The sequence below is a fragment of the Gillisia mitskevichiae genome, from assembly GCF_003634585.1.
In the GTDB taxonomy this organism is placed as follows: Bacteria; Bacteroidota; Bacteroidia; order Flavobacteriales; family Flavobacteriaceae; genus Gillisia; species Gillisia mitskevichiae.
Window position 1 is genome coordinate 230,686 of sequence record NZ_RBLG01000003.1, and the last position, 57,671, is coordinate 288,356.

Consider the following 57,671-nt stretch of genomic DNA (forward strand, 5'->3'; position numbering starts at 1 on the left):
TTACTATAGAGCAATTTTTTGCTGGATTATATGCAGATACAAATATAGATAATGAACCGATGTCTGGCGGTAGACAAATGGGAGGACATTTTGCTACTCAAAGTTTGGAAGCAGATGGATCTTGGAAAAATTTGATGCAGCAAAAGAACTCCAGTGCAGATATTTCTCCAACTGCAGGCCAAATGCCAAGACTTCTTGGATTGGCTCAGGCTTCTAAAATATATAGAAATGTAGAAGGTATAGATGCTGAAAAATTTTCTGACAATGGAAATGAAATAGCTTGGGGAACTATTGGTAACGCTAGTACCAGTGAAGGCCATTTTTGGGAAACCATTAATGCTGCCGGAGTGCTACAAGTACCAATGGTAATGAGTGTTTGGGATGATGAATATGGAATTTCTGTTCACGCTAAGCATCAAACCACAAAAGAAAACATCTCTGAAATACTTAAAGGTTTTCAAAGAGATGAAGAGAAAAAAGGATACGAAATTATTGTAGTGAATGGTTGGAATTATGTTGCTCTTGTAGAGGCTTACGAGAAAGCCTCAAGAATTGCAAGATCCACCCACTCCCCTGTTCTTATTCATGTAAATGAACTAACACAACCGCAAGGTCACTCTACATCTGGTTCTCATGAACGTTATAAAGATGAAGATAGATTATCTTGGGAAAGAGAATTTGATTGTAATGTAAAGTTCAAGGAATGGGTTTTAGAAAATAATTTTGCTTCAGAAGAAGAATTAGAAGCTATAGATAAGGACATCAAAAAACAGGTAAGAGACGGGAAAAAAGCGGCATGGACGGCATACAGCCAACCCATGAAAGATAAACTTTCAGACTTACTGCCTATACTAGAAAATGCAGCGGCAAATAGTGAAGATAAGGATGCTATTGAATTTATGATAAAGGAACTTGCAGAAATAAAAGATCCTCTAAAAAAAGATCTTCTGGTAGTTGCAAGAAAGAGTTTACGATATATGATAGGATTAGATAGCAGTGCTAAATCTGATCTCATAAATTGGATTGAAAAGTATACCTCTACCTCTCAACCAGAATATAGCAGCAATCTCTACAGTGAATCTACTAACAATGCCTTGTCTATTGAAGAAGTAGCAGCGACTTATGACGACGATGCAAAGGATGTTGATGCTAGAATTATATTAAGAGATAACTTCGATAAGATTTTCGCTAATAAACCTGAGACATTGATCTTTGGGGAAGATAGTGGAGCCATTGGAGATGTAAATCAAGGTTTGGAAGGACTTCAGGAAAAATATGGAGAACTACGTGTTGCAGATGTTGGAATTCGTGAAGCTACTATATTAGGTCAAGGTTTAGGAATGGCAATGAGAGGCCTACGTCCTATTGCTGAAATACAATATTTAGATTATATCTTGTACGCTCTTCAGATCATGAGTGATGATCTTGCAACAGTACAATACAGAACCAAAGGGAAGCAAAAAGCACCGCTAATTGTTAGAACCAGAGGACATAGATTAGAAGGTATCTGGCATAGTGGGTCGCCAATGGGAGCCTTGGTACATTTACTTAGAGGAATCCATATTTTGGTACCTAGAAACATGACTAAGGCCGCTGGATTTTATAACACGCTATTAGAAGCAGATGAACCTGCATTGGTGATAGAATGTTTAAATGGTTACCGACTTAAAGAAAAGTTACCAAATAACTTTGGAGAATTTAGAACAGCTTTAGGAGTTGTAGAAACTATCAAAGAAGGATCAGATATTACTTTGGTTTCTTATGGTTCTACACTAAGGTTGGTTGAAGAAGCTGCAAATGAATTAGAATTAGTTGGAATAAATGCTGAAGTAATAGATGTTCAATCTCTATTACCTTTCGATATTAATAAGGACATTGTAAAAAGTGTTGCTAAAACTAATAGACTATTAGTGATAGATGAAGATGTTCCCGGTGGAGCTTCTGCATATATTATGCAGGAAATTCTAGAGAATCAGAATGCCTATATTCATTTAGACAGTAAGCCACAAACCTTAACTGCTAAAGAACATAGACCAGCTTATGGAACAGATGGAGATTATTTCTCCAAACCTTCTACGGAAGATATCTATGAAAAAATATATGCTATTATGAATGAAGCTAATCCTTCTAAGTTTCCGAAACTGAGATAGACACTAAAATCATTTTTATAAAAAGCCCCGTTCTAAAATTAGAACGGGGCTTTTTTTATATCATTTAACTTTCTATAGTCAAGCTGTCCCGATGGCTATCGGGAATGTTTCAATTTCTCTTAACATTTTAATTAATAATATATCCTGAAATAATTCCCCTAGCTATATCGGGATAGGATGACGATATTTAATGGCCTATAATTTTGATTTAGTCTATCTATCCTTGATGTGTTTAGGAATTTTATTTCAGAACTTAAACCAAATCTACATCCAACTACTTGAATTAGTTTCAACTTTATAAAACATATAGTTAATATAAGGGAGTATATTATTGTTTACTGCCCGAAATGGAATATCTCCTCCTGCAGTATGAAAAACAATATTTGCTAAGTTCCGTTTTTTATACCATAAGGGTTGAGAGATACTAATAGACTGGATCTTGTAAATCTCAAATCGCTCTTCTATTTTACTCCAAACTCCATATTTCTTGTAAACGAATTCTTCTGTAATAATCAGTTTTAGCGACCTGAACATTAAAATTTGCCATATTACCCCAATAATAGAATATAGGCCTATAAATAAAAGCCAGATCTTAATAGAAATTGCATCTATAAAAACAACTGTAAGATAACTTACCAAGGCAGGTATCAATAATAATAGTAAGTATCTAATTAAGAGGACTCTATTTGGTGAAAATGATCTTTCAATATTGCTGGATCTATTTGAATAAAGAAAGGAATTTACTTTAGAAACAGTGTCTTCATCCAAGCCTGGAATTTTGATCTTACTTTTCTGCAAGTCATTTTCTGAATTGGCCAGCGAAATACGCACCTGATATAAATTCAACCATTTCTGAACCGGATTGGTAATTACTTGTAACATTTGCACGCGTTTGGGCTTTAAAGAAACTTTTGTATTTGTATTTAAGCCCATCTCCAACTCTAAACTATCTTTGGTTTGAGTTAATTTTAAATTGAAATATTTAATAAATACTTCAGCTATAGTTATTAAAATACTAAGCAGCAGAACAAAAAATGCAATCAACATAAATATCGACACAGATTCCAAAGGTCCAGACAATTCACTTAAATATTCCTGTAGCGTATCAGAATATTCTTCGGACACTGTTCTTAATTCATTATAAATAGTTGCGAAAAACGCAGACATTAATACTAAACCTCGCAAATAATTAGTGCTAATTCCTATTTTCAATAAGCTTAAAAAACTCAATTTATGAGACCAATCTTGATTTTGATTTGAGTTTTTAGACATTTCTGCCTCAGTGATATTAACGGAATATTTATCTCTTACTTCAATTAGAATTCCCAAGAGTTGGTTTGCTCTCTCATTAGAAATAGCATTTATATTTATTTCCTCTTCTTTACTCCCGGCTGTTTCAATTACAAAACTACTAACATCTAAAATGCGTTGTAGAATAGAGCGTTTAATATATACCTGCTGAATTCTATCAAAAGGAATTGCAATATTCTCTTTATTAAAAACTCCTTTTTCCAGAATAAATTCTTGCTTCGCGTAATCTATATGAAATAGAAATCTTCTATAATAAACAAAACTGTAAATAAGAATAAGAATGGTTGCACCCCCCAAACCCAACGAAATGTAAATTATTGTGGATATACTTGGGCCAGTGAATAAGAAATATATAATAATGGCCCAAAATCCTTTTAATAAATTGAAAATCTTAGTTAGAAAAATTAATAAGACCCCAATTTGAGATTGTCTCTGAGGTGCTCCAAATAAATTAGAATTCATCTGAAGTAAGCTTTGTGGCCAAAGCCTCTTTTAACCGGACCGCAAGTTCTGGAGCAAGTCCTGTAATTATTATATCACTACCGCTACCCCCAGCGGTAAAAATCTTAAGAGTAGCTATCTTAAGCATCTTATCCAGTAAATCTCTGGAAATGGATACATGCTGAATTCTATTAAATGGAACTACCGTAGTTTTAGTAACCAAATTACCTCTTCTATATAAAATATCCTTTTCTCGAAGAGCAAATCCATAATTCTTTTGAAGCTTAGAAATGTTCCAAAATTGAAAACCAAAGTATAAAATGACGGCAGTAATGAGTAATATTAATTGGGCTTGTCCAATTCTAAAATAAAATAAGATCCCACAACCAAGTATTGCCGCACACAAAAATAGAGTGTTTAGTAGATTAGCCTTTATAAGATTATTTTTAGAAATCGCCTGAAAATCTACTGTCTCGAATTGAGGCAATGAATTAATATCTATTTCCTGATTGGTAAAATTTTCCATTATGGAAGCCATTTCTTCTCAAAATTAGGTTTGCGTTTTTCTAAAAATGCATCTCTACCTTCTTTAGCTTCCTCTGTCATATAGGCAAGTCTAGTAGCTTCTCCTGCAAAAACTTGCTGTCCAACCATACCGTCATCTGTAAGATTCATTGCGAATTTCAACATTTTAATAGAAGTAGGTGATTTTGCCAATATTTCCTGAGCCCACTCGTAGGCCGTGTTTTCTAAATTTGCATGTGGAATAACCGCATTTACCATTCCCATTTCAAAAGCCTCTTTTGCAGAATAATTTCTTCCTAAGAAAAAGATCTCTCTTGCTCGTTTCTGCCCTACCATTTTCGCAAGGTATGCAGAACCATAGCCACCATCGAAACTAGTAACGTCTGCATCGGTTTGTTTAAATATTGCATGTTCTTCACTAGCTAAAGTCATATCACACACTACATGCAAGCTATGCCCTCCTCCAACTGCCCATCCTGGCACCACAGCGATCACCACTTTAGGCATAAACCGTATTAAGCGTTGCACCTCTAATATATTAAGTCTATGCATTCCATCTTCACCTACGTAACCTTGATGTCCTCTGGCTTTCTGGTCGCCACCACTACAAAATGAATAAACTCCATCTTTAGAAGAAGGTCCTTCTGCAGAAAGTAAAACCACTCCTATAGAAGTATCTTCTTGCGCATCGTAAAAGGCATCATATAATTCGCTTGTAGTTTTAGGCCTAAATGCATTGCGTATATCTGGTCTATTAAAAGCTATTCTTGCTACTCCATTAGCTTTTTTGTAAGTAATGTCCTCGTATGTTTTAGCAGTCTTCCAATCTATCTTGCTCATCTTTTTAATTTTTTATAAAAATAGAGTTTTTGTAAAACTGTACATAATATTAAACAAAGAAGAATTATTTAATAACTGGACAAAAAAAAGCCTGAGAAATCAATCTCAGGCTCTAGAAGATATTATTTTATTCTTATTTAGAATATTTAGCCATTAAAGGTTGTAATTGCATACCCCATTGTTGACCAATTTGCATAGATTTTTCAGTAATTACTGGTAATTCCGCTGTCATTTTTTGTCCAACCGGAGTGGCGTAAAATGCAAGGATTTCATCTAATTCAGTTTCAGTAAAACTTTCCATGTACACAACTGCTAATTGATCGAATAAATCTTTCATGCTTTCTTTTACCTCTGCTTTAAAAGCATCACGGTTTTCTTCAGCAACCATACCTACAATAGGTTTAAGCATTACGTCGAAAGTTGCACCAGAATTAATTTCAATTAATTGTACAGCTTTAGCTTTGTATGTAGATTCTTGTGCAAAGCCAGTGAATCCAACTAATAAAAATGCGATAACGTAAAAAGTGTTTTTCATAATTAAGTTTTTTTTTGAAGTTCAAAAATAGAATTATTTAGCACTTATAAAACTATAATGTGATTTTTTTCAGCAGTTGTAAATAAATATCCAAAGAAATCTTATCTAAATTTATCAATTGCACAATTCTTGATATCTTTAGTTCCAATAATCTGCTGGCATGCTTTCGAGATGGGATTTTTCAAAAAACCTAAATAGATCAAAGTTAGCCCCAGTAACCACACCCAGAATGAGGGTTTAAATGAAAAAAATGAAATATTTAGGTATACTTATAATATTATTAATTACTTCCACGTACGGAATTGCACAGGAAATCCCTGTATTAAACTCTCCCGATGATTTTGTAATACAGCGTACAGAGATAATTCCTTCCCTTTCTATTCTAGCACCAGAAAATCCATATGTTGGGAAATTTAAAATAAGAACAGTGAATTTTGATGTGAAAGATCAACCTATACAAATAAACCTTTCAGAGATAATGCGGGAAGAAGAACAGATGAGATCTAATAGATATGTAGAATTGGAACCACCAGTACAGATCTCTCAAAAAAAGACTTCCGTTAGTTTTTCTGCAAATCCAAGAAATACCGATGCCAGATACTTTAACCAGAATTTTAATCCATATTTACCTTCAAGAGGCGTAAGAAATACAGTATATAAAGATGCTTCAGAAACTACAAGACCTATATATTACAGCAGTTATTCTCCTTTTTATAGAAGATACTAAAGATTAGTCATTCTTAAGGTATATTCCGTCATCCTTAATTTCTATCATTCTTTGCTTATAAAGTGTTCCAATAGCTTTCTTGAAACTCTTTTTACTCATCTGTAAAACTCGTTGAATTTCGGTAGGATCAGATTTATCTGTAAGCTTTAAATGCCCTCCTTTTAAAGAGATCTCATTCAAAATACTTTGCGCATTTGGCTCTATACTTCTATAACCAGGACGTTGCAGTGTAACATCCAATTTTCCATCTGGTCTGGTTTTCTTGATCCAAGCTTTTAGGCGATCTCCAGGATTTAGATCCTGAAAAATATCATCTTTATAAATAAGTCCTTGATGTAATTCATTAACAATTACATTTACACCCAGATCTGTAGGATTTACCACAATTATATCTACTTCTTCATAAGGTTCTACCGTGATCTCGGAGTTATCCATAAAAGCATTAGTCTTACTAGAAGCAACCAATCTGCCGGTATCTTCATCCAGATAACAGAAAACAAGATACCAACTATCTTTACGCATTTTAGAAGCCATTTCTCTATAAGGCACAAAGAGATGCTTTTCTAAACCCCAGTCTAAAAATGCTCCAATATCTGAAACCTCCACACATTTTAAATAAGCAAATTCATCCAATTTAACATATGGATGTAGGGTTGTTGCCACCGGACGTTCAGAATGGTCTAAATAAACAAAAACGTCTATTTCATCCCCAATATTAAAAGATTCCGGTTTATATTTATTTGGTAGTAATACTTCATCATCTCCAGATCCGGTTAAGAATAATCCCGGTTCGGTATCACGATCTATTATTAATGTATGGTATTGTCCTATATTAAGCATAACTAAAATTTAAATGGCAAAGATACTTTATATTTTATGGGAAAACTCAAATATTATGGCTTTATAAAAGCGTACGCAACGTATTAACTTCAACCATAAGATCATTAAATTAAGAATTTCAGTTCTTGAATAATTAAGATTTGATAAAGTTAAAATATTCTAACAAAACCTCATCATTAAGGGATCTTGGAGTCATTATTTCTAAAAGTTTTGGTTTTTCTGATGAATTGAAAAATTTCTTCAACTCAGTACTTACTTGATCTGAATCTTCAGCACGAGAATATTCGAAGCTATACATCTCACAAAGTGATTTCGCATTAAGATCATGAATTGTTTCAAAATAAGTATCAAAATTTTCTGTATCCTTATTCCCGGGAAGTATTCTAAAGATCCCTCCACCAGAATTATTAATTACAATAATTCTAAAATTTGAAGGAATATAATTATTCCACAAGGCATTGCTATCATAGATAAAACTAAGGTCTCCGCATATAAGCAAAGTAGGATCTTTTTTAACTAAGGCTGCTCCAACAGCGGTAGAAACACTACCATCTATCCCACTTGTTCCTCGATTACAAAAGATAGATTGTGAGACATCCCAATTAAAAAGTTGCGCATAACGTACCGTAGAACTATTACCAAGCTGTACATTATATTGCTTCGGAATTGAGGGAACTATAGATTGCATGGCCTTAAAATCTGAATAAGGGATCTTATTTACATAGATATCATGACGCTGTTTTCGATGTTCATTAATCCTTTTCCAATGCTCCGCATAATCACTTTTTACTGAAATAGTTTCTGGAAAAAATTTCTGAAAGAAAGAATTCACCGAAGTTTCGAAATGTTTATTTAAACAAAAGAAGGTATTATATGCCTTTTTAGGATCTATATGCCAATGTTGTTCTGGCTGAAAATCTCTTAAGAAAGATTTTATCTTTTTTGAAACTATCATCCCTCCAAAGGTCAAAAGGATATCTGGTTGTAATTCTGCGAATTGCTTTTCTACATCTTCAGATTTTTCAATTGGCCCGATCAAGGTATCTATACGAGTAAAAAATTCTTCATGATCTACATTAGAAGTGGTTTCTGTTAAAACGATCACGGTAGGATCTTCAGCTAGAAGATCCAGATATTTTTGTTCTACACTATTAGGCGCCATGACCCCTACAATGATCATTTTTCGCTTAGCTTTATTCCAGAGATCTAAATAGGGCTGTAGCTCCAACTTAGAATATACTCGCCGACTAAGATCTGGTAGAATTTGAACCGGATCTGTGATCTTATTTTTTTCTAAAGAATATAGTGGCTCATAGAAAGGCACGTTTATATGCACCGGTCCATTATTCTCTATGGCACTATTTAAGGCCAAATTGATCTCCCGCTCATTATGCCTGCGACTTTCAAATTGTTTCTGAAGCAACTTTTTATCTTGGGCTTCATTCTCCAAAACCAATTCTGAATAAAGATTCGCCGAATATAAAATATGATTCTCGAAAACGTTCTTTTGCCTAATTGTTTGCCCATCTCCAATATCTATACGCTCTATTGGTCTATCTGCAGAGATCACCACCAATGGGATATCACTATAATAAGCTTCAGCAATGGCGGGATAATAATTTAACAAGGCAGAACCGGAAGTACAAACCACCGCAACTGGTTGTTTGATCTGCTGCGCTATTCCTAACGCAAAAAATGCAGCACAGCGTTCATCTACAATGCTGTAAGCATTAATTTCCGGATGATTTGTGAAACCAATAGTTAATGGAGCATTTCGCGATCCTGGAGAGATCACCACATGTTTAATGTTCTTTGCAACACATAAAGCTACTATAGATTGGGCAACTGGTATTTTGGAGTATTTCACGATTACATTTTAAATGAAAATGAACAGAACGATAGCAAAATTAAGTGTTTTCTTTAAAATTGTATCAAGCTCAAAATTACAATTTTCCTAAGTCTTAATACAAGAGATTTACCTTATAAAGCGGCTTTCATGGTTCTAGTTTTATTCACAGTTTCTTCCCATTCAGCAGAAGCTTCAGAATCCTTTGTTATACCACCACCAACATAAATTGCCACTTCTCCTTTTTTATATTTTAGGCATCGCAAATTTACAAATATGTAAGAATCTTTTCTGATACTGGAATATGCCTGATTTTCTTGATTTCGAGTTCTACTGCTTCGCTTGATCTCTGTGGTCATATTTAATGGTCCCAAATATCCCGAGTAAAATTCTCGATCATATTTTTCGTGTTCAATTATAAAACTATAAGCTTTATCTGTTGGTAAACCACAAATAGCTGGAGTTGGATGTAATGCCTTTATGATAGCTCCTATTTCTGCAGATCCATTATTGATAGTTCCAGAAATATCTGTTCTTAAATGTAATAAACTCCCTGCTTCACTCGTATAGGTTTCTGAAACCTTTAATGATTCAGAAGAATATCCAAGCTCTTTTAATTTTGAAATAATAGAATCGGTTACAATTTTCTGCTCAACTATTTCTTTATTGGTCCAATCGTTTTCAGAAAAATCCTGAAGTTTTCTTGTTCCTGCAAGAGCCATAGTGCTGAACTTTGTTCGCTCAGTTTTTAGTAAAGTTTCCGGAGTTGCACCAATCCAAACTCCGGTTTCCGGGTGAAACCATATATAAACAAAGGCATTTGGATATAAAGAGAGTAAATTCCGAAAAATTTCAGAAGCAGATATAGTTGGTTTTTGAAGCTCTTTTCGGGAAAGTACTACTTTTTGTAAAGTGGTTTTATTAATAGTTTCAATCCCAAGTTTTACTAGACTAATATGAGCTAATTTTGCCTTAGAATCTAAATTCTCTGATAGTCCTTCTGAAGAATTTAATTGAAACTTTGAACTATCAAAAAAGGGCAGAACGGTTTTAATGCTTTCATTTTCAGGAATAAAAAGTGGATTATTTTCAGTGTTAAAAGGAGAAAAAACAAAGCCATTTTCAGAAAAATCCTTAATTCTAAAAGAATCCTTAGAAGTTTGTAATAATAACTGCACAGCCTCTTTTCCAGGAAGTCTAAAACTAACCATCGCTTTTCCAGCATCTAGGGATTCCTGTGCTAAATTGAAAAAATCTTTAGAGTTCATTAATTTATTATTGGTTGACTTTTAAATATTCTTCAAAAAGATTGACACCTACTATTCCTAAGGTTTCCTTCCTGTTTTAGAAGTAAAAATTGATTATTCCGCAAAAGTACAAAACAGAAAAATAGTATATTAAATGCTAACTAACCGCTAACTTAATACGCAACAAAAAAGAGCCACTAAATAGTGGCTCTTTTTAATTTTATAAATTGATTCTTAATATCCAGTAGTCGAAGAAGCATTATGCAATTTTGCATTAGACTGTCTAAATTTCGTTCTTGTCACCTGTTTTAACTCACTTATTGGAGCGGTATCTATTTTTGCTACTCCACCCAAAACGAAAGTGTTGGTAGAATCATAAAACAATGGAAAATCACCTTCTCCAGGTTCAATTACTGAAGCACAAGCAATTGTTAACCCATTTACACCTTCCATAATAGGATGAACTCTGTTAGAGCTAGCAGGTAATTCAGGATAATTACCATTTTGAATACAATCCAATGCGCCGCCTGAATTAAATAGAATAGCCCCCATATTTATTAGAAATTGATTTTCAATAGGTATTCCAGAGCCATAAAACCCATCATGTTCTCCCATAAAAATTATTCTTCCGCCTTCAGAAGAAAATTGTTTGAGTGTATTAATCTCCGCTACAGTATATTGAACATTAGGCATTACAAGCATTATTATTTTTACATCTGAAGGAATACTAGTTAATGAACCACTTGTGGAACTTATATCCGAGATGGTAAAACCTTGGTTTTCAACTAGACTTCGCATAGTGGACCATTCGCCAGTACAAAACACACAACTTGAGGCTCTTCCGAAATCGAACATAAATGTTGTTCCGCTGTTTCTTATTCCTGTTGTTGTAAAATTGATTAAATTTTTAACGAACTGCACATTGTCTGGATCTTCCATAGCCCTAGCATCAAATATATTTGCGTCATTCAGTACAACCATATCTCTTCCTGGAACTTGTATACTTTCACAACCAACTTCATCTACTTCTACCCCAGGATCTGTATCTGGACATTCATCAATATCGTTAGGAACGCCATCGCCATCGTCATCTACTCCCGTTTCGCAAACATCTCCCACTCCATTTTCATCTTCATCTTCTTGGTCTGGGTTAGCAATATTAGGACAGTTATCTTCATTATCAGGAATTCCATCCTGATCTGAATCTACTGGTACGCTTCCATCATCGTCACAATTAATTCTAATATGCTCGTATCTTGGTGTTGCACCTAACTGAGCATCAATCATGGCCTGGGTAATTTCAAATTCATAAATATCTAAAGCACTTGCTGTATAAGCTCCAGCGCTAAGTACAGTTACACGCACATAGTACATTTCACCATCCTCTAATGGAGGCAATGGAACACATAATACAGTAGCGGCAAAACTATTACCTTCACCAGATACAGAATTCATCTCTCCTCCTAATATAACTTCTGATCCATCAAAAGCATCACCCCAAATATCTACTTGGAAGTTGGCTGGATACTCTCTACCTGTTTGGTCATCACAGTAATTTACAAATATGCAATAGTTGTTTTCAATAGCTATAGCATTTATGTCGAAGAAAATATATCCATATGCTTCTTCCTCACGTTCTATGAAACAAAGTACGTCCACCTCTATATATGGCTTAGTTCCTGCTTCTAATATAATTTCTTGAGGTAAAGGATCTCCAACACTACTTGCATAAGTCCCACCTTCCCGTGGTGCAACCCAAAGTACTTGATCATCGTCACTATAAACAATGAAGTATTGTAGTTGATAGGTCCCTGCAGGCAGTCCTAACATTTCTGAATATTTAGTCTCCCAACTTCCACCGTTGTTAACAATATCTACTTTAATGAAATCGGCCGTAGTTGCTCCTTCCCCGGTTGGATCCATATCTGCAACCCAGTTTCCTTCTGCATCTGTTAGCGCAACAAGAACATAAGAAGGCTCTGCATCACGGCATTCTAGAGGATCTTCCGATATTTGTTGTCTAGTTTGCGATTCAAAATCATTTAACAAAGTTCCAAACTGTAACTGAAAAGTATCTTGAACTTCTGGTCCAGATACATCCGCTTCATCCTTGCTACAGGATGTAAATAGCAAAAAGAGAATTACTACAAAACTCCAACAGTAATTTACATTTTTCATAATTATCAAATTATTGGTTAATAACAAATCACTAAACAATCATTCAATACATATATCTGTATCGATAGATTTTAAGATGGGAAGGGGAGGTGTTTTGTTGGGATATCTATTACCAAATAACTATAAGAAAACTAGAATATAGTTTTATAAATTAATCTGGAAACACTCTGAATCAAAATTAAAGCAAATTGATAATTCCTGTTATAAGGGTTTTCCCTAATTTTAATATTATAGTTGTTTAAATGGATTGTTCGTAATTAGGGAGAGATTTATCTTTAATAGAAACAGTTTTAATATTTATTGTCAAAGAAAAATTAAAAGTATACAGAATGAATGTTAAACTATGTAGTATTAAATAGAAGAACATCAATAAAAAAAGTTTCCAGCACTTAAAAAGCCTATGGATGTAGAAAATTTAGTACATACGGAGCATAATGTAAAAAGAGTCTACATAAAAAATGAAGTGGAGTTGAAAATAGAGTGTTTTTTGAAGCTCTTCTATTTTATTTGATTTGAAGAAACCGCGTTAATTTTTAGGAAGTGAAATAGTGGTTAATTTAACCAATGAGATCAAATTATCTTCTTCATCCGTAATCTTAATTTCCCATAGTTGGGTTGTTCTTCCTTTATGAATAGCTGAAGCTTTTGCAAAAACAAATCCCTCTCGAATACTTTTCACATGGTTTGCGGAGATCTCAATCCCTCGAATAGTAAATTCTGAAGAGTTAAATAAGAGAAGAGAAGCCATACTTCCAATTGTTTCAGCTAAAGCTACGGTTGCGCCACCATGTAAGACTCCATCTGGCTGATGAACTTTTGGAGAGACGGGCATTTTTCCAAGCACATAATCATCTGTGATCTCCACAATTTCGATATCCAAAGTTTCCATCAAGGTGTTTTTGAACATTTGTCTACATCTTTCCAGTAATTGCTCGTTCTGCATATTAAATAGATTGTTTACTTTGTAAAAATACAAAACCAAAAAGAATGAATCCAACCGAAAAGCAGGTTTCTTATAAAATCACCAATTCCTATTGCACCTTAAATGAAAAGACTTCCAACACAAAGAATGTATGGGTGGTTTTTCATGGAATTGGGTATTTATCTAAATACTTTCTTAAATATTTTAAAGGATTAGATCCACAAGAAAATTATATAATTGCCCCACAAGCTGCATCCAAATATTACTTAAATGGAAAGTACACCCATGTAGGTGCTTCCTGGTTTACTAAAGATAATACGCAACAGGAAGTGGAAAATGCAATGAATTATTTAGATGAAGTTTATAAAGCTGAAGATTTAGGATCTGCAACGAATCTTATTGTGCTTGGTTATTCTCAAGGGGTTTCTGTTGCCACAAGATGGGTGGCCAAAAAAAGAATCAAACTTTCACAATTAATTTTATGCTCTGGCGGCCTACCCAAAGAATTAAAGGCTAAAGACTTTTTACATCTAGGAGATTCAAAGGTCTCTATGATCTATGGTAACAAAGACCCTTATTTAGACAAAGAACGTTTGGATAATGAAAAGCTTAAATTAAAGCAGCTCTTCCCTGAAAATTTAACTGTTATTCCTTTTGAAGGAATTCATGAAATGAAACCATCCATACTAGAAACTTTAGTTTAGATTTACCCCTTATATTGTTATTGAATGAAAACAAAAAAGACAAGCGAAAAAGGATCTAAAAGATCTTTATTAAAAAGCCTTGGTCCAGGATTTTTACTTGCAGGAGCCGCCATTGGAGTTTCTCATTTGGTGCAATCTACACGTGCGGGTGCAGATTATGGATTTATACTTGTTTGGGCTTTAGTATTAGCATGTGTCACCAAATATCCCTTTATGGAATTCGGACCGCGCTATGCAGCTGCAACAGGTAACCATCTAATTACAGGATATAAAAAATTAGGGGTGTTCCCATATTGGGCATTTATCGTATTCACGGTGGGTACGATGTTTATAATTCAGGCTGCGGTTACTATTGTTACAGCTGGCTTAGCAGAAAGATTATTCAATTTTGGATGGTCTCCCTTTACTTGGAGTTTAGTAATTACAATATTTTGCATATCGCTACTTCTCATTGGTAAATATCCAGGATTGGATAAAAGCATGAAGATCATTGTTAGCTTTCTTACTATAGCAACCCTCGCAGCTGTTGTTATGGCCTTTGGCGCGGGAACTGTAACCAAGACACTAGAAACTCCTACTCCCTCCTTGTGGACCACTGCAAGCATCGGATTTATAATTGCTTTTATGGGTTGGATGCCAATACCATTGGATGCCTCCGTCTGGCATTCTATCTGGACAAGGGAAAAAGCAAAGCAAACCAAGCATAGACCCAGTATAAAAGAAGCATTTACAGATTTTAATATTGGGTATCTTGCCGCATCTTTAATAGGTTTATTATTTTTAACTCTCGGTGCCTTGGTCATGTTTGGCAGTGGCACTTCCTTTTCTTCAAATTCGGTCGAATTCTCTTCGCAACTTGTAGCACTCTACGGAAAAACTTTAGGATCATGGAGCACTCCAATTATTTCCATTGCCGCTTTTATTGCCTTATTAAGTACCACATTAACAGTTACAGATGCGTTCCCACGGGTGATCTCCGAGATTTTAAATCCAGAAAATAAGCAGCCTAAAGTTGAAAATAAAAAATGGAAAGATTATAAGATTGGGATCTTTGTAATTCCAATTCTCTCTTTGTGTATTTTATTCTTCCTTTCTGGTTCTTTTATATTTCTAATAGATTTTGCAACGGGCCTTTCCTTTCTTTCAGCTCCCTTTTTGGCTTGGTTCAATTATAAATTAGTTACAGGAAGTCATTTAAAGAAAGAGGATCAACCCTCCCCTGCCTACAGAAAATTTAGCTTATTCTGCTTCGCTGTTTTAGTGATCTTCACATTGGTTTATCTCTACTATATTTTGTTTATGTAATATTTTTAACAAAAAAAGATCCCGATTTTCATCGGGATCTTTTAGTTGGATCTTGTAAACAAGATCTATTATATATAGATGTTTATTTAACTTCTTCGAAGTCTACATCTTCAACATCATCTGCTTGCTTAGAATCATCTGCTCCAGCTGCATCTGCTCCAGGAGCTCCTTGTGCACCTTGACCATCTGCTTGAGCCTTGTACATTTCTTCTGAAGCTGTTTTCCATGCTTCATTCAATTTGTCTAATGCTGGAGTGATAGTTTCAATTTCTTGAGTTTCGTAAGCTTTCTTCAATTCTTCTAAAGCATCTTCAACTGGCTTTTTCTTATCCTCAGATATTTTATCACCAAATTCTTTCAATTGCTTTTCAGTTTGGAAGATCATTCCATCAGCCTCATTCAACTTGTCTACTCTCTCTTTAGTTTTCTTGTCAGATTCAGCGTTTGCTTCAGCATCTTGCTTCATCTTTTGGATTTCCTCTTCAGTTAATCCAGAAGAAGCTTCAATTCTAATATCCTGAGTTTTGTTAGTTGCTTTATCTGTAGCACTTACTTTAATAATACCATTCGCATCAATATCAAAAGTCACTTCAATTTGTGGAGTTCCTCTTTGTGCTGGTGGAATACCATCTAAATGGAATCTACCAATGGTTTTATTATCTGTTGCCATAGGACGTTCTCCTTGCAATACATGGATCTCAACCGATGGTTGATTATCTGATGCTGTAGAGAATACCTGAGATTTTTTAGTTGGAATTGTTGTGTTAGACTCAATTAACTTAGTCAATACACCACCCATAGTTTCAATACCAAGAGAAAGAGGAGTTACATCTAGTAACAATACATCTTTAACATCTCCTGTTAATACACCACCTTGAATAGCTGCTCCAATTGCTACAACCTCATCTGGGTTAACTCCTTTAGAAGGCTTCTTTTTGAAAAATGCTTCAACTTCTTCCTGAATCTTAGGAATACGAGTAGAACCACCTACTAAAATAACTTCATCTATATCACTTACAGAAAGACCTGCATCGCTTAATGCTTTCTTCACAGGATCCATAGAACGTGTAACAAGCTCATGAGCTAATTGCTCAAACTTAGATCTTGTTAAAGTCTCTACCAAGTGTTTTGGTCCACTTGCAGTAGCCGTAACGTATGGTAAGTTAATTTCTGTTTGTGTAGAAGAAGATAATTCGATCTTCGCTTTTTCAGCAGCTTCTTTTAAACGTTGTAAAGCCATTGGATCTTTTCTAAGATCGATGTCTTCAGCTTTAATGAAAGAATCTGCAAGGAAATCTATGATCACCTGGTCAAAATCATCCCCACCTAAGTGAGTATCACCATTTGTAGACAATACTTCAAATACACCATCACCTAATTCAAGGATAGATATATCAAAAGTACCACCACCAAGATCATAAACAGCGATCTTTTGGTCGATAGATTTTTTGTCTAATCCATAAGCCAATGCCGCAGCGGTAGGCTCGTTTATAATTCTTCTTACTTTAAGTCCTGCGATCTCACCAGCTTCTTTAGTTGCATGACGCTGAGAATCGTTAAAATATGCAGGTACAGTAATAACAGCTTCTGTTACCTCTTGTCCAAGATAATCTTCAGCAGTTTTTTTCATTTTTTGCAAGATCATTGCAGATAATTCTTGTGGAGTATACATTCTCCCGTCGATATCTACTCTTGCAGTATCGTTATCTCCTTTAATCACTTTATAAGGAACTCTTCCTGCTTCTTTAGAAGATTCAGAATATTTGTTCCCCATAAATCTCTTTATAGAAGATATAGTTTTTGTTGGGTTTGTAACAGCCTGACGTTTTGCAGGATCTCCAACTTTAATTTCTCCACCCTCTACAAATGCAATTACAGAAGGAGTTGTTCTCTTCCCTTCAGCGTTAGGGATTACCACAGGCTCGCTACCTTCCATTACAGATACACAGGAGTTAGTAGTACCTAAGTCAATTCCAATTATTTTACTCATAACAGTATACGTATTTAAATTTTATATATTCAATTTCACAAACACAAATAGTCAATCATTATGCCAGCGGTATAGTTCTGACAGGTTGTCATTAATAAATGTATTATTGGCATTCCCCCTTCCCTATGCTTAATAAGCATAGTAAAGCTGTCGGGCTTTGCGCTAAATCTTTTAATTTCCGAATAAATTAAAAGGATATCACTGCAATCCCTAATGCGAAAACAAATCCTAAATAATTCTTAATAACAAATTCGCAAAAATGAAGTCCGATAGTATCAAATCCTTATTTTTGTCCTTAAATTTTGGAGTAGAATGCGAAAGATAGAATGTATTAGTGTTTTTGATATGTTAAAGGTTGGAGTTGGTCCATCAAGTTCTCACACTTTAGGTCCATGGCGTGCAGCCCAAAGATGGATCCAGGAACTTAAGGACAAGAATTGCTTCGACGAAGTAGATGCAGTTCATATAGATCTTTACGGTTCTCTTTCGCTTACCGGTAAAGGTCATGCTACAGATTTGGCAGTTATGCTTGGTTTAGCAGGATTCGATCCGGTTAAAATGGAAATAGATCAAATAGACCCTGAGATCTTTAATATTAAAACCACAAAATCTATTATTTTAAATGGAGAGAATGCTATTCATTTCGATCCGGAAACTCAAATTAAATTCAATAGAAAATTTCTTCCTTTTCATCCAAATGGTCTTACATTTCGAGCTACTTTAACAAGTGGAAAGAAAATATCCTCTTCCTATTATTCTATCGGTGGCGGGTTCGTGGTAAAAGAAGAACGAAAGAATGCTTCAAAAAAAATGAAGAGCTTTCAGGAATTTCCATTTCCCATAGAAAAAGCAACAGAACTTCTTGCGTACTGTAATGCAGAAAATAAATGCATTTCAGAAATTGTAATGGAAAATGAAAAATCTTTACGCTCCCCCGAAGAAATTCATCAAGGATTAAAAGAGGTGTGGGATGTAATGTTAGAATCTATGTACATAGGTTGTCATACAGAAGGCTCCCTTCCCGGCGGACTTAATGTACATCGTCGTGCATTCGATATGAACAAACGCTTAATTGGGGAAGCAACATATAATTCTCCTCAGGAATGGCTGGAAACCATTAGAAAGACCGAAGTGAAATTTAGACAGATCCTTAAATGGGTGAGTTGTTTTGCCATAAGTGTGAATGAGGTAAATGCATCTTTAGGAAGAGTGGTGACAGCTCCTACCAATGGAAGTGCAGGAACAGTTCCTGCTGTACTTATGTATTATATGGTAATAGAAAACCATAATGCAACTTTTGAAGATGTAAAAAGATTTATGTTGGTAGCAGGAGAAATTGGCAGTTTATTTAAAAAAGGCGCAACTATCTCTGCCGCTATGGGTGGTTGTCAAGCAGAAATTGGGGTTTCTTCTGCAATGGCAGCAGGAGCTTTAACAGAAGCTATGGGTGGCACACCAGCCCAAGTGCTAATGGCTAGTGAAATAGCAATGGAACATCACCTAGGTTTAACCTGTGATCCTATTGCAGGATTGGTACAGATACCTTGTATAGAACGAAATGCAATGGGAGCTATTAAAGCCATCAATGCCGCAGAAATTGCGATGGATAGCGATGCTACCAAAGCAAAAGTACCTCTAGACAAAGTGATAGAAACTATGTGGGATACCGCAAAAGATATGAATTCTAAGTATAAAGAAACATCAGAAGGCGGATTGGCAGTACGAGTGAGTTTGAGTGACTGTTAATTTAAAAGCAACTCTTGGTAAATTATCCTAACTTTAAATTCTACTAGCACAACCATATTGTTTAAAACAAGCCATATTACATTATACAAGATTAAAAATCTATTCCGAAATTATGGCTGGATGCTGGGTTCCTACTTTGTATTCTTCGCTATTCTAGGGATACTTCAAATAGTTTTTCCAAATTTAGATTTCCTAAAATATCAGCAAGCCGACATGAATGCCTTAATGTCTGAAAATCCATGGAAATTTATTTTACTGGCAGTTGTGATAGCTCCAATTTTGGAGGAGGGAATGTTCCGAACTCTTATTAAACCCTCTCCAAATGAATTTATATTTTTTCTTTGCAGCTGGATTTTGGTGATTGCGGCAATATTTATCCCCGTAGATGTACATTGGGCATTAAAATTTGGGTTTCTTCTTCTCTTTATTACTTTGGTCTATTTTTTTCTGAAGGAATTAATCCCAAGATCATTTCAATATAAAGCATGTAGTTTTTTAAACAGAAATTATATATCCATCTGGATGATCACCGCAGTTATTTTTGGCTTGGTCCACATCTCCAATTATGTAGATGGCTTTAGATTGGATTTTCTATTATTTTTAATGATCGTACCAAGGATTATAGCCGGATTTTACTTCGGAAAAGTAAAGATCGAAAACAGAAGTATGGTTTGGCCTATCGCGATGCATGCCATGAACAATGCAACCGTGCTTATATTTCTAATCCCTAAAATTTTATAAATTCTATTCTTTAAGGGCAGAAAATAACTACATAGTTTTTGTGTATGATTAGTTGCGTGGTTAATTACGAGTGTTAGCAAATAAAAACCGAATAGAAAATTCGCGAGGATTTTCGTAAGTCGGCAGTAACCTAGTAGTTCATTTTACACGGTATTGGCAAATCGTTTTTTTCCTCTTTTACCAATTTCCTTTTTCATATAAATCCAAAAATGAAGATGCAGATAGATTAAAAAAGTCAACTAAAAAGTGGGCAAATATAATCCACCTCAAACTATTTGTTTTCTTAAATACAAGTCCCCAAATTATTCCCATAATGAATGTTGAAATTATTACTGTTAAACCACTATTCAATTCCGAATTCACTCCGAAAACAGCGTGACTTAATGCAAATACTAAACTCGTAAAAAATATTGCAGTCCAATTTGTCCAGTTCTTGGTGTATTCCAAAAGTAGTCCACGCCAGTAAAACTCTTCAATCCAAGGATTGATTAGAGCTAATAAAATCCATGGTAACCAAACTTGCCAAATTCCTAATGTTTCATAATGCATTAAAAATAATGGTAGTGGAAGTATCCCAATAAATAATGCTAAAATGTTCCAACCGAAGGAACTTCTTGATTTTTGTAGCCATTTTTTTCTGGTTTCCTTTTCAGTATATCTAAAAGTGAAGAGTAGAAAAAGACACCATTGAATCAGAATAATTGGAATAAAAGCCCATTTTCCAATAACATTACCGAATAGAAAGGCTATTCCGAAGCTGATTGCGATAATCAAAAATGGTGAAGCAAGAACTATTCTCTTTTTTGTTAATGTTATTCTGAATAGGTTTCGTCAAATGGTTGGCAACTAGTTTTATGATTTATTAAATACAAGAGGAACATCTTGTTTTGTCCGTTCGTGCCCTTAGTCTAAGTTCAGGATAAACTAAATTCGAGCACTTCCTAATTTAAATAAAAAGGTTTCGACTTTAGCCTGAATTGAGCGTAGTCGAAATGTTCAGCCTGACACACCTTAAACATTTAAATTTTGAGATGAACTTAACTACTGTTTATTCTATTTTTTTTTATTCTGAACCACAGCCTTTTTTAGTTCGGGTATCTATTATATAAACAATCTTCCAGCTTCCTTTTTCCTTGAACAACTGAAAAGTATTCACCCCACAATGACTTAGCTCCCCGTTTACAAAAAAAGAGTAAGGGGTAGAGACATTTGCCATTGGCCCATCTACCTGAATTTTATAAGAATGTATTTTCTCTTCGAATTTTGTGGTTTTCGGAATTGCATAAATAGCTTTTAAAAAATTTCCGTATTCCTCTGTGATCAATTTAGGTTCGGTATCTTCTTTTATACTTATAGATTGCATTTGTATAGTTGGATGAACCATAAATCGAAGAGCTGTAGTGTCTTGCTTATGAAAGGCTATAAAAAAGTCTTCTATGGAGGTCTTAACAGAAACTTCGTCTATTGTTTGCTGTGAATAGCTTACAATTCCAATAAAAAATAGCAGAACACTTAAATAAATCTTCATGATTCTAAGTTTTGAATGTGGTCTACTAATTTACTACTTTTACTCATCTAAAAAAATGAGCTAATGTCAGTTGCGAAGAAACAATACAAAAGGGTTACAGTAAAATCGTTGGTAGAAATGAAAGCCAATGGAGAAAAGATCGCTATGCTCACTGCATACGATTATACCATGGCTCAAATTGTGGATGGTGCAGGAATAGACGTGATATTAGTTGGGGATTCTGCAAGTAATGTAATGGCAGGACATGAAACTACACTTCCTATCACCTTAGACCAAATGATTTACCACGCAGCAAGTGTGGTAAGAGGTATAGAGCGTTCCCTAGTGGTTGTAGATCTTCCATTTGGAAGTTACCAAAGTGATCCCAAAGAAGCGCTTAGATCTGCAATTAGAATTATGAAAGAAAGCGGAGGGCATGCAGTAAAAATGGAAGGCGGAAAGGAAATTAAAGAATCTATAAAAAAGATCTTAAATGCAGGAATCCCTGTAATGGGCCATTTAGGACTTACCCCGCAATCCATATATAAATTTGGAACTTATACAGTTCGCGCAAAGGAAGATCAAGAAGCAGAAAAATTAAAAGAAGATGCTCTTTTACTGGAAAAATTAGGCTGTTTTGCAATGGTGTTGGAAAAAGTACCTGCGAAACTCGCCAAAGAAGTGGCAGAAAGCGTGAGCATTCCAATTATTGGTATTGGTGCAGGAAATGGTGTAGATGGTCAGGTGTTGGTAACCCACGATATGTTGGGAATGAATCATGAATTCAATCCTAGATTTTTACGTCGTTATGCAGATCTTCATGGAGAAATGACCAAAGCTTTCGAGGGTTATAAGGATGATGTAAAAAGCAAAAATTTTCCAACAGACGAGGAGCAATATTAATTATTTCTTCGTCAAATTTTATTGATGGCAATTCATCACTTCGATATACTAATCATTACATACATTCAATAGTAAACCCTAATTAACAGAATTTGAATTCAGAAAAAATTCTTTCCAACAAGCACAACTTACAGGTTTTATATGAGGATAATCATCTTATTGTCATTAATAAAAGACCAGGAGATATTGTTCAAGGAGACAAAACGGGGGACACACCTCTTAGCGAGGTTGTAAAAGAATATATTAAAGTTAAATACGATAAACCGGGAAAAGTATATTTAGGAGTTGTTCATCGCTTGGATAGACCAACCAGCGGACTTGTTATTTTTGCCAGAACTTCTAAAGCACTGCCTAGATTAAATCAGCTGTTTAAAGATCGGGAGGCCAAGAAAACCTATTGGGCAATCGTAAAAAATATGCCCCCAAAAGAAGAAGATACACTTATACATTACTTAAAGAGGAATCCAAAACAGAATAAATCTTACGCTCATATTAAAGAAGTACCTGAGAGTAAGAAAGCCATCTTGGACTATAAGATCATCCAAAAGTTGGACAATTATTTTCTTTTAGAAATTGCACTGCATACTGGAAGACACCATCAAATAAGAAGTCAATTATCTGCTATAGGATGCCCTATTAAAGGAGATTTAAAATATGGCTTTGACCGTAGTAATAAAGACGCCAGTATTTCCCTTCATGCTCGTAAATTATCCTTCTCTCATCCAGTAAAAGATTTAGAATTAAACTTAGTTGCCCCAGTACCAAACGATCCGATTTGGAACGCGGTGAATATTTATACATAGCTTAACATAAAAATTATTATTTTTAAAACAAAAAAGTATGAAATGGCAAGGTAGACGTCAGAGTGGCAATTTAGAGGATCGTAGAGGCTCCTCCACAGGAGGGAAAGTAGCTGTTGGTGGAGGAATAATAGGATTAATTTTTCTTGCAATCCAGCTCTTTTCTGGTGGGGATATTTCTGAAACACTTCAACAATTAGAATCTCAAACACAAACATCTTCTGGAGAAAGTAGAGAGTTAACTGCTGAGGAAATAGAATCTAGAAAATTTATTAATGCGGTTCTAGTTGATACTGAAGATATTTGGAATGAAATATTTTCTGAAAACAATATGAACTATCAAGAACCAGGTTTAGTCCTCTTTACAGATGGCGTAAGAACTGCATGCGGTGGAGCTTCAGCAGCATCTGGACCATTCTATTGTCCTGCGGATCAAAAGGTTTATATGGACTTATCTTTTTTCGATGAATTAAAAACACGTTTTGGAGCTCAAGGAGGAGATTTCGCCATTGCCTATGTAATTGCTCATGAAGTTGGACATCATGTTCAGACAGTATTAGGAACTTCTGGAAAAGTAAGGCAGTTGCAACAAGGTAGAAGTCAAGCTGCAGCTAATGAATTGTCTGTTGCATTGGAATTACAAGCCGATTTTTATGCAGGTGTTTGGGCTAATCGTAATAAGAAATACTTAGAACAAGGTGATATTCAAGAAGCTATGAGTGCTGCAAGTGCTGTAGGAGACGATGCTATTCAAAAAAGAACTCAAGGAAGAGTTGTGCCAGATGCATTTACACATGGAACTTCTAAACAACGTATGGATTGGTTTATGAGAGGCTATAATACCGGAGATATTAGACAGGGTGACACTTTTCAAGGAAGACTAAACTAATATTTGAAATTAATCGATCCCTTCTACTGCTGTATTTTTCCGAAGGGATCTTATACTTTCTATAATTACTGCACTTATTATAAGCGCGCCTCCAATAATGGTTTTTAAGCTAGGATATTCAGAAAGAAATAGTATCCCTAAAATTATTGCGTATAAAGGCTGAGCACTACTCATGATACTTGCAGCAGTAGTTGAAAAATTTCTTAAACTAAGCAAGAAAAGTGTATGCCCTATACAAGTAGTAACAATTGCCAAGGTTAAAAGAGGTGCCCATTGTAAAATCACTTCATTAAAATCACTGAAAAACAATACAGGCGAAAGAACTACCGCTACCACGACAATTTGATACATCATTAGTACCGAACCATTATATTTTTCAATTTCCTGTTTCATTAAAATATTTCTGAGCGCATAGAATAACCCAGATAATATTCCCAGCAAAACTGCTATAGTATAATTGTTTTGAAAGCTGATCTCGGGCACTAGAAAATAAATCCCGAACAACACCAAAACTCCTAATGCTAAATGAATCTTACTAAATTTAGTTTTTAAGAGAAGTGGCTCCAGAAATACTGTGATTACCGGATATGTAAAAAGGGAAAGTATCCCTATTGCGACATTAGAATATTGAAGTGCGAAGAAATAAGCTACCCAATGGCCAGCCATTAACAACCCAGAGAGCACTGTTTTTAATACATCTCTTTTACCATTTATTTTTAGATCAAATTTTTTTAATCTACAGAATATATAAAAGAGTATTGCCGCTAATAATGTTCTGTAAAATATAGTTACAAAAGGGTTTAAGGTAATATATCTTCCCAATACTCCCGAGGTACTAATAAAAAGCACGGCGAGGTTAAGTTCCAGTATTTTCGAAAATTGTAAGTTTTTAGCCAAAATTTAAATATGTCGCAAATTGCAATTTTTAGAGGAACTTTCTTTAATTGAAAGGATTTAATCTTAAAGAACCAACTAAAAATTTGAAGGGAATTCCTATATTCCATTGTATTGTCCTTTTTGGCCATTTCCATAATTAATATTAAAATGCATAACAAAATCAGTGATCTATTAGCTTCCCAAAGATCTTATTTTAAAGAAGGGAACACCAAAGACTTATCTTTAAGACTAGAAAAATTAAAATTACTTAAATCGGTTATCGAAGAGCACGAAACTGAAATATGCGATGCCCTCTTTCGGGATTTCAAAAAACCTAAGTTTGAAAGTGTTTTAAGCGAGACGGCTTTTATAATAAGTGAGCTCGATCATATTATTAAAAATTTAAAAAGCTGGTCAAGGCCTAAAAAGATTTCTAGCTCACTTATCAATTTTCCGTCTTCAGATTATATTTATTCTGAAGCTTACGGAACCTGTTTAATTATTGCTCCGTGGAATTACCCTTTTCAGTTAGCTATCTCTCCTTTGATGGGAGCCATTGCTGCGGGAAACACAGTGGTTTTAAAGCCGAGTGAATTAGCACCAAATACCTCACAGATTTTAGCTGATATTTTAGGAAAAGTATTTCCAAAAGAAATGCTTGCTGTAGTGCAGGGAGGAGTTTCGGTTTCTGAATCCTTATTAGCAGAAAAATGGGATTATGTTTTCTTTACAGGAAGTGTTCCTGTTGGAAAAATAGTCGCAAAAGCAATCGCGCCTCACCTTACCCCTTCCACCTTAGAATTAGGTGGCAAAAATCCGTGTATCATTCATAAATCTGCAAAAGTGCAACTGGCAGCAAAGCGAATTGTTTGGGGCAAATTTTTAAACGGAGGCCAGACTTGTATTGCACCAGATTATATTCTTATTGATTCTTCCATCAAAAAGGAATTTATAGATGCAGTACAAAAAGAGATCACAGCTGCCTACGGGGCTAATCCTAAAAATTCACCAGACTATGCAAGAATAATCAACGAAAAGAACTTTGACAGACTCGCTGGAATGTTGGATGGTGAAAAGTGCCCGATTGGAGGAGAATTCGAGAAAGGACAATTATATATTGCTCCAACTTTAATTGATGAACCTTCACTCACTAGCAAGGTGATGGAAGATGAGATTTTTGGTCCTATCCTTCCTGTATTAAGTTTTGATACCGAAGAAAAATTGGCAGATATTATTAATAAATATTCCAAGCCTCTTGCCTTATATGTGTTTTCTGAAGACAAGAAATTTTCAGAAAAAATATTAAACACTTACAGTTTTGGTGGCGGTGCTATTAACGATGTAGTGATCCAAGTGGTTAATAAAAAGCTGCCATTTGGTGGTGTTGGAAATAGTGGAAATGGAGCCTACCATGGCAAATATTCTTTCGATACTTTTTCGCATAAAAAAAGCATATCAAAAAGAGGAACTTGGTTAGATGTTCCACTTAGATATGCTCCTTATGCTGATAAAGTGAGTCTAATAAGTAAACTCATGAAGAAATTTTAATTTTTTCCTTATTCATATAACATACTTACCCAACTGTATGATTTCATTAAATTTTACGGGGCCTCAAGGAGGTTTTTTCTTTTATAATATCTGCTACAGCCCTGTTTTCAATCTTACTTTCCAGCCAGGACAGGATGTCTAAGTATAAAAAGGCCCTTCTTTCGTATGGATGATTTTCATATTGTTTTAATGTAGTATGTAGATTTCTGAATTCCACTTTAATATTCAAAGGTGAAACGTCGGGCAATTTTCTTAAAAATTTAATCATCTCTTTCTGCACTTCATGCATATCATTCATTCGAATTAAAAACTTGTACGTAGAGCGAATTAATCTTTCTAAATGATAATCCAATCCAGCTTCATAATGGGCTACAAGGTTTAATATTCGTGAAAAACACATTAAATCTTCCCGCATTTCGAGAGAGGTATTATTTATTATTTTCTTCAGAAATTCAATGCATTTTTTATTTTCTCCATTCCCAAAATGCAAACTTGCTATTTTGTAATAAAACACCATGATATGATGGCCATCCAACCTATCCTCATATTTCTTTATTTTTTTCTGAATTTTCTCTACCAATAATTCTCCTCCTCCAAAATCGCCCTTCATAAATTTTAAATTCAATTTATTAGAGTAGATATATAAAAAGGAAAGAGCAGCAATATTATCATCATCCGGAATCTTAGGGTCTTTTATTGTAGCCTCCAAGTCTAAAAGAACCTTTTCGAAAATCTCCACATGATTCAAGAAAAACAAGGATTCCAATAAATAGTGATTCCCTTTTAAATAAGATACCGGATGTAAGGAAACCATATGCGGGTTTTCATTGAATAAGTCTATCCATTTTAGGGAGTAACGATAACTGGATAAAAAATTCTGAGTTAAAAAACTATACCATAAATAGGCTTTATAAAGCAAGAGTTTTTCTCGAAACCCCATTTCATCAAAGTTATATTGAGGCATGTTTTTTTGAAAATTCTCACTGATAGCAGTGGTTTCTTCTTCAGTACGGGCATAACCCATTTTCAATAAAATACCATATAATTGTAGGGATAGATTGGACAGTCTACTTGCCAAAACATTTAACCTACTAAGTTGTTCGGTTTGTTTTATTAAACTCTCCGCCCGGTTTTGAATACTCCGGGTGATATATTGAGATTCAATTATTTTTTCCCATTCTAGGATTTCATAGGCGACATTTTTTTCTTCATTATAAAGAGCTATCGTCTTTACCTTATCAAGCAATTTTAAACTTTGATTATATAAGCCTTTTCTATATAAAATCAGGGCAAAATCCAGTTGCTCTCTAATCTGTACTGGGATACTTTGATGAGCAGGATTCAATCGAAGACTTACAAGAATTTGCTTATAAAGATGTGCTTTAACATTGGATAATTGCTGCTTACTAATATTGGTTTGCTCAAGAATTAGCTTCTCGTTATACTGAGATTGCTTGGCCATAACCTTAAATAAATTCAAAAATTTACTGTCCGTATTCACTCCAATTCTGCCAACATATAAAGAGAATTGTCTTTTTTCAGAAGAGGACAGGGACTTTATTAAGGTAAAAAGATTGTCGGTTAAGTCGTTGGTCATTGTAACGATTATGTTTTCAATGTGTTGATTTACAGTAACATTAACTCCTTAATTTTAAATCAATGGTCGTAATTACTCAGTGGTTTAAACTTTAGTGTGAAGATGAATCTGCTACTTTAGTTAAAGATAAAGTAAAATAAATCTGTTATGAGCACAGAAAAGGTAGAAATTTTTGACACGACATTGCGAGATGGGGAACAAGTACCTGGTTGTAAACTAAATACAGCCCAAAAATTAAAAATCGCCGCACGCCTCGATGAACTTGGTGTGGATGTGATTGAAGCAGGTTTTCCTGTTTCCAGTCCGGGAGATTTTAAATCGGTTTCCGAAATATCTAAACTAATTAAAAACGCTGCCGTTTGTGGACTCACCCGTGCTGTAAAAAATGATATCGAAGTTGCTGCTGAGGCATTAAAATATGCCAAATACCCTAGAATTCATACCGGGATTGGCACTTCAGATTCTCATATAAAATACAAGTTCAACTCTACTCGAGAGGAAATCATTGAACGAGCTATTATGGCTGTTTCATATTCTAAAACTTTTGTAGAGGATGTCGAATTCTATGCTGAGGATGCCGGGAGAACAGATAATGAATTTCTTGCAAAGGTTTGTACTGCCGCAATTAAAGCCGGAGCTACAGTTTTAAATATTCCAGACACTACAGGATATTGTCTTCCTGAAGAGTATGGGCAAAAAATTAAATATTTAAAAGAAAATGTAGCAGGGATTCATAAGGTAAGACTTTCGTGTCACTGCCATAACGACTTGGGAATGGCTACTGCAAATGCTATCGCGGGCGTTGTTAACGGAGCGAGACAAATTGAATGTACCATTAATGGAATTGGAGAACGTGCAGGAAATACAGCTTTAGAGGAAGTGGTGATGATCTTAAAACAACATCCTAGCTTAAATCTTACTACCAATATTAATTCAAAATTATTATATGGTACCAGTAAAATGGTTTCTCAGGAAATGGGAATGTATGTACAACCAAACAAGGCAATTGTGGGAGCAAATGCATTTGCGCATAGTTCAGGAATCCATCAGGACGGGATGATAAAGAATAAAGAAACCTACGAAATTATAGATCCATCAGATGTGGGTGTAACAAAATCGGCTATAATACTAACAGCAAGAAGCGGAAGGGCTGCATTGGCGTATAGAGCAAAGAAAATGGGTTATGAATTAACCAAACTTGAATTGGACACCGTGTATGTTGAGTTTTTAAACTTTGCCGATCATAGAAAAGAAGTAATCGATAATGACATTCATATTATAATGGACTTATCCAGAAAAAGAAATAGAGCTATTGCCTAATGAAAAAAACACTTTTTGATAAAATCTGGGATGCACACGTGGTAGAATCTATACCCGCTGGTCCGGATATTTTATACATAGATAAACATCTTATCCATGAGGTAACCAGCCCTCAGGCATTTAACGAATTAAAAGAAAGAGGTATCTCTATTTTAAGGCCTAAGCAAATCGTTGCCACAGCCGATCATAATACTCCAACAATAAATCAGCATTTACCAATTAAAGATCTTCTGTCAAGAAATCAACTTAAACAACTTACTAAAAACTGTGAGGATAATAATATTACACTTTACGGCTTAGGTCATCCTTATAACGGGATAGTACATGTAATGACACCAGAATTGGGAATTACCCAACCCGGAATGACACTTGTTTGTGGAGATAGCCATACCTCTACTCATGGAGCATTTGGAACCATCGCCTTTGGTATTGGTACCAGCCAAGTCGCACAAGTTTTTGCCAGTCAATGTCTATTAGTGGATAAGCCCAAGAAACTAAGAGTAAACGTTAATGGGAAATTACAGCAAGGCGTGCTTCCAAAAGATGTTATATTATACATTATCAGCAAATTAGGAACCAACTCGGGAACAGGGTATTTCTGTGAGTATGCAGGAAATGTATTTGAAGATATGTCTATGGAAGGTAGGATGACAGTTTGTAATATGAGTATTGAAATGGGCGCCCGAGGTGGACTTATTGCTCCAGACGAAGTTACCTTCGACTATTTGGAAGGAAAGGAATTTGCTCCTAAAGGAGAAGATTTTGAAATGATGAAAGTCTATTGGAAAACTTTAAAAACCGAGGAAGGTGCTGAATTTGACCAAGAATATTCTTTTGATGCCTCAGATATAGAACCAATGATCACTTATGGAACAAATCCCGGAATGGGAATTAAACTAAGTGATTCCATACCTATGAATACTGGAAAAAGTGATGAAAAAGCATTGGAATATATGGGTTTTAAAGAAGGAGAATTTTTAATTGACAAACCTATTAATTATATCTTTATTGGCAGTTGCACCAATTCCAGAATTGAAGATTTTCGTACTGCAGCAAATTATATTAAAGGAAAGCAAAAAGCAGCCAATGTAAACGCTCTTATAGTTCCCGGTTCCAGGCAAGTAGCTGAACAGATAAAGGCGGAAGGATTACAACTCATTTTTGAAGAAGCCGGTTTTTCCCTACGCCAACCGGGTTGCTCTGCATGCCTTGCAATGAACGACGATAAGATCCCTGCCGGGGAATATTGTGTTTCCACAAGTAATCGAAATTTTGAAGGCCGACAAGGCCAAGGTTCCAGAACGCTATTAGCCAGCCCTCTTACGGCTGCTGCTACTGCGATTGCAGGAAAGATTACCAATTTCACTCAAAACTTAAACTAGATGGAAAAATTTATAAGTCTTACAGACACTGCGGTTCCATTAGAGATAGAAAATATAGATACTGACCAGATCATTCCTGCTAGATTTTTAAAAGCTACAGATAAAGAGGGATTTGGAGAAAATTTATTTCAAGACTGGAGATTTGATAAAGCCGGAACTCCTGATCCTAAATTTAATTTAAACAACAAAAAATATAAGGGTTCCATTTTGGTTACAGGAAATAATTTTGGTTGTGGTTCTAGTAGGGAGCACGCCGCTTGGGCTTTAAAAGCCTATGGATTTAAGGTAATTGTTTCCAGTTATTTCGCAGATATTTTTAAAGGAAATTCATTGAATAATGGCTTGCTCCCATTACAGGTAAGTCCGGATTTTCTTAAAAAAATATTTACAGCTATTAACACAGATCCTTCAGAAAAACTTCATGTAGATCTGGAAGATCAGCTTATAAAAATAACAAGCTCTGGAGAAGCCGAGAAATTTGAAATAGATCCATATAAGAAAAATTGCCTGATAAATGGCTTTGATGATATTGACTTTTTAGTGAGCCGAAAAGATGCCATTCAAAAGTTTGAGGAAAATAATTTCCAGTTCCAAAAGAATTAGCGAGTCACAAGAATAAAGTTAAAAAAGAGCAGAAAAAGTATACCCCTAAAAAATTCGATTAAGATGAAACTAAAAATAGCAGTATTACCCGGAGATGGAATAGGCCCTGAAATAACAGTGCAAGCGGTAAAAATATTAAAATCTATTGCAGATAGATTTGATCATGATTTTCACTTTGAAGAAGCCGCTGTTGGAGCAACAGCCATAGATCAATTTAACAATCCGCTACCGGAAGCTACTTTAGATCTATGCAAGGAATCTGATGCTATATTATTTGGAGCAATTGGGCATCCCAAATATGATAACGATCCAAGCGCCAAAATTAGACCGGAACAAGGTTTACTTAGGTTGAGAAAGGAACTTGGACTATTTGCAAATATCCGTCCTGTAACCACCTATTCAAAATTAATTGAGATGTCCCCTTTACGTCCCGAGCGGATTGAGGGAGTAGATATGGTGATCTACCGGGAGTTAACAGGTGGTATCTATTTTGGTGAGAAAAGCTTAAATGATGAAGGTACCAGTGCCACAGATGTTTGTACCTACTCTGTTATGGAAATAGAAAGAATTGCTCATCTGGCATTTAAAGCTGCTCAAAAGCGACGTAAAAAACTTACATTAGTAGATAAAGCCAATGTGTTAGAAACTTCCAGACTTTGGAGAAAAACGGTAACGGCTATTGCTAAACAATATCCGGATATTCAACTTGAATTTCTGTTTGTAGACAATGCCGCCATGCAAATGATTCTCAATCCAAAACAATTTGACGTAATTCTTACCGAGAATTTATTCGGTGATATTTTATCTGATGAAGCCAGTGTGATTTCAGGAAGTATTGGATTATTAGCTTCTGCCTCTGTTGGTAATAAAAATACCTTATTCGAACCTATTCACGGATCTTATCCCGAAGCTGCCGGTAAAGGGATTGCGAATCCATTAGCCGCCATTCTCTCGGCAGCTATGTTACTGGATCATTTCCACTTAACCGAAGAAGCCAAAGCTATAAGAGATGCAGTAGAAATTAGTATAAAGCTTAATATTTGTACCCAGGATATCAATAATGAATACCACTACTCTACTGAAAAAGTAGGAGATTTTTTAGATGGCCTTATAAGCGAAGTAGACAATTATCATATCAATAACGAAAATCTAAATTTAGGCCAGATGACCATTATATAATAATTTGTTTTAGTTTGAATGAAGAAAACCTCATGAGACTTGGTTAGTCACATGAGGTTTTTATTTTTTTATTGATTAATCATAAACGGAAAAAGGACGTCATTCTGAACTTGTATCAGAATCGCATAACAAATTGAGACCCTGAAATAATCCAGAAAGCTTTCGGGACAGGGTGACGAGATAACTATTATGACAAAAAACGGTTAACATAACTTTTTACTAGAAATACTACAAATCCTTCTTTTTTGCAATAAGATCAAGCGCCAGATTATCCTTACTTCCAATATGTGTATGTTTTTTAATGTGTGCAGGAATATAAGTCCCATTTTCAACCTGCCCTCCAATATCTTTATATGCTTCTCTAAACGACTTTCCCTGTATCACCAGATCATTAATACTATCTACCGTAAAGAGGTATTTATACTTCTCATCCTGCATATTTATATCTTTTACCTTGATAAGCGCAATTGAGTGAATAAATACATCTAAAATTTCCTTGATATTTTCAACCGCATAAATGCTATTCTCTTTTATTAACTGAAAATCTCTATGATAACCACTGGGAAGATTATTGGTGATCAAGATCATTTCATTAGCAATAGCTTGAAGCTTGTTACATTTTCCTCTAATCAATTCGAAAACATCCGGATTCTTTTTATGAGGCATAATGCTGGATCCTGTAGTGAGTTCATCCGGAAAGCTGATAAAATCGAAATTCTGACTCATATACAAACAGATGTCCATAGAAAATCTTGAAAGCGTATTTGCAAGGGAAGCTATATTGGAAGTTACCGTTCTCTCACATTTTCCTCTGCTCATTTGAGCTGCGACCACATTATATTTTAATGTTTTAAACCCTAATTCCTTGGTGGTGAATTCTCGGTCTATAGGAAATGATGAACCATATCCTGCAGCAGAACCCAAAGGGTTTTGATCTACAATTTTTAATCCTGCTTGCAACAAGTACAAATCATCTATCATTATTTCGGCATAGGCAGAAAACCATAATCCAAAAGATGAAGGCATTGCCACTTGTAAATGTGTATAACCAGGAAGTAATTTATTCTGATGCTTATTAGCAAGGTCTAAAAGAACATCAATAAGATTTTCGGTTTTCGAATAAATCTCTGATAAATTCGCTTTAAAATAAAGCTGCATTGCCACTAATACTTGATCATTCCGGGATCGGGCAGTGTGAATTTTCTTTCCTGTATCTCCCAGAGTTTTTGTGAGCTCAAATTCAATCTTAGAATGGACATCTTCAAAATCCTCCTCGATCACAAAACTGCCATCGTCTACCTGAGTTTGAAGTTTGTTGAGTTCTACTAAAATTAATTCCACCTCATCAGAGGTTAAAATTTCAATTTTTCCAAGCATTTTAGCATGTGCTTTGGAGGCTGTAATATCATATTCGGTTAGAAAAAGATCCAATTCCCGATCGTTTCCAACGGTGAATTTTTCAATCTTCTTATCTATAGAAATGCCTTTATCCCAGAGTTTCATAATTTTCAACTTTTATTTTGTCTAACTGAACTTATTTCAGGATGACTTTATACTTATTTCTTTAATGCCCGCTGTAGCAAACTTATATACTTTTCTATTCCTTCCTCAATCTCTTTCACGTAAATGAATTCATCTGCAGAATGTGATCTGGTAGAATCACCAGGTCCAAGTTTCAAGGAAGGGCAAGATAACATTGCCTGATCAGACAAGGTTGGCGAGCCGTAAGTTGACATTCCCAATCCGGCTCCGGCAACGACCAATGGATGTTCTAAAGAGATCGAAGAAGAATTCAACCTCAGAGAACGAGGTGTGATTTCATCTACTGGTGCATTTTTTTCTAAAATTTCGGCAACCTCTGCATTGCTGTATCGGTCGTTCACCCGTACATCTATCACAAGATCTACAGATGCCGGCACTACATTATGCTGGCTCCCTGCATTTATTTGTGATACCGTAAGTTTTACTTCCCCCAAAGATTCTGAAACTTTTTCAAATTTAAAATTCTTAAACCAATCCAGTACAGAGATACATTTATAAATAGCACTATCATTATTAGGGTGCGCTGCATGAGAGGCTGTTCCTTTCACTTTGGCATCAAAAACCACCAATCCTTTTTCTGCAACAGCCATCTGCATTAGCGTTGGCTCTCCAACAATTGCAACATCGATTTTTGGGATTAATGGCAATAAACTGGCTATCCCATTTTTGCCATTTATTTCCTCTTCGGCAGTTCCTGCAAAAAGCAAATTAAAATTTAGATCTTTCGCTTCAAAAAAATAAGAGAAGGTCGCCAGTAAAGACACCAAACATCCTCCGGCATCGTTGCTGCCTAATCCGTATAATTTTCCGTCTTCAATAGTTGCTGCGAAAGGATCACGAGTATAGGCAGAATTAGGTTTAACGGTATCGTGATGAGAATTTAATAACAATGTTGGTTTATCTTTATCAAAATGTTTGTTCACAGCCCACACATTATTGCCACTACGCTGAAATGGAATTTCAAATTCCTGAAGCCAGTTTTCCAACAATGCTGCTGTACCCTCTTCCTCCTTAGAAAATGATCGTGTCTCAATAAGATCCTGCAATAACTTTATAGCTTTTTTTTGAAGCTTTGAAATTTTCATTATTTTATAATTTTTGTATGTTGAGCCCCTTTTTGAAGCAAGTTTGGCCCTCCTAAATAAACTTCAGAAACTGCATGCTCCAAGGCATGAAAACAATTGTGCAATTTTGGAAGCATCCCTTCACTAATTATTTTCTTATTCAATAAATTCTGATAAGTCCGGGTATCTAATAAGTCGATCACCGATGCATCATCCAAAGGATCTTTCAAAACCCCATTTTTTTCAAAACAAAAAAACAATTCAGTTTGATAGTTTTCAGAAAAAGCAATAGCGATCTCCGCAGCTACCGAGTCGGCATTCGTATTAAAAAGCTCCCCTTCATTACTACATGAAATAGCTGAAAATACCGGGATAATATCATTTTCCAGAAGTGAAGAAATAAACTTGGTATTAATTACTTCTACATCCCCAACAAATCCAAAATCGATCTCTTTAATAACACGTTTCTTGGAGATAATACTTTTTCCATCTGCGCCACAAAGCCCTACCGCATTACTTTTTATGCCCTGCAATTTGGCTACAATTTTCTTGTTAATTAGTCCTGCGTACACCATGGTGATCACATCCATTGCATCGGCATCTGTTATTCTTCTCCCATCAACCATATTAGTCTTGAAACCTAATCTATCGGACAATTCGGTTGCCATCTTACCCCCACCGTGAACTAATATTTTAGGACCTTCCAATTGAGAAAAGTCGTGAAGAAAAGCACTTAGACTCTCCTCATTTTCAATGAGCTTCCCTCCTATTTTAACGATTTTTAAAATCTGTTTTTTCATTCTGATAATTCTTAGCCCTTCAATAATTTTCTCAATACTGCCTGGGCAGCAAAAGTTCGGTTATTTGCCTGATGGATCACAACAGAATTTTCACTGTCCAGCACGTCATCTGCTATTACTACATTTCTTCTTACCGGTAAACAGTGCATCACTTTTGCATTGTTTGTACCTCGTAATTTCTCTTGATTAAAAGTCCAGTCTTCATCCGTTTTAAGCACTTCCCCATAATTTTCATAACTACTCCAGTTCTTCACATACACAAAATCTGCATTCTTTAATGCTTCATCCTGATCATGAAAAACCTTAGTATTATTAGTGATCTCAGAATTCAAATCATTGCCTTCAGGATTCGCAATGCATAGCTCAACATCCATTTTTTGCATCATCTGCACAAAAGAATTAGGTACAGCATGTGGCAATGCTTTAGGGTGCGGAGCCCATGTTAGAACTACCTTAGGACGTTTCACAGTCTTAAGCTCTATGATAGTGAGGGCATCTGTAAGCGCCTGTAACGGATGACCCGTAGCACTTTCCAGATTTAAAATAGGCACTGAGGCATACTTCTTAAAACCATTCATCACCAATTCTGCATTATCTCTTTCTTTATCCTTTAATTCCGGGAATGCACGTACCGCAATGATATCGCAATATTGAGAAAGCACTGCGGCAGCTTCTTTAATATGTTCAGCCTTATTAGAATCCATTACCTGCCCATCTTCAAATTCCAAAGCCCAGCCGTCACTATTAATATTCATAACCATGACTTCCATTCCCAACAATTTAGCAGCCTTTTCTGTACTAAGTCGGGTTCTCAAACTCGGGTTAAAAAATAGCATGCCCAAGGTCTTTCCTTTTCCCAGTTCGGGATTGGAATTATTATTTTTAAGTTTTAATGCGTCCTCCAGCAAAGCTGGTAGATCCTCTATATCTGATAAATCGATGTAATTCTTCATTCTTATATGTTTCTTATGTCAGCTTTCCTAAATACTAAGGAGCTAAGATTCAATTGTTCTAAAAGTGATATCGAGCATTTCGACTTCGCTCAATACAGGCTGAAGTCGTGATACTGTTTTAATTACCTTTCGACTCCGCTCAGGGAGACAAAAATTGAAACATTTAAACTCCTAAGCTACCGGAACAAAAACAGACAATCAGTTTCAATTTAATAATTTTTCAATTCAATTTTTAGAGCTTCAAAGAAGCTTTCAAAATGTTTTTGCTCTATATTTAATGGTGGTAAAATTCTAAGCAATTTTTTGTTGGACGCAGCACCGGTAAATATGTGTTGGTTAAAAAGAAGCGATTTTCTAAGAGCAGCGATCTCAAAATCGAACTCCAAGCCCAACATTAACCCTCTTCCTTTCAGCTTTTTTACCTGAGGGATCTTTGCCACTTCTTGCTGAACAAATTCAAACATCTTTTTTGCGTTGTCCATGAGCTGCTCTTTTTCAATCACCTCCAATACTGCAATTCCGGCAGCACAAGCCAAATGATTCCCTCCAAAAGTGGTTCCTAACATTCCATGTTTCGCAGGAATAGAACTATCTATCAAGATCCCACCAATTGGAAAGCCATTTCCCATGCCTTTGGCTATAGAAATAATACCTGGCCGAATCTTATGTTTTTGATAGGCGAAGAAATCACCTGTTCTACCGTATCCCGCTTGAACCTCATCTGCAATTAATACCGCATTATATTGTTCACATAAAGCTGCTGTTTTCTGATAAAACTTGGTACTGGCTTCATCCAATCCTCCGACTCCCTGAATAAATTCAATGATCACTGCAGCAGTTTCTCCCTTTTTCAATTCCTCTTCCAGCACAGAAACATCTTCGAAAGCAAGTTTACATACGCTCTGTGCTTTATTTAAAGGTGCTTTGATCCCTTCATTATCTGTTACTGCAACCGCAGCAGAGGTTCTTCCGTGGAAAGCATTTTCAAAATAGATCACATTGCTTTTTCCTGTGTGGAAGGATGCAAGTTTTAAAGCATTTTCGTTCGCTTCTGCCCCCGAATTGCACAAAAACAGACTATAATCTGTAATATTCGCCGCTTTTTTCAACTTTTTGGCCAATTCTTCCTGTAAAGGATTTTTTATTGAATTCGAGTAAAACCCCAATTGCTTTAATTGTGCTGCCAGCTTTTCTACATAATGAGGATGAGAATGACCTATAGAGATCACGGCATGTCCTCCATATAGATCTAAATACTTTGTCCCCTTTTCATCATATACAAAACAGCCTTCTCCTTTTACCGGAGTAATATCATATAAAGGGTAAACATCAAATAACTCCATATTTATGTTTTTGAAATTGAATTAATTTTTTTAAATGATGCCTGAATTCCTTTGATGAGCGAAGAACTTAAGCCTCCGTGCTCCATTTCATTCAAACCTTCAATAGTGCAACCCCGGGGCGTAGTAACCTTATCTATTTCTTCTTCAGGATGATTCCCTGATTCTATCAAGAGACTTGCAGCACCTAAACAGGTTTGCATAGAAAGCTCTTGTGCCTCTTTAGCATCGAAACCTAGTTGTACAGCACCTTGGGTGGTTGCTCGTATCAAACGCATCCAAAATGCAATTCCACTGGCACAAATCACAGTTGCAGCCTGCATATTGGATTCCGGAATAATTACACTTGTTCCAAGTCTGTTAAAAATAGCTTCTGCAATTGCAATTCGTTTTTCCCCTTTTACATTGCTGCAAAGGCAGGTCATCGATTTCCCAACTGCGATCGCAGTGTTAGGCATTGCCCGAATTATGAATTGATCTTCCCCTACTATTTCTTCGATCCTTGGAATTTTAAAACCCGTAGCCGTAGATATCAAAATGTGCTTTTCTGTCAACGAATCTTTTACTTCATGCAGAATGGCTTCTAGTTGTAAAGGCTGTACTGCAAAAATGATCACATCTGAATTTTGAACTGCTTCCTTATTATCTGAGGTCAATTTCACTCCTGAATATTCCTCGAGATCCCTAATGCTTTCAAGCTTTCTTCTTGAAAGGTACAGCGTGGTAATCGCATTTTTTACGATCAGCCCTTTTGCTATAGATTTCCCAAGATTACCCGTTCCAATAATTGCTACTTTCATATTATTTGTTTTTATCGCAATACACTTTGCGTACGCTTAAATTCTAGAAATAACTGGCTTTTAACCGGAGTCCCTGGTCTTCAGGAAATCCGAACATTAAATTCATGTTTTGCACTGCCTGGCCGGAAGCTCCTTTTAATAAATTATCTATAGCACTCGTTATCAATAATTTACTCTTATACTTCTGAAGATTTATCAAGCACTTATTGGTGTTCACCACTTGTTTCAGATGAACCTCTTCCTCTATCACAAATGTGAATGCAGCATCTTTATAATAGGTGTCATATAAAGCTTTTGCATCTTCCAGGTTTCCATCAAAATTGGTGTAAGTAGTTGCAAATATCCCTCTGGAAAAATTCCCCCTGTTCGGAATAAAATTTACCTCAGAATCAAAGTTTGGCTGAAGCATTTGGATGCTCTGACCTATCTCATTTAAATGCTGATGTTCAAATTCCTTATATGCCGAAAAGTTATTGTCCCGCCAAGTAAAATGTGAGGTGGCAGAAAGTGAGGTCCCTGCACCGGTTGCTCCGGTTACTGCATTTATGTGCAACTCATCTTTAAGCAACTTTTCCCCTGCCAATGGAAGAACTGCTAAACTAATGGCGGTAGCAAAACACCCTGGGTTGGCTATGAATTGTGCCTTTTTGATCTCTTCTTTCTTAAATTCCGGCAAGCCATAAACAAAGGAATGATCCTGGGAATGCATTCTATAATCTGTACTAAGATCTATGATCTTTGTATGTTTTGAAAATGGGTTGTTTTTTAAAAATTCAATCGAATTTCCATGTCCTAAACACAAGAACACAACATCTACATCAGGATTGATGCTACCGCTAAATTTAAGCGCTGTTTCTCCTAATAGGTCTTGATGTATAGCTGAAACCTTTGAACCCGCTTGAGAAGTGCTGTAAACAAAATCTAAGCTAACATCCGGATGTCTTAATAGGATCCTGAGTAATTCCCCGGCCGTGTATCCGGCACCTCCAATTATTCCTGCTTTTATCATGCTTGATTTTTTACGTGTTGATGGATCTTTCCTGAATTAGACAGGATCTTTATAAAGCCTTTTGCATCGTTTGCAGTCCAAGCTGTATTCTCCTCCCCATATTTCCCAAATCCATTATTCATAAGATCAAACTTAGATTCTATGCCATTAAGGGTAAATCTATAGGGATGTAAACTTATAGATACGGTCCCGGTAACTTGTTCCTGAGAACTTTGTAAAAAAGCTTCAAAATCTCGCATTACAGGATCCAGATATTGGCCTTCGTGCAAATGTGTTCCATACCAATTGGCTATATAATCTTTATGTTGTAATTGCCATTTACTTAAGTTGTGTTTCTCTAATAAATGGTGTGCTTTTAAAATGATCGTAGCCGATGCTGCCTCAAAACCCACTCTTCCTTTTATTCCAATAATGGTATCGCCCACGTGAATATCTCTTCCAATAGCATATTTAGATGCCAGCTCTTCTAAGGTCTCTATGATGTTTTCCGGAGAATCTTCTTTGCCATTCATCGCACTTAATTCTCCTTTCTTAAAGCTAAGACTAATTTGTTTATGCTCCGTTTCCGTAAGTTGAGATGGAAAAGCAGCTTCTGGTAATGATTTGTTTGAAGTAAGCGTTTCGGCACCTCCAACACTTGTTCCCCAAAGCCCTTTATTTACTGAGTATTTTGCTTTTTCCCAGTTCATATCTACCCCATGGGATTTAAGATATTCTATTTCCTCTTGCCTGGTTAATTGCTTATCTCTAATAGGAGTAATAATTTCTATCTCTGGAGCTAATATTTGAAAGATCATATCAAATCTTACCTGGTCATTACCCGCACCAGTACTTCCGTGTGCAATGGCATTGGCTCCAATTTTCTTCGCGTAATTCACGATCTCAATGGCTTGTATAATACGTTCAGCACTTACAGATAAAGGGTAGGTATTGTTTTTAAGAACATTCCCGAAAATTAGATACTTTACTACTTTATTATAAAATGTTGAAATCGCATTGATATTCTTATAGGATTTTGCTCCCATCTTTACTGCTTTCTCACCTATCTCTTTAATTTCCTCTTCAGAAAATCCGCCGGTATTCACACTTACCGCGTGTATCTCTGTATTTTCTTCCTGAGATAAATACTTCGCACAATAGGAAGTATCTAAACCTCCGCTATATGCTATTACTATTTTTTTCATATTTTAATTTTTAATCTTCTTAGTCAATCCATTCCGATTGCGTTCAAATTTATTCTAGCTTTTAATACTAAGATTCTTCGACAATTCCGATAGCTATCGGAACAGGATGACCTATATTTTTTGATTTGTCAAACTGAGCCTGTCGAAGTTTGGTATATACTTAGGATGATCCTGAACTATAATTTTTATTCCTTTTTAGCTTTATCCTTTTTATAGAAAAGCGTTTGCTTAATATTCTTTAACCTCCTATAGGTTTTTTCATTGAAGGTTTCATGTCTTGGCTTTTCATTTTTCTTCTTATTAGGATCGTACATCATGCCGGTACAAAGGCACATTTTACGCTCTGTACGAGTAAGAATATCGTAATTTTTACATGTCTGGCAGCCTTTCCAAAAACTTTCATCATCGGTAAGCTCAGAAAAGGGAACAGGTTGATATCCCAATTCGTAATTGATCTTCATTACCGCAAGACCTGTAGTTATTCCAAAGATCTTAGCTCCCGGGAATTTATTTTTTGAATGCTCGAAAATGGCTTTCTTAATATCTTTTGCCAATCCCCGATTTCTATAATCAGGATTCACAATAAGACCGGAATTGGCGACAAACTTATCGTGTCCCCATACCTCGATGTAACAGAATCCTGCAAATTTGTCTCCATCTAATGCAATAATAGCGTTGCCATTCTCCATTTTGGTGATAACATATTCCGGAGTTCTTCGGGCTATGCCCGTGCCTCTTACTTTAGCTGATTCTGCTATAGTTTCACAAATGATCTCCGCATATTTTGCATGAGATTTATTAGCAATGAGTATTTTCATCTGCTAAAAGTTTAAAGTTTGAATAAATAAAGTTTTGATATTTTTGAAGGAAGAACCGGACTCACCTAAGTTCCATAAAATTATATACGCACAAGGCGGCGGGGAAAACTGCGCACGGGAGAATTTTCAGAATTGTTTCTGAAAATATTTAAAGTATATATGGAGAATGTGGTTTTCAAAATTGTAAAAGGTAAAAAATAATATTAATAAAAGGGAATGCGCAGCCTACCGACTGAAGCGGGGCCTATAGCGCAAATTGAATATTATTATTTCTGTAGTTGAAATCACGTGGTAAAAATAGACAAAATTTTATAGGCACCTATTTAATTATATTAAAAATTGAAATAAATCTGGATTATCATTTAAATATTGTCCGTAAAATTTATACTCCTTCATACGTTCTACCAATGGGGCAAAGTCTTTGGGATCTTTAAGTTCTATTCCCACAACCGCAGGTGCATTCTCCCTGTGGTGTTTTTTAGAATATTCAAAATGTGTAATATCGTCGTCTGGTCCAAGAACTTTTGCTACGAATTGCTTTAATGCTCCCGCGCGTTGTGGGAAAGGCACTATAAAATAATGTTTAAGGCCAGCATATAATAAGGCTTTTTCTTTTATTTCAGCAGTTCGGGTAATGTCGTTATTACTTCCACTTACTACACAAACCACATTTTTCCCTTTAATCTCTTCAGCAAAAGTATCTAATGCGGTAATAGACATCGCTCCTGCAGGCTCCACAACAATAGCATCCTGATTATAAAGATCAAGGATAGTTTGGCATATTTTACCTTCCGGCACAGTGATCATATCATCCAGAAAATTCTTGCATAATTCGAAATTTCTAACTCCAACTTTTTGCACAGCAGCTCCATCTACAAACCTATCTATCTCCTTAAGCTCTATAAGCTCACCCATTTTTAGGGAAGCGCTCATTGAAGGTGCTCCTTTTGGTTCTACTCCTATAATTTTCGTATTAGGTGATAGTTGCTTAAAGACCGAAGATAAGCCGGCAAGTAAACCTCCTCCTCCAAGAGGAGCGAAAACATAATCTATCGGGCCCTCGGCCTGATTTAAGATTTCCAAGCCTATTGTAGCTTGTCCTTCTATTACTTTTTCATCATCAAAAGGATGTATAAACACATTTTTATTCTTCTCCCCGTATTTTATAGCACTTTTATAAGAATCATCAAAAGTGTCACCATTCAAGACTACCTCAACCCATACTCCGCCAAACATTCTTGTTTGCTCCACCTTTTGTTTGGGTGTGGTTATAGGCATAAAAATAACCCCTTTCACCTCTAGCTTATTACAAGCAAATGCCACGCCCTGCGCATGATTACCTGCACTTGCACAAATCACTCCTTTGCATAATTGATCCTTAGTTAAGCTCGAGATCTTATTATAAGCCCCACGAATTTTATAGGATCTAACCTGTTGCAAATCTTCTCTTTTAAACATAACATTGGCTTCATACCTTTTACTATACGTAAAAGATGGAGCTAATGGAGTCTTGATCGCGACTTTTGAGATGCGTTCTGCAGCTTGCTTCACGGCCTCCATTTTTGGAATATATATCTCTTTTTTAACTAAGGAACTGCTCATTACACGTGTATTTTTTTCATTTCGGTCATGGCCTCTCTCAACTCTTCACCTATAATTTCCACCGGATGCTTTCTTATTGAAGCATTCACTTTGATCAATTTTTTATTATCTACTCCAGAATCCTTTGTCCCATAGGCTTTTCCTATTAATCCAGATTCCAGATTGTTGATGTAATCTTTGATCAATGGCTTACAGGAATGATCGAAAAGATAACACCCATATTCAGCAGTATCAGATATAATTCTGTTCATCTCGTAAAGTTTTTTACGGGCTATGGTATTCGCAATTAGTGGAGTTTCGTGCAAAGATTCATAATATGCAGATTCCGCAATTATTCCGGCTTCTACCATAGTTTCAAAAGCTAACTCTACACCAGACTTCACAAATGCAACCAATAAGAGTCCTTTGTCAAAATATTCCTGCTCAGAGATTTCTTCCGCAGTTGCATCTGTTTTTTCGAAAGCGGTGTTTTCAGTAGCTGCTCGCCATTCTAATAATTCCTTATCGTCGTTGTCCCAATCTTTCATCATTCTGGTACTAAATGCCCCGGAAATAATATCGTCCATATGTTTTTGAAAAAGAGGACGCATGATCGTTTTTAGTTCTTCAGATATTTCCGCTGCTTTGATTTTCGCCGGATTGGAAAGTCTATCCATCATATTGGTGATCCCTCCATGCTTCAAGGCTTCTGTAATGGTTTCCCAACCATACTGAATTAATTTTGCTGCATATGCAGGTTCCACTCCTTCAGCTACCATTTTATCAAAACTTAAGATAGATCCGGTTTGGAGCACACCACATAAAATAGTTTGTTCCCCCATTAGATCCGATTTTACTTCAGCAACAAAAGAGGAGTCCAACACTCCTGCCCTATGACCTCCTGTTGCAAAGGCATATGCTTTTGCCCAATCGTATCCTTTTCCTTCAGGATCGTTCTCCGGATGAACGGCTATTAGGGTAGGAACTCCAAAGCCTCTTTTATATTCTTCTCTCACTTCAGAGCCTGGACATTTAGGTGCCACCATTATTACGGTAATATCTTCACGAATCTTCATTCCTTCTTCCACAATATTGAAACCATGAGAATAGGACAAAGCAGCTCCTTTTTTAATAAGCGGCACTATTTTCTTTATAACAGAAGTATGTTGCTTATCTGGAGTTAAATTTATTACTAGGTCTGCAGATGGAATAAATTCTTCGTAGGTGCCCACCTTAAAATTGTTTGAAGAAGCGTTCTTAAAAGATTGTCTTTCATCCTTTATAGCATCTTCTCTTAAAGCATAGGTGATATCTAGCCCGCTGTCGCGCATGTTCAAACCTTGGTTTAAACCTTGAGCCCCACAACCAACTATTACTATTTTTTTATTTTTTAAAACATTAATTCCTTCGCTAAATTCCTCACTTTGCATAAATCTGCAAGTCCCCAATTGGGCTAATTGATCTCTTAAGGAAAGGCTATTAAAATAATTTGTCATGAGTTTATATTTATGGTATTAAAATCTTCAAGAATACTAGAGATTGGCATTTCATTTTTAGATACTGCAATTTTTCCGGAGCGAACAAACTGCATCAATCCATAGGGTTTTAATTTATCGTATAAATTATCTATTTCGTGGCGTTTGCCTGTTTTCTCAATAACAAAGAATTTTGGCGTCACCGTAACTATCCGTGCATTGGTCTCTTTTATGAAATCCTGAATAGTTAGGTCTTCAACAAATTCGGCTGAATTCACCTTATAAAGTGCTGTTTCCTGAAAGATCAGCTCTTCATCTGTATGATAATAAGCGCGAATAACTTCAATTTGTTTCTCTATCTGTCCGGCAATTTTTTTCACTTGTTCCTCTGTAACCTCTACTACGATAATAAATCGCATCACCTCATTCACTTCACTTTTAGAAGCTGTGATGCTTTCTATATTGATATGTCTTTTCAAGAAGATAGCTGCGATCCTGCTCAATAATCCTATGTTGTTTTCCGTATAGATGGAAACTGTATAATTTTTCTTTTCCATTATTCTAATCTTATGTCTGAAACTGAAGCTCCTGTTGGGATCATAGGAAATACATTTTCTTCTTGTTCTACTTTTACCTCTAAGAAATATGCTTCCGGAGAATCCATCATTTCTTTAATTGCCGCTTGTAACTCGCTACGTTCAGTAACTTTTTTAGCTTTTATAAAATAACCTTTAGCTATTGCCACAAAATCTGGATTTATTAACTCTGTGCTGGCATAGCGCTTATCAAAAAACATTTGTTGCCATTGCCTAACCATCCCTAGAAAACCGTTGTTAAGCACTACAATTTTCACGGGAACTTTTGTTTGAAAGATGGTTCCCAATTCCTGGATGGTCATTTGATATCCACCATCACCAATAATTGCCACAACTTGTCTCTCCGGCATTCCCATTTTTGCACCAATAGCTGCTGGTAAGGCAAAACCCATAGTGCCTAAGCCCCCTGAAGTAACATTACTTCTAGTCTTGTTGAATTTTGCATATCTGCAAGCTACCATTTGGTGTTGGCCAACATCTGAAACTATAATAGCATCTCCCTTAGAGGATGTGTTTATTTCATCTATAACCTCAGCCATTCCCAGTTTCCCTTCTTTCCCGTTCAATTCATTATTAATGATCTTATCATATTCAATTTTGTATAGATCTTTGAATTTCTGATGCCAGGTATCATGATTCTTCGACTTTAAAAATCCTAGTAACAATTGCAAGGTTTCTTTTACATCTCCCAATACGGCAACCTCTGCTTTTACATTTTTATCGATCTCGGCCGGATCTATTTCAAAATGGATCACCTTTGCTTGTTTGGCATAATGCTCAAGATTTCCGGTAACCCTATCGTCAAAACGCATCCCAATAGCTATCAGGACATCGCATTCATTAGTTAGAACATTTGGTCCATAATTCCCGTGCATGCCAACCATTCCCACATTTAAAGGATGATCTGTAGCCATCGCGGAAAGACCAAGAATAGTCCATGCCGAAGGAACTCCAGCTTTTTCCACCACATGTTGTAATAAAGCTTCTGCCCCTCCTAAAATAACTCCCTGACCAAAAACGATCATCGGTTTTTTTGCTGAATTAATTAACTCGGCCGCTCGTTCTATTTCCGAAAGATTTACTTTTGGAAAAGGTTTGTAACTTCTAATTCCAGTACATTTTTTATAATTAAACTCCAAGCTTGCAAACTGAGCATCTTTGGTGATATCAATCAATACAGGTCCTGGTCGTCCAGATCTGGCAATGTAAAATGCCTTTGCCAATACTTCCGGAATCTCTTCTGCTTTTGTTACTTGATAATTCCATTTAGTCACCGGGGTGGAGATCCCTACGATATCTGTCTCCTGAAATGCATCACTCCCCAGTAAATGAGAACCTACCTGTCCTGTAATACATACTATAGGCGTAGAATCTATCTGCGCATCGGCAATTCCCGTCACCAAATTAGTTGCGCCTGGACCCGAAGTGGCGATACATACACCTACCTTTCCAGATACTCTTGCATAGCCCTGAGCTGCATGGGTTGCCCCTTGCTCATGTCTTGTAAGGACATGATGAATTTTATCCTGATACTTATACAACTCGTCATAGACCGGCATGATCGCTCCACCGGGATAACCATATATAGTATCTATTCCCTCTTCCAACAAACATTTTATCACAGCTTCTGCTCCAGAAACCGTTGTGGGAGCTTGTTTGATTATCTTCTCCTTTTTGGCTGTTTTAACTTCCATAATTCAACTAATTAAAATTCGTCTGTAACACATCCATGTGAGGCAGAGGAAACTGTTTTTGCATATTTATAAAGCACTCCTTTATTGAATTTAAGTGGCGGTGCCTCCCAATTTTTTCTCCTGTTTTCTATTTCTGAATCACTTAAGGCCACGCTAATAGTATTATTTTCGGCATTTATAGTGATCTCATCTCCATCCTTAAGGAATGCGATTAATCCACCTTCCTGAGCTTCAGGAGTAATGTGGCCTACCACAAACCCATGAGTCCCTCCGGAAAATCTACCATCTGTTATAAGGGCAACGTCTTTTCCTAATTTCGCTCCCATTATTGCTGCGGTAGGTTTAAGCATTTCTGGCATCCCAGGTCCACCTTTTGGGCCCTCAAAACGAATCACTATTACATCTCCTTTGCTTACTTTTCCTTCTGAAATTCCATCGTTGGCTTCATATTCAGAATTATAAACCTTTGCTTTGCCTTTAAATTTTAAACCTTCTTTTCCTGTGATCTTGGCTACAGAACCTTCTGTTGCTAAATTGCCGTACAGAATGCGGATGTGTCCGGATTTCTTAATAGGATTGTTAAGTGGGTGAATTACATCTTGTCCCCCCTCTAAATCTGGAACATTCTCCAGATTTTCAGCCAATGTTTTTCCTGTTACTGTTAAGCAATCCCCATGAAGCATTCCTTCTTTCAGCATATATTTAAGAACGGCAGGGATCCCTCCAACCCTGTGTACATCTTCCATAAGATATTTTCCACTAGGTTTTAGATCTGCTAAAAAAGGAGTGGAATCACATATTTTCTCAAAATCGTCCATTCCAAAATCTACTTCTGCTGCTTTCGCTATTGCTAAATAATGCAGCACCGCATTGGTAGAACCTCCAAGTACAGTAAGTAATCTTATGGCATTTTCCATAGATTTCCTTGTAACTATATCCTTTGGTTTTATATCCTTTTCTATTAATAAACGTATTGCCTTACCGGCTTCTACACTTTCACTTTTCTTTTCATTGCCAATAGCAGGATTAGATGAGTTGTAAGGCAGCGCCATTCCCAAAGCTTCAATAGTAGAAGCCATCGTATTTGCAGTATACATTCCGCCACAAGCTCCAGCTCCCGGACATGCTTTCTCGATTACACTATCATAATCCTCATCGCTAATATCTCCAGCAACCTTTGCTCCCCAGGCTTCAAATGCTGAAACTACATCCAGTTTTTCACCATTATGACATCCGGAAGCTATAGTGCCACCATATACCAAAATTGCCGGGCGGTTAACTCGCAACATCGCCATCAAGGCTCCGGGCATATTCTTATCGCAGCCTACCACCGTGATCATTGCATCGTACGACATTGCCTGCACTACGGTTTCCATAGAGTCGGCAATAAGGTCTCGTGAAGGCAAGGAATATCTCATTCCTGGGGTACCCATAGAAATTCCATCACTTACTCCAATGGTATTGAAGATAAGACCTACCATTTTATTGGAATTACAACCTTCTTTAACCAATTTGGCTAGGTCGTTAAGATGCATATTACAAGGATTTCCTTCATAACCTGTACTAGCAATCCCTACAAAAGGCTTTTTAAAGTCTTCTTTGGTTAACCCGATGGCATGTAACATGGCCTGAGCTGCAGGATTAGAATCGTTTTGGGTTAAAATTTGACTATACTTATTATCCATCGTTATGTATCAATCTAAATATTTCTTAAAAGTAGTTTCTTAAGGAAAGAAGAATATATATTGCCCTAGACGAAAATTAATTTCAAAAGAAGAATTGAAATTTCAACTTATTGATTATCAGTCATATAATACAATCTATTTTACGATAGCTGATGAAATCAAGTTTTATGTCACCAACCGTCTGTAAGAGACCAAAATTTAAGGTTTCAATTATATATAGAGGAATCGTAAGAAGTTACAAATCTTATTACTGCAGAATCATTATTGATATTTTCTCTGAATTAAGAGAACAAAAAAAAGGGAGCATCTAACGATGCTCCCTTTTGGGATATAGTGTAACTAAATTAGTTTGACTATTTAGAGATACTAATGTTTTTTCTTTTTAAAGAATAAAGATCTAATCGTCTATCCTTCATGTTTCTTACACTTCCGAAACTGTGCAGTTCTTTTAGTAAGTCCAAATCTACATCTACAAGCAAGGTGCTTTCGGTATTCGGAGTAGCTTCAGCTTTAATCCCGTTAACCGGAAATGCAAAGTCTGAAGGGGTAAATACAGCCGATTGTGAATACTGAATATCCATGTTATTAACCTTCGGCAAGTTTCCTACAGATCCAGCAACAGCAACATAACATTCATTTTCTACAGCTCTGGCCTGAGCACATATTCTTACTCTGGAATATCCATTCTGGGTATCAGTCATAAACGGAACAAACAGGATCTTCATTCCATCTTCTGCCAATAATCTAGGCAATTCCGGGAATTCTACATCATAACAAATAAGAACTCCGATCTTACCACAATCAGTATCAAATGTTTTTAGTTGAGTACCTCCTTTTATTCCCCAAGCAGATTCTTCAGCAGGAGTAATATGCAGTTTCTCGTATCGTTCTACACTACCATCTCTTCGGCATAGAAAACCAACATTATGCATGTGTTCTCCCACCACTTGTGGCATGCTTCCGGTAATAATATTGATATTATAATTTATTGCAAAACTCCTAAAAGTTTCAAGTAATCTATCTGTATAGCTGGAAAGTCCACGAATGGCCTCGGCTTCATTTAAATGATTGAACTGCGCCATTAAAGGGGCATTAAATAACTCTGGAAACAAAATAAAATCGGATTGATAATCACTTACAGCATCTACGAAAAATTCGATTTGTTCTACTAAGGAGTCATAATCCTTGAACAATCGCATTTGCCATTGCACTAAACCTAGTCGTACAACCTTTTTCTGGGTGTTAATTAACTTTTGCGGCTTTGTATAGTAAATGTTATGCCACTCCATTAAAGTCGCAAATTCCATACTTTCATGATCTCCTGGTAAATATCCTTTGATCACTTTTTTAACGTGGAAATCATTAGATAACTGAAATGAAAGCACAGGATCATGAATCTCCTTAAGTTTCACTTTATCTATATATTTTTTTGGGGTCAGCGTTTCAGCATATTCTCCATAATTTGGAATTCTTCCGCCAAAGATGATGGATTTTAGATTGAGTTGCTCACAGAGTTCTTTCCGCGCTTCGTACAATCTACGTCCCAGCCTCATTCCGCGATAATCAGGAAGAATAAATACATCTATCCCATAAAGCACATCTCCATCTTCAGTATGATTTGCAAATTCATGACCTCCAATAATATCATTGTATTTATGATCGTCGTCATACTTATCGTAATCTACTATCATAGATAAAGCACATCCTGCAATTTTCCCATCAATCACAATACAGAACTGCCCATCGGGAAACTTCTTTACCAGGGTAGAAATATCTGCTTTGCTCCAATAGGAATTGGACATTGCACTATATACCTGCACCATGGATTTTTTAAACTCAACGTAATCTTTAACTCTTAAATTTCTTAATTCTATAGTGGCTGAATCTAACACTGCTTATATATTTAATTTTAAGCGAATATACTGCGGAAATCATTCAATGTGAAATGAATAACATGAATTTAGTATTGAGTAAATGAAGCAGAATTTAATATTATGCTAAGTAGTGCGAAGAATCTTAATGGAATAATAAAAACCATAGAACTCATAAATTAAAGTCCATTGAAAATAAAGTCAAGAATCTTTGACCTTTAAGAGGTTAGCAATTAAAAAATTTAAATCTTAACAATATTATTCTTTACAGCAAAAAGTACCATTCCTACTCTACTTTTTACTTGAAGTTTAGAAAATAGGCTTTCACGATAGCCATCAATCGTTTTTGGGCTTAGATTCATTTCTTCTGCAACCTCTTTATATGTTTTTTCTGAACAAGCATAGTTTAAAAATTCCATTTCTCGATTACTGAGATTCCCATAATTTTTAGTGCCGGGATGATCTAGAACATCTTCTATCTCCTGACTAAAATAATAGCCGCTAGTAGAAACAGATTCTAAAGCATATAAAAATTCTTCTGGCTCTATATCTTTAAGTAAATATCCCCTACATCCTGCTCGAACCATTTTAATAATGATCTCCTCATCGTGCTCCATGGTTAGTGCCAAGGTCTTTTGTTCTGGAAATTGATCCTTTAACCAAGACATGGTTGCAACCCCATCCATAATTGGCATACGAATATCTAATAAGATGATATCAGGTCGTTTATTATTTGAGTTAAAATAATCTACAAGTTCTTGCCCATTCTTTAAAACTTTAATTACCTCATATTCTTGAAAAGAATTTACAAGACCCTGTAAAGATTGCGCAAATAAAGTGTGATCATCAACTATTAATATCGTCTTTTTCATAGGGAGAGACTTTTATTGGATATTTTAATGACAGGGATGTTCCCTTGTCTGGAATTGAGTGAATTAATATACTTGTATTAATTAGGGAAGCACGGCTCTCCATATTAATTAAACCTGAACTTTTGGTTACTTCATCCACATTAAAACCTTTCCCATTATCCTTTATATCAATGTGTATTTCTTCTGGGAGATAATTGATAAGTACTTCTATCTTAGAAGCATTTGCATGCTTTATAATATTAGAGAAAAACTCCTGAATGATCCTAAATAGAATGATAGAATCTTTATTTATAATTTCTATACTTTCTCCTGTACTTATTAGGTCTGTCTCTATATTATTTAGACGCTGAAATCTTAATAATTCATTTTTAATGGATGCTTCTATTCCAGCATATCCTACAACTTCATTATTTAAAGATTTAGAAAGTGATCTTACTTCCTGTAATGAATTTGCTACAACTTCCTTAACATCTTTTACAGATTGCTTTGCATCCTCGTGCACAGTTCCAGTAAGAATATTGAGTTGCATGTTAGCAACTGAAAGCAATTGCCCAATATTATCATGTAACTCCCAACTTACATTCTTTAAAGTTTGTTCTTGTATTTCAATTTTAGACTGTGCCAATTCATTTTCGAAACGTTTTTCAGCTTCAAATTTCTCATAAAGTAAGGTGTTCTTTCGTTTTTGGAAAGTAATAAAGAAGATTATAGCAAAACTGGTCAACAATAAAATAACCACTATAAAATAAACAATTAATAACAGTTCCTCCTTAGCTAACATGTAATCCAGTTAATTTAACACAAGTTTACGAGAAATTTATTGAAATTAAGAATTTAGCAAAGGGAGAATATAATGGTTTTTAGATTTTCCGATAAGAAATACTTTTCATATTTAAACTGGAGTTTCTTTTTGCACAATAAATAAAACCAATGGTGAACATGCTATACATAAAAGCATTACAATACCTTAAAATAACAGCTTGAGTTTTGATAAAATCTAAATTCTCAATAGAAAAATAAGCACTATAAATATGAATAGGTGGTACGCATAGATGCCAAAAAATTAGACCAATCAATAGAAATATAAAAGAAAATATTCTTCTTAAATTCTAAAATCAAGCATTTATTAAAAATAATCTTTAATTTCTTGAAGTAGCAAAGAACCAGAATTATCCTTAAAATCTGCTATACATTACTAGCAGTGTTAAGGTATCTCAACTTATTTTTTAATTGATTATTTATGTTTAAACACTCAAAACTTCTAACGCTCTTGCTTATAAATCACTCTTCTCTAATCTAGATATGGCAAGACGAGTTTTACCTGCGCAATAGATAAATCCAAAGGAAAATATGCCATACATAAAAATATTACAATACCTAAGAATAGCTGCATGCATAAAAATAAAGTCACGATTTTCTATAGAAAAATAAGTGCTGTAAATATCAATTGGAGATACACACAAATGCCAAATAAAAACACCTACAGAGATATAAAAAAGTAAATTCCTTTTTATATCCAAAATTTGATCACTCATAAGCAATTCATAATAATAAATACCAATAGCAATTATTAGTAACAATACTCCCACTAATCGAACAGACATATCATACTTGTAAAATAATTGATCTGAACTTGTGAGTTTGAAAATCCCTAAAATTATAAAACCAAACAGAGTATATTTTAAAATTCTCTTGATCTTTAATTTTTTAATCTGCTTGATAAAAAGAAAGCTATAAAATATACTACTTATAAGATTAAGCCAATTATACAACCATACATTTCGAGTAAATAATGAATTTTCCAAAAAAGGAAAGGTCCTATAATCATCAAAATAGGCCCATAAAGCGTATAAACCACTGAGATCTACTAGAAGTACAAACCATAAAAACCATGAGAAATATATAATTTCCTTTCTAACTCTTGGAGTTTTAATTAAATAGTAACTGCCACTAACAGCTGCAATAAATTCAAAAATATAAGTAACATAAATTTTATTATCTATTATAAAATCCAGCATATGTAATTTGTCACTATTAGTATCCTAATGGAGGCCATAAACCAGCGCCATTATTAAATGGTTCTATCTCGTCATTCGCAACATCGTCGAATTCCAACTCAGAATTTTCGGACTTTATTCTTTTGGTCGCTGCTAAAAACACAGTAGCTAAACTTGGTTTATCTGCTGTTTCATCATAAGCACCAAACCAAATGTTTATTCCTGGACTATCCACACCTTGTTCTAAGGATTTTGTTTTTACTTCATCCAGATAATTTTGAAGCTCTTCCACTGTGAAATGGAATTGGCAAGTATCTTCGTGTGTTTCTCCATTTGTAGTAACATTTAATCTAGTATCCCACCATTTCTTCTGAAGCTTCTTAGCTTTTGCAACTGTAACTTTTCTACCCATACTATTAGTTTTAATATTATTAAGTTATAACCAAACATTTTGTTAAAAGTAGAATTTTTCTTTAACATATTTTTTTAAATTCAAAAAAAGGGGAAAAATCCCCTTGAGAACATTTAACCTATTATATAAATTTGATTTATTATTCTACTTGATGTAAAAGTTAGGATGAAACAAAATAAAGTGTCGAAATGTGTGAATAATTATTAGGTAGGGCTTCTAATTATTCAGAAATGCATTCCCGGCACTTTTTCGTTTATAGTAATATCTCCGCTAAAAGAATTATCTCCTATAAGACAAATAAAATAAAAAAAGGGAAAAACCCCCTTGTGATGTTTGAAATGCAGAAGTATTTTTGAGTAGAAATAATAACTAAGTTGAGTTAAGAAAAAGAAGTGTCGTGGGATGTGTGATTTTTAATTAGGTGGGGCTAAAAAGAAATCGAAAACACAAACACGACACCTTTTTTGTGCCAATTTTAAATGAAGGCTGAATTTTTAATTAGGATATTGAATTGAAAAGTATAACCTAAAAAAAAAGGGAAAAACCCCCTTGTTTAAAATCTTAGCCCAATATATTTTTGAGCATATAAAAATTCAACTTAGTTAGTTAAGGTTACAAAAAGTGTCGTTAAGAGTGAGATTAGATTTTTAGGTAGGGCTTTAAATCTGTGAACCACGATTAATTGACACTTTTTATCTTTTAACCTTGTAGTATTACTCTAACGTATAAAATTTCATTTTATTTCGAGTAATCTAAATCTCAGCATATCTCCTACAACTTTTTGGGAAATTGTATTTATTCCATCTTCACTTAGTTGCAAGATCCTTGGATAACCTCCAGTAGTTTGGCAATCTCGCATTAAAACGATCATCTTTCCAGATGGAGTTAATTGTACCGTGCCTGGTAAAACTGGTCCAGTTATAATTGGATGTAATTTATTTATCAAGGCTTCCTTTAGCTGAATCGCCATTCTATTATTATTGATATCCAAATGGAAGGAAGTTTCCAGAAGAAACTTTTTCTGGAAAGATGATAACAATTCATATTCGGGTCCTGGGTAAACTGGAACAATTTTATTTGTTTGATAAATGTCATCCACTTTTATAGATGCATTTAATAAGTATGTTTTAGATTCTTGCGTGGAATATTTTAGCCTACTGCCTTTATCGAGTACTTCCATTTCGCTAATTCCATTATACCAGCTAAAGCTACCCAGAAATTTTTCTACAATAAAACCACCCGCAATAGCAATATATGCTCTACATCCATTTAGTCTTTTTCCAAAAGACAAAACATCTTCCTTTTCGATAGAAAGAACTTTGTTATTTAAAACTAAATCTCCATTGATCTTAGGCTCTAAATATGCACCACAAATAGAAATCTGTATGGGTTCAGAAAATTTTAATTTAGGACCTAATTGGGTAATTTCTAAAACGGGAAAACTCTCTGCATTAGACAAAATTAGGTTTGACATTTTTGCCGAATAAGAATCCATAGCCCCACTTTGAGGCACCCCATATTTTCGAAAATTAGTTCTGCCTAAATCCTGAATTGAAGAGTATAAACCTGGATGTAAAACTTCGATCTCACCCATGATATTTTTCTGTTTTAAGTTGAAATTTACCTTCTTTAATTTGTCTCGAAATTTGAAAATATTCGGACTTAGAAACAGAATGAAATTTCACTTTATCACCAGGTGAAAAAACACAAGGAGGAATGGTGTTTTTATCAAAAAATATCAGTGGTGAATTTCCTATTATTTGCCATCCTCCTGGACTTGATTTTGGATAAATCCCTGTCTGTTTTTCTCCAATCCCAACAGCTCCTTTTTCTACCTTCATTCTAGGGCTAGATCTTCTAGAAATTTCAAGCCTATTATCTAGGCCACCCAAGTATAGAAATCCAGGTAAAAAACCAATAAAATATATCGTATAGATGGGAGCAGTATGAAGCGTGATTATATCTGAAATTTCTATCTTTTTATCCTTGGCTATAAGCTCAAGATCTAACCCAAATTCCTCATCATAACACACGGGAACATGATGAATTTGAGAGTTAAAATTTTTAGCTATATTAGCCTCGGAAACAAGGCTTCTAAATGTTAAAATTTTATCATAGAGGTTTTCTATAGTTGAAGGGTAAATAATTAATAATGAGTGATATGTATTAATTACCTCAATCTTCTCTTCAAACAACTCATTTTCAATAATTTCTTTAATCTTCAAGAGCTTTTCAAGAATAATTTCATTAATTTCTGGCTCAAAATCTATCAAAATAGCCCTATCTCCCATCGGTTTTATTTGCGGATATTTGTGCTTCATCCATTCGCTATTTGAATATTCAAATCATTAAATTTTTCAGCTAAAAATTGAAGAATCTCTACGGAATTTGGCGTGTCACTATGAAGACAAAATGTGACTGCATTAGACGGAATTTTAAGGTTGTTTACACAGACTATTTCACCCTTAGAAAACATAGAAAAAAGATGTAAAAAAACCGCTTCTTTTTGAGTGATCAAGGCATTGGTTTTTTCTCTAGAAACAAGACTAAAATCTAAGTTATAATTCCTGTCTGCAAAGCCTTCAAAAAGCATTGGAATTTTTCCATTTGCAAGCTTGGAAATCAGAGAATTTTCTGGTACATAAAGAGGCAGATTCAACTTAGATTCTAAGATAGAATTTATAAATATAAGGGCAATTTTTTCATCTCTAGCGGCATCATTATAAAGTGCTCCATGAGCTTTAATATGGGATAATTTTTTACCTTGTTTTTTCACGATTTCAAGAAGAGAAAAAACTTGTTCTTGGATAGATCTTTTAAGTTCGTAATCTGAGATATCTAAAGATTTTCTTCCGAAATTTTCTACATCTGGATAAGAAGGATGGGCTCCAATTTCTACATTATTTTGTATAGCTAAAGAGACTGTTTTCTGCATCGTTTCAACATCTCCTGCGTGTCCTCCACAGGCAATATTACAAGCCGAAATATGAGGCATTAATTGCGCATCATATTTCCCGCCCTCACCAAGATCGCAGTTAATATGAATTGTTTTCATAGATTATTTTTAGAAATTCTGAAGTACTGAATAAATAGATTTAGCACCCAGAAATATAGAAATTACAATAATTACGGCACCTAAAATATTTTGAAATATAGAATTCTTATATACACCCATTACCGAAGTTTTATTAACAATCCAAAAAAGGAAGATCGCAATGATAGGTAAGAGTAATCCATTGGCTATTTGAGCAAACCTAATAATCTCTATAGGCTTTAACTTCAAAGATGAGAAAAAGACACCCATAACAAGAATACTCATCCAAACA

At 35.3% G+C, this 57,671-nt stretch carries 51 protein-coding genes (2 of these 51 only partly in view); 14 read left to right on the forward strand and 37 right to left on the reverse strand.

Annotated elements, in window-relative coordinates:
• Positions 1-2,150: the 3' portion of an alpha-ketoacid dehydrogenase subunit alpha/beta gene (locus BC962_RS11860; protein ID WP_121346243.1), read on the forward strand. It extends 262 nt beyond the left edge of the window; only the last 2,150 of its 2,412 coding nucleotides appear in the window; the start codon falls outside the window, past its left edge; its stop codon occupies positions 2,148-2,150.
• 264 nt (positions 2,151-2,414) lie between these two features.
• Here the strand turns inward: BC962_RS11860 and BC962_RS11865 are convergent, their stop codons facing one another.
• The 4 genes from BC962_RS11865 to BC962_RS11880 form a co-directional block, all read right to left on the reverse strand.
• Positions 2,415-3,923, reverse strand: coding sequence for a PH domain-containing protein (locus tag BC962_RS11865; protein ID WP_121346244.1), 1,509 nt, complete (start codon positions 3,921-3,923; stop codon positions 2,415-2,417).
• A complete protein-coding gene (locus BC962_RS11870) occupies positions 3,913-4,440 on the reverse strand; it encodes a PH domain-containing protein (protein ID WP_121346245.1) in 528 nt (175 codons plus the stop codon). Before BC962_RS11870 ends, BC962_RS11865 begins: the two co-directional genes overlap by 11 nt.
• The gene (locus tag BC962_RS11875; RefSeq protein WP_121346246.1) at positions 4,428-5,267 is read right to left on the reverse strand and encodes a 1,4-dihydroxy-2-naphthoyl-CoA synthase; all 840 of its coding nucleotides are present in this window, start codon (positions 5,265-5,267) and stop codon (positions 4,428-4,430) included. The genes BC962_RS11870 and BC962_RS11875 overlap by 13 nt, the downstream gene beginning before the upstream one ends.
• Before the next feature lie 133 nt (positions 5,268-5,400).
• The gene (locus BC962_RS11880) at positions 5,401-5,802 is read right to left on the reverse strand and encodes a DUF2059 domain-containing protein (RefSeq protein ID WP_121346247.1); all 402 of its coding nucleotides are present in this window, start codon (positions 5,800-5,802) and stop codon (positions 5,401-5,403) included.
• A 250-nt stretch (positions 5,803-6,052) separates the two neighbouring features.
• Here BC962_RS11880 and BC962_RS11885 point away from each other — a divergent pair, with 250 nt between their 5' ends.
• Positions 6,053-6,529, forward strand: coding sequence for a hypothetical protein (locus BC962_RS11885; RefSeq protein ID WP_147405656.1), 477 nt, complete (start codon positions 6,053-6,055; stop codon positions 6,527-6,529).
• Between the two features lie 3 nt (positions 6,530-6,532).
• On the opposite strand, the gene BC962_RS11890 is transcribed toward BC962_RS11885, so the two are convergent.
• From BC962_RS11890 to BC962_RS11910, 5 genes are all read right to left on the reverse strand, one after another.
• Entirely contained in the window at positions 6,533-7,369 is an 837-nt protein-coding gene (locus BC962_RS11890; protein WP_121346249.1) for a CvfB family protein, read from the reverse strand.
• Positions 7,370-7,502: 133 nt separating this feature from the next.
• Entirely contained in the window at positions 7,503-9,236 is a 1,734-nt protein-coding gene (gene menD / locus BC962_RS11895; RefSeq protein WP_121346250.1) for a 2-succinyl-5-enolpyruvyl-6-hydroxy-3-cyclohexene-1-carboxylic-acid synthase, read from the reverse strand.
• A 113-nt stretch (positions 9,237-9,349) separates the two neighbouring features.
• On the reverse strand, positions 9,350-10,483 hold the full coding sequence (locus tag BC962_RS11900; protein WP_121346251.1) for a chorismate-binding protein: 1,134 nt from the start codon (positions 10,481-10,483) through the stop codon (positions 9,350-9,352).
• Between the two features lie 213 nt (positions 10,484-10,696).
• Positions 10,697-12,640 (reverse strand): thrombospondin type 3 repeat-containing protein, encoded by a 1,944-nt coding sequence (locus BC962_RS16615; RefSeq protein ID WP_121346252.1) that lies wholly within the window; start codon positions 12,638-12,640, stop codon positions 10,697-10,699.
• 526 nt (positions 12,641-13,166) lie between these two features.
• A complete protein-coding gene (locus tag BC962_RS11910; protein WP_183075506.1) occupies positions 13,167-13,583 on the reverse strand; it encodes a PaaI family thioesterase in 417 nt (138 codons plus the stop codon).
• Positions 13,584-13,627: 44 nt separating this feature from the next.
• Between BC962_RS11910 and BC962_RS11915 the strand changes: the two genes are divergently transcribed.
• Together BC962_RS11915 and BC962_RS11920 are read left to right on the forward strand one after the other, a co-directional pair.
• A complete protein-coding gene (locus tag BC962_RS11915; protein WP_121346253.1) occupies positions 13,628-14,266 on the forward strand; it encodes an alpha/beta hydrolase in 639 nt (212 codons plus the stop codon).
• Between the two features lie 24 nt (positions 14,267-14,290).
• Positions 14,291-15,571: an Nramp family divalent metal transporter gene (locus tag BC962_RS11920; RefSeq protein ID WP_121346254.1), complete on the forward strand. Its 1,281-nt coding sequence runs from the start codon at positions 14,291-14,293 to the stop codon at positions 15,569-15,571.
• An 82-nt stretch (positions 15,572-15,653) separates the two neighbouring features.
• Here the strand turns inward: BC962_RS11920 and dnaK are convergent, their stop codons facing one another.
• Complete coding sequence (gene dnaK, locus BC962_RS11925) at positions 15,654-17,561, reverse strand: molecular chaperone DnaK (protein ID WP_121346255.1); 1,908 nt, start codon at positions 17,559-17,561, stop codon at positions 15,654-15,656.
• Between the two features lie 312 nt (positions 17,562-17,873).
• On the opposite strand from dnaK, the gene BC962_RS11930 reads away from it, so the two are divergent.
• Positions 17,874-19,307 (forward strand): L-serine ammonia-lyase, encoded by a 1,434-nt coding sequence (locus BC962_RS11930; RefSeq protein ID WP_121346256.1) that lies wholly within the window; start codon positions 17,874-17,876, stop codon positions 19,305-19,307.
• Between the two features lie 120 nt (positions 19,308-19,427).
• Positions 19,428-20,048, forward strand: coding sequence for a CPBP family glutamic-type intramembrane protease (locus tag BC962_RS11935; RefSeq protein WP_121346389.1), 621 nt, complete (start codon positions 19,428-19,430; stop codon positions 20,046-20,048).
• Between the two features lie 177 nt (positions 20,049-20,225).
• Here the strand turns inward: BC962_RS11935 and BC962_RS11940 are convergent, their stop codons facing one another.
• Positions 20,226-20,822 (reverse strand): CPBP family intramembrane glutamic endopeptidase, encoded by a 597-nt coding sequence (locus BC962_RS11940; RefSeq protein WP_121346257.1) that lies wholly within the window; start codon positions 20,820-20,822, stop codon positions 20,226-20,228.
• Positions 20,823-21,111: 289 nt separating this feature from the next.
• Positions 21,112-21,576 carry a nuclear transport factor 2 family protein gene (locus BC962_RS11945; RefSeq protein ID WP_121346258.1) on the reverse strand — a complete coding sequence of 155 codons (465 nt, stop codon included), beginning with the start codon at positions 21,574-21,576 and terminating at the stop codon, positions 21,112-21,114.
• A 63-nt stretch (positions 21,577-21,639) separates the two neighbouring features.
• Here BC962_RS11945 and panB point away from each other — a divergent pair, with 63 nt between their 5' ends.
• The 3 genes from panB to ypfJ all read left to right on the forward strand — a co-directional run bounded on the left by panB (position 21,640) and on the right by ypfJ (position 24,147).
• Positions 21,640-22,458, forward strand: coding sequence for a 3-methyl-2-oxobutanoate hydroxymethyltransferase (gene panB / locus BC962_RS11950; RefSeq protein ID WP_121346259.1), 819 nt, complete (start codon positions 21,640-21,642; stop codon positions 22,456-22,458).
• Between the two features lie 92 nt (positions 22,459-22,550).
• Positions 22,551-23,261: an RluA family pseudouridine synthase gene (locus BC962_RS11955; protein WP_121346260.1), complete on the forward strand. Its 711-nt coding sequence runs from the start codon at positions 22,551-22,553 to the stop codon at positions 23,259-23,261.
• Positions 23,262-23,298: 37 nt separating this feature from the next.
• Positions 23,299-24,147: a KPN_02809 family neutral zinc metallopeptidase gene (gene ypfJ / locus BC962_RS11960; protein WP_121346261.1), complete on the forward strand. Its 849-nt coding sequence runs from the start codon at positions 23,299-23,301 to the stop codon at positions 24,145-24,147.
• 9 nt (positions 24,148-24,156) lie between these two features.
• Here ypfJ and BC962_RS11965 read toward each other — a convergent pair whose 3' ends face one another.
• The gene (locus BC962_RS11965) at positions 24,157-25,044 is read right to left on the reverse strand and encodes a DMT family transporter (protein WP_317127959.1); all 888 of its coding nucleotides are present in this window, start codon (positions 25,042-25,044) and stop codon (positions 24,157-24,159) included.
• Positions 25,045-25,191: 147 nt separating this feature from the next.
• Here BC962_RS11965 and BC962_RS11970 point away from each other — a divergent pair, with 147 nt between their 5' ends.
• Positions 25,192-26,571: an aldehyde dehydrogenase gene (locus BC962_RS11970; protein WP_121346262.1), complete on the forward strand. Its 1,380-nt coding sequence runs from the start codon at positions 25,192-25,194 to the stop codon at positions 26,569-26,571.
• Positions 26,572-26,617: 46 nt separating this feature from the next.
• Here BC962_RS11970 and BC962_RS11975 read toward each other — a convergent pair whose 3' ends face one another.
• Positions 26,618-28,168 carry a hypothetical protein gene (locus BC962_RS11975; RefSeq protein ID WP_121346263.1) on the reverse strand — a complete coding sequence of 517 codons (1,551 nt, stop codon included), beginning with the start codon at positions 28,166-28,168 and terminating at the stop codon, positions 26,618-26,620.
• A gap of 147 nt (positions 28,169-28,315) precedes the next feature.
• On the opposite strand from BC962_RS11975, the gene BC962_RS11980 reads away from it, so the two are divergent.
• The 4 genes from BC962_RS11980 (at position 28,316) to leuB (ending at position 32,652) form a co-directional block, all read left to right on the forward strand.
• A complete protein-coding gene (locus BC962_RS11980) occupies positions 28,316-29,488 on the forward strand; it encodes a 2-isopropylmalate synthase (RefSeq protein WP_121346264.1) in 1,173 nt (390 codons plus the stop codon).
• Entirely contained in the window at positions 29,488-30,870 is a 1,383-nt protein-coding gene (leuC, locus tag BC962_RS11985) for a 3-isopropylmalate dehydratase large subunit (protein WP_121346265.1), read from the forward strand. Before BC962_RS11980 ends, leuC begins: the two co-directional genes overlap by 1 nt.
• Positions 30,871-31,473: a 3-isopropylmalate dehydratase small subunit gene (gene leuD, locus BC962_RS11990; RefSeq protein WP_121346266.1), complete on the forward strand. Its 603-nt coding sequence runs from the start codon at positions 30,871-30,873 to the stop codon at positions 31,471-31,473.
• A gap of 63 nt (positions 31,474-31,536) precedes the next feature.
• Complete coding sequence (gene leuB, locus BC962_RS11995; protein WP_121346267.1) at positions 31,537-32,652, forward strand: 3-isopropylmalate dehydrogenase; 1,116 nt, start codon at positions 31,537-31,539, stop codon at positions 32,650-32,652.
• A 228-nt stretch (positions 32,653-32,880) separates the two neighbouring features.
• On the opposite strand, the gene argH is transcribed toward leuB, so the two are convergent.
• The 23 genes from argH to BC962_RS12110 all read right to left on the reverse strand — a co-directional run.
• Positions 32,881-34,155 carry an argininosuccinate lyase gene (gene argH, locus BC962_RS12000; protein ID WP_121346268.1) on the reverse strand — a complete coding sequence of 425 codons (1,275 nt, stop codon included), beginning with the start codon at positions 34,153-34,155 and terminating at the stop codon, positions 32,881-32,883.
• Between the two features lie 53 nt (positions 34,156-34,208).
• Positions 34,209-35,279: a M20 family metallo-hydrolase gene (locus BC962_RS12005; protein WP_121346269.1), complete on the reverse strand. Its 1,071-nt coding sequence runs from the start codon at positions 35,277-35,279 to the stop codon at positions 34,209-34,211.
• On the reverse strand, positions 35,279-36,058 hold the full coding sequence (gene argB, locus BC962_RS12010) for an acetylglutamate kinase (protein WP_121346270.1): 780 nt from the start codon (positions 36,056-36,058) through the stop codon (positions 35,279-35,281). The genes BC962_RS12005 and argB overlap by 1 nt, the downstream gene beginning before the upstream one ends.
• Before the next feature lie 11 nt (positions 36,059-36,069).
• On the reverse strand, positions 36,070-37,011 hold the full coding sequence (locus BC962_RS12015; protein WP_121346271.1) for an N-acetylornithine carbamoyltransferase: 942 nt from the start codon (positions 37,009-37,011) through the stop codon (positions 36,070-36,072).
• Positions 37,012-37,220: 209 nt separating this feature from the next.
• The gene (locus BC962_RS12020; RefSeq protein ID WP_121346272.1) at positions 37,221-38,354 is read right to left on the reverse strand and encodes an aspartate aminotransferase family protein; all 1,134 of its coding nucleotides are present in this window, start codon (positions 38,352-38,354) and stop codon (positions 37,221-37,223) included.
• 2 nt (positions 38,355-38,356) lie between these two features.
• Positions 38,357-39,151: a pyrroline-5-carboxylate reductase gene (proC, locus tag BC962_RS12025; RefSeq protein WP_121346273.1), complete on the reverse strand. Its 795-nt coding sequence runs from the start codon at positions 39,149-39,151 to the stop codon at positions 38,357-38,359.
• A 43-nt stretch (positions 39,152-39,194) separates the two neighbouring features.
• Complete coding sequence (argC, locus tag BC962_RS12030) at positions 39,195-40,160, reverse strand: N-acetyl-gamma-glutamyl-phosphate reductase (RefSeq protein ID WP_121346274.1); 966 nt, start codon at positions 40,158-40,160, stop codon at positions 39,195-39,197.
• Entirely contained in the window at positions 40,157-41,344 is a 1,188-nt protein-coding gene (locus BC962_RS12035) for an argininosuccinate synthase (protein ID WP_121346275.1), read from the reverse strand. The genes argC and BC962_RS12035 overlap by 4 nt, the downstream gene beginning before the upstream one ends.
• Before the next feature lie 185 nt (positions 41,345-41,529).
• Entirely contained in the window at positions 41,530-42,162 is a 633-nt protein-coding gene (locus BC962_RS12040; RefSeq protein WP_121346276.1) for a GNAT family N-acetyltransferase, read from the reverse strand.
• Between the two features lie 327 nt (positions 42,163-42,489).
• The gene (gene ilvA / locus BC962_RS12045; protein ID WP_121346277.1) at positions 42,490-43,764 is read right to left on the reverse strand and encodes a threonine ammonia-lyase IlvA; all 1,275 of its coding nucleotides are present in this window, start codon (positions 43,762-43,764) and stop codon (positions 42,490-42,492) included.
• Complete coding sequence (ilvC, locus tag BC962_RS12050; RefSeq protein ID WP_121346278.1) at positions 43,764-45,239, reverse strand: ketol-acid reductoisomerase; 1,476 nt, start codon at positions 45,237-45,239, stop codon at positions 43,764-43,766. The genes ilvA and ilvC overlap by 1 nt, the downstream gene beginning before the upstream one ends.
• Positions 45,236-45,775 (reverse strand): acetolactate synthase small subunit, encoded by a 540-nt coding sequence (gene ilvN / locus BC962_RS12055; RefSeq protein ID WP_121346279.1) that lies wholly within the window; start codon positions 45,773-45,775, stop codon positions 45,236-45,238. Before ilvN ends, ilvC begins: the two co-directional genes overlap by 4 nt.
• A complete protein-coding gene (gene ilvB, locus BC962_RS12060; protein WP_121346280.1) occupies positions 45,775-47,508 on the reverse strand; it encodes a biosynthetic-type acetolactate synthase large subunit in 1,734 nt (577 codons plus the stop codon). Before ilvB ends, ilvN begins: the two co-directional genes overlap by 1 nt.
• An 11-nt stretch (positions 47,509-47,519) precedes the next feature.
• A complete protein-coding gene (gene ilvD, locus BC962_RS12065) occupies positions 47,520-49,193 on the reverse strand; it encodes a dihydroxy-acid dehydratase (RefSeq protein WP_121346281.1) in 1,674 nt (557 codons plus the stop codon).
• Positions 49,194-49,546: 353 nt separating this feature from the next.
• Positions 49,547-51,085, reverse strand: coding sequence for a carbon-nitrogen hydrolase family protein (locus BC962_RS12070; RefSeq protein WP_183075507.1), 1,539 nt, complete (start codon positions 51,083-51,085; stop codon positions 49,547-49,549).
• Between the two features lie 221 nt (positions 51,086-51,306).
• Complete coding sequence (locus BC962_RS12075) at positions 51,307-51,936, reverse strand: response regulator transcription factor (RefSeq protein WP_121346282.1); 630 nt, start codon at positions 51,934-51,936, stop codon at positions 51,307-51,309.
• A complete protein-coding gene (locus tag BC962_RS12080) occupies positions 51,911-52,717 on the reverse strand; it encodes a sensor histidine kinase (RefSeq protein ID WP_121346283.1) in 807 nt (268 codons plus the stop codon). The genes BC962_RS12075 and BC962_RS12080 overlap by 26 nt, the downstream gene beginning before the upstream one ends.
• 493 nt (positions 52,718-53,210) lie before the next feature.
• Complete coding sequence (locus BC962_RS12085) at positions 53,211-53,954, reverse strand: hypothetical protein (protein WP_121346284.1); 744 nt, start codon at positions 53,952-53,954, stop codon at positions 53,211-53,213.
• 16 nt (positions 53,955-53,970) lie between these two features.
• Positions 53,971-54,345, reverse strand: coding sequence for a hypothetical protein (locus BC962_RS12090; protein WP_121346285.1), 375 nt, complete (start codon positions 54,343-54,345; stop codon positions 53,971-53,973).
• Between the two features lie 733 nt (positions 54,346-55,078).
• Positions 55,079-55,939: a 5-oxoprolinase subunit C family protein gene (locus BC962_RS12095; RefSeq protein WP_121346286.1), complete on the reverse strand. Its 861-nt coding sequence runs from the start codon at positions 55,937-55,939 to the stop codon at positions 55,079-55,081.
• Entirely contained in the window at positions 55,932-56,666 is a 735-nt protein-coding gene (gene pxpB / locus BC962_RS12100) for a 5-oxoprolinase subunit PxpB (protein WP_121346287.1), read from the reverse strand. Before pxpB ends, BC962_RS12095 begins: the two co-directional genes overlap by 8 nt.
• On the reverse strand, positions 56,663-57,400 hold the full coding sequence (pxpA, locus tag BC962_RS12105; protein WP_121346288.1) for a 5-oxoprolinase subunit PxpA: 738 nt from the start codon (positions 57,398-57,400) through the stop codon (positions 56,663-56,665). The genes pxpB and pxpA overlap by 4 nt, the downstream gene beginning before the upstream one ends.
• A gap of 9 nt (positions 57,401-57,409) precedes the next feature.
• Positions 57,410-57,671 carry the 3' end of an Nramp family divalent metal transporter gene (locus BC962_RS12110; protein WP_121346289.1) on the reverse strand. 965 nt of this gene lie beyond the right edge of the window, so the window shows 262 of its 1,227 coding nt (coding positions 966-1,227); the start codon falls outside the window, past its right edge; the stop codon is at positions 57,410-57,412.

What these genes read in the sequence shown, in the direction of transcription:
- BC962_RS11865 (WP_121346244.1), bottom strand. Translation starts at nt 3,923, where the DNA reads ATGAATTCTAATTTATTTGGAGCACCTCAGAGACAATCTCAAATTGGG.
- BC962_RS11870 (WP_121346245.1), bottom strand. Translation starts at nt 4,440, where the DNA reads ATGGCTTCCATAATGGAAAATTTTACCAATCAGGAAATAGATATTAAT.
- BC962_RS11875 (WP_121346246.1), bottom strand. Translation starts at nt 5,267, where the DNA reads ATGAGCAAGATAGATTGGAAGACTGCTAAAACATACGAGGACATTACT.
- BC962_RS11880 (WP_121346247.1), bottom strand. Translation starts at nt 5,802, where the DNA reads ATGAAAAACACTTTTTACGTTATCGCATTTTTATTAGTTGGATTCACT.
- BC962_RS11885 (WP_147405656.1), top strand. Translation starts at nt 6,053, where the DNA reads ATGAAATATTTAGGTATACTTATAATATTATTAATTACTTCCACGTAC.
- BC962_RS11890 (WP_121346249.1), bottom strand. Translation starts at nt 7,369, where the DNA reads ATGCTTAATATAGGACAATACCATACATTAATAATAGATCGTGATACC.
- BC962_RS11900 (WP_121346251.1), bottom strand. Translation starts at nt 10,483, where the DNA reads ATGAACTCTAAAGATTTTTTCAATTTAGCACAGGAATCCCTAGATGCT.
- BC962_RS16615 (WP_121346252.1), bottom strand. Translation starts at nt 12,640, where the DNA reads ATGAAAAATGTAAATTACTGTTGGAGTTTTGTAGTAATTCTCTTTTTG.
- BC962_RS11910 (WP_183075506.1), bottom strand. Translation starts at nt 13,583, where the DNA reads ATGCAGAACGAGCAATTACTGGAAAGATGTAGACAAATGTTCAAAAAC.
- BC962_RS11915 (WP_121346253.1), top strand. Translation starts at nt 13,628, where the DNA reads ATGAATCCAACCGAAAAGCAGGTTTCTTATAAAATCACCAATTCCTAT.
- BC962_RS11920 (WP_121346254.1), top strand. Translation starts at nt 14,291, where the DNA reads ATGAAAACAAAAAAGACAAGCGAAAAAGGATCTAAAAGATCTTTATTA.
- dnaK (WP_121346255.1), bottom strand. Translation starts at nt 17,561, where the DNA reads ATGAGTAAAATAATTGGAATTGACTTAGGTACTACTAACTCCTGTGTA.
- BC962_RS11930 (WP_121346256.1), top strand. Translation starts at nt 17,874, where the DNA reads ATGCGAAAGATAGAATGTATTAGTGTTTTTGATATGTTAAAGGTTGGA.
- BC962_RS11935 (WP_121346389.1), top strand. Translation starts at nt 19,428, where the DNA reads ATGCTGGGTTCCTACTTTGTATTCTTCGCTATTCTAGGGATACTTCAA.
- BC962_RS11945 (WP_121346258.1), bottom strand. Translation starts at nt 21,576, where the DNA reads ATGAAGATTTATTTAAGTGTTCTGCTATTTTTTATTGGAATTGTAAGC.
- panB (WP_121346259.1), top strand. Translation starts at nt 21,640, where the DNA reads ATGTCAGTTGCGAAGAAACAATACAAAAGGGTTACAGTAAAATCGTTG.
- ypfJ (WP_121346261.1), top strand. Translation starts at nt 23,299, where the DNA reads ATGAAATGGCAAGGTAGACGTCAGAGTGGCAATTTAGAGGATCGTAGA.
- BC962_RS11970 (WP_121346262.1), top strand. Translation starts at nt 25,192, where the DNA reads ATGCATAACAAAATCAGTGATCTATTAGCTTCCCAAAGATCTTATTTT.
- BC962_RS11975 (WP_121346263.1), bottom strand. Translation starts at nt 28,168, where the DNA reads ATGACCAACGACTTAACCGACAATCTTTTTACCTTAATAAAGTCCCTG.
- BC962_RS11980 (WP_121346264.1), top strand. Translation starts at nt 28,316, where the DNA reads ATGAGCACAGAAAAGGTAGAAATTTTTGACACGACATTGCGAGATGGG.
- leuC (WP_121346265.1), top strand. Translation starts at nt 29,488, where the DNA reads ATGAAAAAAACACTTTTTGATAAAATCTGGGATGCACACGTGGTAGAA.
- leuD (WP_121346266.1), top strand. Translation starts at nt 30,871, where the DNA reads ATGGAAAAATTTATAAGTCTTACAGACACTGCGGTTCCATTAGAGATA.
- leuB (WP_121346267.1), top strand. Translation starts at nt 31,537, where the DNA reads ATGAAACTAAAAATAGCAGTATTACCCGGAGATGGAATAGGCCCTGAA.
- argH (WP_121346268.1), bottom strand. Translation starts at nt 34,155, where the DNA reads ATGAAACTCTGGGATAAAGGCATTTCTATAGATAAGAAGATTGAAAAA.
- BC962_RS12005 (WP_121346269.1), bottom strand. Translation starts at nt 35,279, where the DNA reads ATGAAAATTTCAAAGCTTCAAAAAAAAGCTATAAAGTTATTGCAGGAT.
- argB (WP_121346270.1), bottom strand. Translation starts at nt 36,058, where the DNA reads ATGAAAAAACAGATTTTAAAAATCGTTAAAATAGGAGGGAAGCTCATT.
- BC962_RS12015 (WP_121346271.1), bottom strand. Translation starts at nt 37,011, where the DNA reads ATGAAGAATTACATCGATTTATCAGATATAGAGGATCTACCAGCTTTG.
- BC962_RS12020 (WP_121346272.1), bottom strand. Translation starts at nt 38,354, where the DNA reads ATGGAGTTATTTGATGTTTACCCTTTATATGATATTACTCCGGTAAAA.
- proC (WP_121346273.1), bottom strand. Translation starts at nt 39,151, where the DNA reads ATGAAAGTAGCAATTATTGGAACGGGTAATCTTGGGAAATCTATAGCA.
- argC (WP_121346274.1), bottom strand. Translation starts at nt 40,160, where the DNA reads ATGATAAAAGCAGGAATAATTGGAGGTGCCGGATACACGGCCGGGGAA.
- BC962_RS12035 (WP_121346275.1), bottom strand. Translation starts at nt 41,344, where the DNA reads ATGAAAAAAATAGTAATAGCATATAGCGGAGGTTTAGATACTTCCTAT.
- BC962_RS12040 (WP_121346276.1), bottom strand. Translation starts at nt 42,162, where the DNA reads ATGAAAATACTCATTGCTAATAAATCTCATGCAAAATATGCGGAGATC.
- ilvA (WP_121346277.1), bottom strand. Translation starts at nt 43,764, where the DNA reads ATGAGCAGTTCCTTAGTTAAAAAAGAGATATATATTCCAAAAATGGAG.
- ilvC (WP_121346278.1), bottom strand. Translation starts at nt 45,239, where the DNA reads ATGACAAATTATTTTAATAGCCTTTCCTTAAGAGATCAATTAGCCCAA.
- ilvN (WP_121346279.1), bottom strand. Translation starts at nt 45,775, where the DNA reads ATGGAAAAGAAAAATTATACAGTTTCCATCTATACGGAAAACAACATA.
- ilvB (WP_121346280.1), bottom strand. Translation starts at nt 47,508, where the DNA reads ATGGAAGTTAAAACAGCCAAAAAGGAGAAGATAATCAAACAAGCTCCC.
- ilvD (WP_121346281.1), bottom strand. Translation starts at nt 49,193, where the DNA reads ATGGATAATAAGTATAGTCAAATTTTAACCCAAAACGATTCTAATCCT.
- BC962_RS12075 (WP_121346282.1), bottom strand. Translation starts at nt 51,936, where the DNA reads ATGAAAAAGACGATATTAATAGTTGATGATCACACTTTATTTGCGCAA.
- BC962_RS12080 (WP_121346283.1), bottom strand. Translation starts at nt 52,717, where the DNA reads ATGTTAGCTAAGGAGGAACTGTTATTAATTGTTTATTTTATAGTGGTT.
- BC962_RS12085 (WP_121346284.1), bottom strand. Translation starts at nt 53,954, where the DNA reads ATGCTGGATTTTATAATAGATAATAAAATTTATGTTACTTATATTTTT.
- BC962_RS12090 (WP_121346285.1), bottom strand. Translation starts at nt 54,345, where the DNA reads ATGGGTAGAAAAGTTACAGTTGCAAAAGCTAAGAAGCTTCAGAAGAAA.
- BC962_RS12095 (WP_121346286.1), bottom strand. Translation starts at nt 55,939, where the DNA reads ATGGGTGAGATCGAAGTTTTACATCCAGGTTTATACTCTTCAATTCAG.
- pxpB (WP_121346287.1), bottom strand. Translation starts at nt 56,666, where the DNA reads ATGAAGCACAAATATCCGCAAATAAAACCGATGGGAGATAGGGCTATT.
- pxpA (WP_121346288.1), bottom strand. Translation starts at nt 57,400, where the DNA reads ATGAAAACAATTCATATTAACTGCGATCTTGGTGAGGGCGGGAAATAT.